General features: G+C 70.6%; 48 protein-coding genes (2 of these 48 cut by a window edge). 16 read left to right on the top strand and 32 right to left on the bottom strand.

Translation table 11 applies throughout. The features are described from left to right. Window positions 1-282, top strand: partial view of an MBL fold metallo-hydrolase gene (locus tag FOF48_RS06085; RefSeq protein ID WP_143899221.1) — the 3' portion only. The gene continues 378 nt to the left of window position 1, outside the view; the window shows 282 of its 660 coding nt (coding positions 379-660); the start codon falls outside the window, past its left edge; it ends in the stop codon at window positions 280-282. A gap of 26 nt (window positions 283-308) precedes the next feature. On the opposite strand, the gene FOF48_RS06080 is transcribed toward FOF48_RS06085, so the two are convergent. Further along, window positions 309-1046: a M50 family metallopeptidase gene (locus tag FOF48_RS06080; RefSeq protein ID WP_143899220.1), complete on the bottom strand. Its 738-nt coding sequence runs from the start codon at window positions 1044-1046 to the stop codon at window positions 309-311. 122 nt (window positions 1047-1168) lie between these two features. Here FOF48_RS06080 and FOF48_RS06075 point away from each other — a divergent pair, with 122 nt between their 5' ends. Both FOF48_RS06075 and FOF48_RS06070 read left to right on the top strand, forming a co-directional pair. Next, window positions 1169-3346 (top strand): S46 family peptidase, encoded by a 2178-nt coding sequence (locus tag FOF48_RS06075; protein ID WP_143899219.1) that lies wholly within the window; start codon window positions 1169-1171, stop codon window positions 3344-3346. Between the two features lies 1 nt (window position 3347). After that, window positions 3348-4001, top strand: a complete 654-nt coding sequence (locus tag FOF48_RS06070) for a hypothetical protein (protein WP_143899218.1) — start codon at window positions 3348-3350, stop codon at window positions 3999-4001. A gap of 6 nt (window positions 4002-4007) precedes the next feature. Here the strand turns inward: FOF48_RS06070 and FOF48_RS06065 are convergent, their stop codons facing one another. After that, window positions 4008-4523, bottom strand: coding sequence for an RNA polymerase sigma factor (locus tag FOF48_RS06065; RefSeq protein ID WP_143899217.1), 516 nt, complete (start codon window positions 4521-4523; stop codon window positions 4008-4010). A 236-nt stretch (window positions 4524-4759) separates the two neighbouring features. Between FOF48_RS06065 and FOF48_RS06060 the strand changes: the two genes are divergently transcribed. Continuing rightward, window positions 4760-6703 (top strand): APC family permease, encoded by a 1944-nt coding sequence (locus FOF48_RS06060; RefSeq protein ID WP_143899216.1) that lies wholly within the window; start codon window positions 4760-4762, stop codon window positions 6701-6703. Between the two features lie 24 nt (window positions 6704-6727). Here FOF48_RS06060 and FOF48_RS06055 read toward each other — a convergent pair whose 3' ends face one another. From FOF48_RS06055 to FOF48_RS05970, 19 genes are all read right to left on the bottom strand, one after another. Continuing rightward, window positions 6728-8359: a sigma 54-interacting transcriptional regulator gene (locus FOF48_RS06055; RefSeq protein ID WP_143899215.1), complete on the bottom strand. Its 1632-nt coding sequence runs from the start codon at window positions 8357-8359 to the stop codon at window positions 6728-6730. A gap of 123 nt (window positions 8360-8482) precedes the next feature. Then, complete coding sequence (gene gspN / locus FOF48_RS06050) at window positions 8483-9463, bottom strand: type II secretion system protein GspN (protein ID WP_143899214.1); 981 nt, start codon at window positions 9461-9463, stop codon at window positions 8483-8485. Between the two features lie 4 nt (window positions 9464-9467). Beyond that, a complete protein-coding gene (gspM, locus tag FOF48_RS06045; protein WP_143899213.1) occupies window positions 9468-10025 on the bottom strand; it encodes a type II secretion system protein GspM in 558 nt (185 codons plus the stop codon). A 1-nt stretch (window position 10026) separates the two neighbouring features. Continuing rightward, window positions 10027-11634 carry a pilus assembly protein PilM gene (gene pilM, locus FOF48_RS06040; RefSeq protein ID WP_143899212.1) on the bottom strand — a complete coding sequence of 536 codons (1608 nt, stop codon included), beginning with the start codon at window positions 11632-11634 and terminating at the stop codon, window positions 10027-10029. Window position 11635: 1 nt separating this feature from the next. Continuing rightward, entirely contained in the window at window positions 11636-13066 is a 1431-nt protein-coding gene (locus FOF48_RS06035) for a general secretion pathway protein GspK (RefSeq protein WP_143899211.1), read from the bottom strand. Further along, a complete protein-coding gene (locus tag FOF48_RS06030) occupies window positions 13066-13740 on the bottom strand; it encodes a type II secretion system protein GspJ (protein ID WP_143899210.1) in 675 nt (224 codons plus the stop codon). The genes FOF48_RS06035 and FOF48_RS06030 overlap by 1 nt, the downstream gene beginning before the upstream one ends. Further along, on the bottom strand, window positions 13737-14663 hold the full coding sequence (locus FOF48_RS06025) for a prepilin-type N-terminal cleavage/methylation domain-containing protein (protein WP_143899209.1): 927 nt from the start codon (window positions 14661-14663) through the stop codon (window positions 13737-13739). Before FOF48_RS06025 ends, FOF48_RS06030 begins: the two co-directional genes overlap by 4 nt. Then, on the bottom strand, window positions 14660-15394 hold the full coding sequence (locus FOF48_RS06020; RefSeq protein ID WP_143899208.1) for a Tfp pilus assembly protein FimT/FimU: 735 nt from the start codon (window positions 15392-15394) through the stop codon (window positions 14660-14662). Before FOF48_RS06020 ends, FOF48_RS06025 begins: the two co-directional genes overlap by 4 nt. Next, on the bottom strand, window positions 15391-15858 hold the full coding sequence (locus FOF48_RS06015; RefSeq protein WP_143899207.1) for a type II secretion system protein GspG: 468 nt from the start codon (window positions 15856-15858) through the stop codon (window positions 15391-15393). The genes FOF48_RS06020 and FOF48_RS06015 overlap by 4 nt, the downstream gene beginning before the upstream one ends. A gap of 62 nt (window positions 15859-15920) precedes the next feature. Further along, on the bottom strand, window positions 15921-16343 hold the full coding sequence (gene gspG / locus FOF48_RS06010; RefSeq protein ID WP_143899206.1) for a type II secretion system major pseudopilin GspG: 423 nt from the start codon (window positions 16341-16343) through the stop codon (window positions 15921-15923). A gap of 71 nt (window positions 16344-16414) precedes the next feature. Next, window positions 16415-16558 carry a hypothetical protein gene (locus tag FOF48_RS36365; RefSeq protein WP_186001804.1) on the bottom strand — a complete coding sequence of 48 codons (144 nt, stop codon included), beginning with the start codon at window positions 16556-16558 and terminating at the stop codon, window positions 16415-16417. Window positions 16559-16575: 17 nt separating this feature from the next. Then, window positions 16576-17832: a type II secretion system inner membrane protein GspF gene (gspF, locus tag FOF48_RS06005; RefSeq protein ID WP_143899205.1), complete on the bottom strand. Its 1257-nt coding sequence runs from the start codon at window positions 17830-17832 to the stop codon at window positions 16576-16578. 6 nt (window positions 17833-17838) lie between these two features. After that, window positions 17839-19665, bottom strand: coding sequence for a type II secretion system ATPase GspE (gene gspE, locus FOF48_RS06000; protein ID WP_143899204.1), 1827 nt, complete (start codon window positions 19663-19665; stop codon window positions 17839-17841). Between the two features lie 4 nt (window positions 19666-19669). Continuing rightward, complete coding sequence (gene gspD, locus FOF48_RS05995; RefSeq protein ID WP_143899203.1) at window positions 19670-22288, bottom strand: type II secretion system secretin GspD; 2619 nt, start codon at window positions 22286-22288, stop codon at window positions 19670-19672. Between the two features lie 27 nt (window positions 22289-22315). Next, window positions 22316-23230: a type II secretion system protein GspC gene (gene gspC, locus FOF48_RS05990; RefSeq protein ID WP_186001803.1), complete on the bottom strand. Its 915-nt coding sequence runs from the start codon at window positions 23228-23230 to the stop codon at window positions 22316-22318. A 200-nt stretch (window positions 23231-23430) separates the two neighbouring features. Beyond that, window positions 23431-24837, bottom strand: coding sequence for a sigma-54 dependent transcriptional regulator (locus tag FOF48_RS05985; protein WP_143899201.1), 1407 nt, complete (start codon window positions 24835-24837; stop codon window positions 23431-23433). 46 nt (window positions 24838-24883) lie between these two features. Beyond that, complete coding sequence (locus FOF48_RS05980) at window positions 24884-25894, bottom strand: ParB/RepB/Spo0J family partition protein (protein WP_143899200.1); 1011 nt, start codon at window positions 25892-25894, stop codon at window positions 24884-24886. A 63-nt stretch (window positions 25895-25957) separates the two neighbouring features. Beyond that, a complete protein-coding gene (locus tag FOF48_RS05975; RefSeq protein WP_143899199.1) occupies window positions 25958-27304 on the bottom strand; it encodes a TldD/PmbA family protein in 1347 nt (448 codons plus the stop codon). Between the two features lie 7 nt (window positions 27305-27311). Continuing rightward, complete coding sequence (locus FOF48_RS05970) at window positions 27312-28793, bottom strand: TldD/PmbA family protein (RefSeq protein WP_143899198.1); 1482 nt, start codon at window positions 28791-28793, stop codon at window positions 27312-27314. A 288-nt stretch (window positions 28794-29081) separates the two neighbouring features. Between FOF48_RS05970 and FOF48_RS05965 the strand changes: the two genes are divergently transcribed. The 4 genes from FOF48_RS05965 (at window position 29082) to FOF48_RS05950 (ending at window position 35307) form a co-directional block, all read left to right on the top strand. Beyond that, window positions 29082-31031, top strand: a complete 1950-nt coding sequence (locus FOF48_RS05965; RefSeq protein WP_255441951.1) for an FHA domain-containing protein — start codon at window positions 29082-29084, stop codon at window positions 31029-31031. Between the two features lie 88 nt (window positions 31032-31119). Beyond that, a complete protein-coding gene (locus tag FOF48_RS05960) occupies window positions 31120-32457 on the top strand; it encodes a cyclic nucleotide-binding domain-containing protein (protein ID WP_143899196.1) in 1338 nt (445 codons plus the stop codon). A 1-nt stretch (window position 32458) separates the two neighbouring features. Further along, window positions 32459-32950, top strand: coding sequence for a hypothetical protein (locus FOF48_RS05955; protein WP_143899195.1), 492 nt, complete (start codon window positions 32459-32461; stop codon window positions 32948-32950). A 137-nt stretch (window positions 32951-33087) separates the two neighbouring features. Next, on the top strand, window positions 33088-35307 hold the full coding sequence (locus FOF48_RS05950; RefSeq protein WP_186001802.1) for a von Willebrand factor type A domain-containing protein: 2220 nt from the start codon (window positions 33088-33090) through the stop codon (window positions 35305-35307). Between the two features lie 14 nt (window positions 35308-35321). Here FOF48_RS05950 and FOF48_RS05945 read toward each other — a convergent pair whose 3' ends face one another. Further along, window positions 35322-36908 carry a tetratricopeptide repeat protein gene (locus FOF48_RS05945; RefSeq protein ID WP_143899193.1) on the bottom strand — a complete coding sequence of 529 codons (1587 nt, stop codon included), beginning with the start codon at window positions 36906-36908 and terminating at the stop codon, window positions 35322-35324. A gap of 142 nt (window positions 36909-37050) precedes the next feature. Here FOF48_RS05945 and FOF48_RS05940 point away from each other — a divergent pair, with 142 nt between their 5' ends. Continuing rightward, a complete protein-coding gene (locus FOF48_RS05940; protein WP_143899192.1) occupies window positions 37051-38019 on the top strand; it encodes a homoserine kinase in 969 nt (322 codons plus the stop codon). Window positions 38020-38029: 10 nt separating this feature from the next. Here the strand turns inward: FOF48_RS05940 and FOF48_RS05935 are convergent, their stop codons facing one another. The 3 genes from FOF48_RS05935 to FOF48_RS05925 all read right to left on the bottom strand — a co-directional run bounded on the left by FOF48_RS05935 (window position 38030) and on the right by FOF48_RS05925 (window position 41513). Next, window positions 38030-38500: a nuclear transport factor 2 family protein gene (locus tag FOF48_RS05935; RefSeq protein ID WP_143899191.1), complete on the bottom strand. Its 471-nt coding sequence runs from the start codon at window positions 38498-38500 to the stop codon at window positions 38030-38032. A gap of 72 nt (window positions 38501-38572) precedes the next feature. After that, window positions 38573-39100, bottom strand: a complete 528-nt coding sequence (locus tag FOF48_RS05930) for a hypothetical protein (protein WP_143899190.1) — start codon at window positions 39098-39100, stop codon at window positions 38573-38575. Window positions 39101-39149: 49 nt separating this feature from the next. After that, complete coding sequence (locus FOF48_RS05925; protein ID WP_186001801.1) at window positions 39150-41513, bottom strand: hypothetical protein; 2364 nt, start codon at window positions 41511-41513, stop codon at window positions 39150-39152. A gap of 25 nt (window positions 41514-41538) precedes the next feature. Here FOF48_RS05925 and FOF48_RS05920 point away from each other — a divergent pair, with 25 nt between their 5' ends. The 4 genes from FOF48_RS05920 (at window position 41539) to FOF48_RS05905 (ending at window position 46706) form a co-directional block, all read left to right on the top strand. Next, complete coding sequence (locus FOF48_RS05920; RefSeq protein WP_043321926.1) at window positions 41539-41940, top strand: TIGR02266 family protein; 402 nt, start codon at window positions 41539-41541, stop codon at window positions 41938-41940. After that, entirely contained in the window at window positions 41937-42485 is a 549-nt protein-coding gene (locus FOF48_RS05915; protein ID WP_143899188.1) for a DUF192 domain-containing protein, read from the top strand. Before FOF48_RS05920 ends, FOF48_RS05915 begins: the two co-directional genes overlap by 4 nt. A 167-nt stretch (window positions 42486-42652) precedes the next feature. Further along, the gene (locus FOF48_RS05910) at window positions 42653-45007 is read left to right on the top strand and encodes a PhoX family phosphatase (RefSeq protein WP_186001800.1); all 2355 of its coding nucleotides are present in this window, start codon (window positions 42653-42655) and stop codon (window positions 45005-45007) included. Between the two features lie 37 nt (window positions 45008-45044). Then, window positions 45045-46706 carry a hypothetical protein gene (locus FOF48_RS05905; protein ID WP_143899186.1) on the top strand — a complete coding sequence of 554 codons (1662 nt, stop codon included), beginning with the start codon at window positions 45045-45047 and terminating at the stop codon, window positions 46704-46706. Window positions 46707-46727: 21 nt separating this feature from the next. On the opposite strand, the gene FOF48_RS05900 is transcribed toward FOF48_RS05905, so the two are convergent. The 7 genes from FOF48_RS05900 to cglC form a co-directional block, all read right to left on the bottom strand. Beyond that, the gene (locus FOF48_RS05900; protein WP_161664185.1) at window positions 46728-48506 is read right to left on the bottom strand and encodes a bifunctional diguanylate cyclase/phosphodiesterase; all 1779 of its coding nucleotides are present in this window, start codon (window positions 48504-48506) and stop codon (window positions 46728-46730) included. 138 nt (window positions 48507-48644) lie between these two features. Beyond that, entirely contained in the window at window positions 48645-49877 is a 1233-nt protein-coding gene (locus tag FOF48_RS05895) for a hypothetical protein (RefSeq protein ID WP_143899185.1), read from the bottom strand. A gap of 67 nt (window positions 49878-49944) precedes the next feature. Continuing rightward, window positions 49945-50421: a Cys-tRNA(Pro) deacylase gene (ybaK, locus tag FOF48_RS05890; RefSeq protein WP_143899184.1), complete on the bottom strand. Its 477-nt coding sequence runs from the start codon at window positions 50419-50421 to the stop codon at window positions 49945-49947. Between the two features lie 5 nt (window positions 50422-50426). After that, window positions 50427-51569: a 5-(carboxyamino)imidazole ribonucleotide synthase gene (gene purK / locus FOF48_RS05885; RefSeq protein WP_143899183.1), complete on the bottom strand. Its 1143-nt coding sequence runs from the start codon at window positions 51567-51569 to the stop codon at window positions 50427-50429. Continuing rightward, the gene (gene purE, locus FOF48_RS05880) at window positions 51566-52069 is read right to left on the bottom strand and encodes a 5-(carboxyamino)imidazole ribonucleotide mutase (RefSeq protein WP_186001799.1); all 504 of its coding nucleotides are present in this window, start codon (window positions 52067-52069) and stop codon (window positions 51566-51568) included. Before purE ends, purK begins: the two co-directional genes overlap by 4 nt. A 231-nt stretch (window positions 52070-52300) precedes the next feature. Beyond that, window positions 52301-53740 carry a VWA domain-containing protein gene (locus tag FOF48_RS05875; protein ID WP_143899181.1) on the bottom strand — a complete coding sequence of 480 codons (1440 nt, stop codon included), beginning with the start codon at window positions 53738-53740 and terminating at the stop codon, window positions 52301-52303. Window positions 53741-53842: 102 nt separating this feature from the next. Beyond that, a complete protein-coding gene (gene cglC / locus FOF48_RS05870) occupies window positions 53843-54349 on the bottom strand; it encodes an adventurous gliding motility lipoprotein CglC (RefSeq protein ID WP_143899180.1) in 507 nt (168 codons plus the stop codon). 268 nt (window positions 54350-54617) lie between these two features. On the opposite strand from cglC, the gene FOF48_RS05865 reads away from it, so the two are divergent. The 3 genes in view from FOF48_RS05865 to gltC are tightly spaced (at most 5 nt apart) and all read left to right on the top strand, a layout consistent with a single transcriptional unit that may run on beyond the window. After that, window positions 54618-55445, top strand: coding sequence for an outer membrane beta-barrel domain-containing protein (locus FOF48_RS05865; protein WP_143899247.1), 828 nt, complete (start codon window positions 54618-54620; stop codon window positions 55443-55445). Further along, the gene (locus FOF48_RS05860) at window positions 55442-56317 is read left to right on the top strand and encodes an outer membrane beta-barrel domain-containing protein (protein ID WP_143899179.1); all 876 of its coding nucleotides are present in this window, start codon (window positions 55442-55444) and stop codon (window positions 56315-56317) included. The genes FOF48_RS05865 and FOF48_RS05860 overlap by 4 nt, the downstream gene beginning before the upstream one ends. Window positions 56318-56322: 5 nt before the next feature. After that, window positions 56323-56840, top strand: partial view of an adventurous gliding motility protein GltC gene (gene gltC / locus FOF48_RS05855; RefSeq protein ID WP_186001807.1) — the 5' end (the start) only. 1510 nt of this gene lie beyond the right edge of the window; 518 of the gene's 2028 nt are visible here — the first part of the coding sequence; it begins with the start codon at window positions 56323-56325; its stop codon lies beyond the right edge, outside the window.

The following is a 56840-nucleotide window of genomic DNA, read 5'->3' as shown; positions in this document are numbered from 1 at the left end:
GGATCGCACTGCCTGCTGGCGGAGGACGCGCTGGTGTCCGGGGACACGGTCTTCATCAACGGCTGTGGCCGGTGCGACCTGCCGGGCAGCAACCCGGAGGACATGTACCGTTCGCTGTCACAGGTGCTGCTGAAGGTGCCGGACTCGGCGCGGCTGTTCCCCGGGCACGACTACGCGGACGTGCCGGTGGCGGGCATGGAGGCCGTGCGTCAGAAGAACCCGTACTTCGGCTTCCCGGACATGGCGTCCTTCGTGGCCTTCCGCATGCGGCCGCGCAAGTGACGTGACGCGGGGCTGGAGGGGCCGGCTCACACCCGCCGGGCGCGGGCCACGGGCGGCATCTTCACGCCGCTGGCCGGCTTCGCGTGCATGGCCCAGTACGCGGACACGCCCAGCAGCACCAGCGACAGCAGCGTCCACAGCGCCGCCCAGACGATGGACGGCACCCACGTCTCGCTCGCGAGGATGCCCGCGTCGCTCTGGGCGCGCACCGCGCTGTTCCACAGGTCGTCCCGCAGATCGAACACGACGTAGAGCGCCGTGAAGGCCGCGAGGAACAGGTTGAGCGCGTCCACCAGCCCGGTGGGCAGGAAGCGCGCGCCCAGTCCCATGGCCAGCGCCATGCCCAGGCAGAACGCCAGCGTGAACAGGTCCCCCGCGTAGAAGAAGCCCATCACCGCCAGCCACACCGACGCCGCGCCCATCACCGCGCGGCCCAGCCGGAAGCGGAACGTGGCCAGCATCAGCGCCGCCCCCGCCACCGCGCTGCCCAGGTAGCCCGCCGATGACACGATGACGCGGTTGAACACCCCGGGCGGCAGGCGGGACAGGCAGCTTCCGCCCTCGTTCACCTGGAGGTGCACCCGGTCCACCGAGCCCCCCACCAGCAGCGTGGCGATGGCATGCCCGCTTTCGTGCATCATCACCACCAGCACCTTCACCGGCCACAGCACCGGCGAATACCAGAAGTACCAGGATGCCCCCATCAACAGGAGGAGCAGCGCCAGCCGTCCGAAATCCAGGGTCGCTCCGCTCGCGGTCCGCATCACTGGTCCCCTCCTGCCTGGACACCGGAACATCCAAGCGCGTTCCATCTTCCGTGAAAACGCCCGCCGCGGACACCGGAACGGTCGCGCCCGGGCACCGGACGGAGTAGGGAGGGGACACCATGAAGAAGACGCTCCTTCTCCTCTGTCTCGTGGCTGCCCCGGCGCTCGCCGGGGAAGGGAAGTGGACCCCCCAGCAGGTGCTGGAGCTGAGTCCCGCCTGGCTCAAGGCCCAGGGCCTCCAGCTGCCGCCCAACAAGCTGTGGGACCCCAAGCGCGGCACGGGCCTGCTGGCGGGCACGGTGAACACCGGCGGCTGCTCCGGGTCGTTCATCTCCGCCTCCGGCCTGATCATCACCAACCACCACTGCGCCTTCTCCATCATCCAGGAGCACAGCTCCCCCCAGAAGGACCTCATCACCGACGGCTTCCTCGCCAAGAGCCCGGCCGAGGAGCTTCCGGGCAAGGGAGCCCGGGTGCAGGTGCCGCGCGGCTTCAAGGACGTGACGGCGGAGATCAACGCCGCCGTGCCGCAGGGCGCGGACGACCTCGCGCGCTACAAGGCCATCGACCGCAAGCAGAAGGAGCTGGTCGCCGAGTGCGAGAAGCGCCCCGCCACCCGCTGCCAGGTCGCCACCTTCGATGGCGGCGTGAACTACACGCTGGTGGACGCCGTGGAGCTGCAGGACGTGCGGCTCGTCTACGCGCCGCCGCGCGCGGTGGGTGAGTACGGCGGCGAGGAGGACAACTGGATGTGGCCCCGCCACACCGGTGACTTCTCCATCATCCGCGCGTACACCGCGCCGGACGGGACCTCCGCCGCGTACAGCGAGAAGAACGTGCCCTACAAGGCGGAGTTCTTCTTCCCGCTGTCCACCCAGGGCGTGAAGCCGGGCGACTTCGTGATGGTGCTGGGCTACCCGGGGAGCACCTACCGCACGCTGCTCGCGGAGGAGATGGCGGAGCGCCAGGCGCGCTACTACCCGCGCATCCGCGACGTGCTGGGCGAGGCCATCCGCATCCTGGAGGCCGAGGGTGAGAAGGATCCGGCCGGGAAGATCGCCGTGGCCTCGCAGCTCAAGGGCCTGCACAACGTCTACAAGAACGCGGGCGGCCAGCTCGCGGGCCTCCAGCGCGGCCACATCGTGACGAAGCAGCGCGACACCGAGGCCGCCACCGTCGCCTGGGCCCAGAAGGCCCCCGCGAAGTGGGGCGACGCCCTCAAGGCCCGGGAGGCGCTGCTCACCGAACAGCAGGCGGCCGGGAAGACCTTCGAGCGCGAGTTCCTGCTCGGCATGTCCGGGCGCCTGGCGCGCGGGCCCGCGCTGGCCACGTCCGTGTCGCGGCTGGCCATGGAGCGCGCGAAGCCAGACCTGGAGCGCCGCCCGGAGTACATGGACCGCGAGCTGCCGCGCATCAAGGACCGCCTGGAGCGCGAGCAGAAGAACCTCTTCCTCGCCGCGGACAAGGTGCTCCTCCACGCGTTCGTGAAGCGCGCGCAGGCGCTCAAGCCGGACGAGCGCATCGCGTCCGTGGACGCCGTCTTTGGCGCGACCTATTCGGAGAAGGACGTCGCCGCGAAGATCGACGCGCTCTACGCGGGCACGAAGGTCCTCACCCAGGCGGAGCGGATGAAGATGGCGGACGAGTCCGTCGCGCAGCTCGCCGCGCGCCAGGACCCGATGCTGGCGTTCGGCATGGCGCTGGCGAAGGAGCAGGCCGCGCTGGATGACACGCGCGACCGTCGCCAGGGTGCCGCGTCGCGCCTGCGGCCGGCCTGGCGCAAGGCGGTGATGGCCCAGGCGGGCAAGCCCATCGCGCCGGACGCCAACAGCACGCTGCGCGTGACGTTCGCCAAGGTGCAGGGCTACACGCCGCGCGACGGCGCGCTGTACCTGCCGCAGACGACGCTGTCGGGCATGCTCCAGAAGCACACCGGCGAGGAGCCCTTCAACGCGCCAGAGAAGGTGCGCGCGGCCGCGGAGGCGAAGAAGTTCGGCGCCTGGGCGGACCCCCGGCTGAAGGACGTGCCGGTGGACTTCCTGTCGGACGCGGACACCACCGGCGGCAACTCCGGCAGCCCCACGGTGAACGGCAAGGGCGAGCTGGTGGGCGTGAACTTCGACCGCGTGTGGGAGAACGTCGCGAACGATTTCGGCTACAATCCGGACGTGGCCCGGAACGTCAACGTGGACGTGCGCTACCTGCTGTGGAACCTCGACCAGGTCGAGGACGCGGACGCGCTGCTGCGCGAGCTCAACATCCGCAAGGGCCCGCCGGTGGCGAAGGAGATGCGCTGACATGTCGGACGCGGGTGAGGGGTCTCCACCACTTCCCACCTTCCGTCCCGACGAACGGGTGTGCGGCAACTGCAAGCTCTGGAGTCCGCACTCCGTGGATCACCGGGGATGGGTGGGGCCGTGCCGCCTGCAGAACTCGCGCGGCATGTTCCCGCCCTCCGCCCCCATCTGTGACAAGTACGCGCCCCGGGGCTCCGCCGCCCCGGCGCCCGTGGCCTCGAGCACGCGAACCCGCACGGTGCGGAGCGTGGCCCCCGTGGTGGTGCGCCACCGCGCGGATCCCCATGCCGTGGTGGACCTGGAAGGGCTGAACATGACGCGCGAAGAGCTGATGGACATCTTCCGGGAGGCCGCGGGCCTCAGCGACCCGCCGCTCGCGGGAAAGTGGGAGGGCGGCACGGTGCGGCTCGTGCCGGGCAACCCGGAGCTCCAGGCGAAGGACCTGCCCATCGACAACCTGTTCCACAAGGTCACGATGGTGCGCGACCGCATCCGCGTGCTGGAGCAGAAGCTCAATGCCCACCCGAAGCTCACGGACGCGGAGAAGGCGGAGATGCAGGGCTACATCACCCGCGTCTACGGCTCGCTCACCAGCTTCAACCTCCTCTTCAAGGAGAAGGGGGATCAGTTCGTGGGCAGCAAGGGCGACGAGTAGTCCGTCTCAGGGACGCTGGCCGCGCTCCTCCATCACGGTGAGGGCGCGCTGGCGGCCCCGGTGCAGGGCGCTCTTCACCGTGCCCTCCGGGATGCGCAGGAGCCGGGCGATCTCCGCGGAGCCCAGGCCGCGCACCTCGCGCAGGTAGAGCACCTGGCGCTGCTGGGGGTTCACCTCCTCCAGCGCTTCATGGAAGTGGCGCTGCATCTGGGTGCCCACGGCGTGCGCTTCCGGGGACACCAGCTCCTGGGGGGCGTGCGTCAGCCGCTCCCGGCGCCGGCGCGCGCGCAGCCAGTTGATGCTGCTGTTCACCATCACCCGGTGCAGCCACGTGGTCCAGGTCGCCCGCCCGTCCAGCCCCGGAGGCTGCCGTGACAGGCGCAGGAAGACGTCCTGGACCACGTCCTCCGCGTCGTCGGTGTCGCCCACGATGCGCCGGGCGATGGCCAGCGCCCGGGAGCGGTGCTGGGCGTACAGGTCATTCAGGGTGGGGAAGGCGAGGACGGCGGCGTGCGGGCCCATGGCGGACGGTCTCCTGTGTCTTCCCCTGGAACGAATGGGGGCGTGAAACGGTCTATGGCCCTGGAGTGCGTCGCACCGGAGGGAGGGGCCCCGGGCCGTCCCGTCCCCTGACGGCCCCACCGGCACCCATCCACGGAGCCGGGCCCTGTGTTCCCGCATGCACAGCCGGTGCGCACCTTCCGGACCAGGGAGGCGCCATGGCTCAGCTGGCCAACGTGGGAAGCAGGAGGCCGTTCATGCCCCGGCGCCGGGAGGGCAGTGGCGCCATGGACCTGCTCCTGGGGCGCCCGCTCACCAGCGCCCAGGCGAGACAGGAGAAGACGGGGGTCCTCACCGGCGTGGCGCTGCTCGGGCTGGACGCGCTGTCCTCCGCCGCGTACGGCCCGGAGGCCGCCCTCACCGTGCTGCGCCCGCTGGGGGCCGCGGGCCTGTGGCTGCTCCTGCCCATCACGGCCGCCATCGTCGGGCTCCTGATGGTCGTCGCGGGCTCGTACGCGCAGACCATCGCGGCGTACCCGAGCGGCGGCGGGGCGTACACCGTCGCGCGGCAGAACCTGGGGCGCGGGGCGGGGCTGCTGGCCGCCACGGCGTTGATGCTGGACTACATGCTCAACGTGGCCGTGGGCATCTCCGCCGGCACGGGCGCCCTGGTGTCCGCGTTCCCCGTGCTCGAGCCCCACATCCTGCCCATCACCCTGGGCGTGCTGGCGCTGCTCACGCTGGTCAACCTGCGCGGCGTGAGCGAGGCGGGGGCCGTGTTCGTCGTGCCCACGTGGTTCTTCATCGGGTCGCTGGGCCTGGTGCTGGGCGTGGGCCTCATCAAGCTGCTCCTGGGCCACGCGACGCCCGTGCAGGCCCCGCCGCCCCTGGTCGTGCCCGCCGCGCCCGTGGGGGCGTGGCTCATCCTCCGCGCCTTCGCCAGCGGCTGCACGGCGATGACGGGCGTGGAGGCCATCAGCAACGCGGTCCCCATCTTCCGCGACCCGGCCATCCGCCGCGCGCGCGTCACGCTGGGCCTCATCGTCGGCATCCTGGTCACGATGCTGCTGGGCATCGCGTTGCTGTGCCGGGTCTATGGCGTGGGCGCGACGGACCCCACGGGCGCCCACTACCAGACCGTGCTGTCGCAGCTCATCGCGGCGGTGATGGGGCGCGGCGCCTTCTACTACGTGGCCATGGGCGCCATCCTCTGCGTGCTCGCGCTGTCCGCGAACACCAGCTACGCGGGCTTCCCGCTCGTCTGCCAGGTGCTGGCGCACGAGCGCTACCTGCCGCCGGGCTTCGCGCACCGGGGCCGCAGGCTGGCCCTGTCGCGCGGCATCCTCACCTTGTCAGGGCTGGCGGCCCTCCTGCTCATCGCCTGCAAGGGCATCACCGACCGGCTGATTCCCCTGTTCGCCATTGGCGCGCTGATGGCGTTCACGCTGTCGCAGGCGGGCATGGTGATGCACTGGAACCGCCACCGGGGCGAGGGCTGGCAGTGGCGCCGCGCGCTCAACGGCGCGGGCGCGGTGATGACGGCCATCACCCTGGTCATCGTGGGCGTGTCCAAGTTCACGCACGGCGGCTGGGCCGCGTTCGTCATCATCCCGGTGGGCATCGTGCTGCTGTCGCGCATCCACGCGGCCTACCTGCGCACGCGGCGGGCGTCGGAGCTGAAGCGGCCCCTGCACCTGACACCGGGGCCGCCGTTCGTCGCGGTGGTGCCGGTGGACCGCTGGTCGCACGCGTCGGAGACGGCGCTGCGCTTCGCGCTGGAGCTGAGCGACGACGTGCGCGCGGTGCACATCTGCAGCGGCGACACCGACGAGGACGCGCTGGACTCGCAGTGGCAGCACTTCGTCCAGGGGCCGCTGCTGGAGGCCGGCCGCCGGCCTCCGCCGCTCGTGCACGTGTCGTCGCCCTACCGCGCGGTGGTGTGGCCGCTGCTGGACTACCTGGACTCGCTGCTCGCGGAGACCCCCGGACGCACCGTCGCCATCGTGCTGCCGGAGCTGCTGGAGAAGCGCTGGTACCGCGCCATGCTGTACGGCCGCCGCTCGGAGCTGCTGCGCAGCGCGCTGCTCCTGTCCGGCGAGCGGCGCCTGGTGGTGGTCAGCGTGCCCTGGTACCTGCGCACGCCGGAGCACCCCGCGCCGCATTCAGCGTGGGCCGACTCCGCGCACCCCGACGACGGCTGACGCCGGGGCGGACGCGGGCCGGCGCTACTCCTGTTCGTCCTGCTTCGTCAGGCCCCAGTCCTTCAGGCGCTTGAAGAGGGTGGAGCGCGCGAGGCCCAGCTCACGGGCCACGCGCTCGCGGTTGTTGTTGAAGCGGCGCAGCGCGGTTTCGATGATCTGCCGCTCCAGCTTCTCCAGCATCTGCTCCAGCGTCATGCCCGGCGGCAGCTCCGGCACGGTGATGCCCGTCTCGCGGTTGACCTCCTGGTCGAAGGACAGGTCGCTCGCGTCGATGGACGGCCCCTTGCGCAGGAGCAGCGCGCGGTGCACCACGTTGCGCAGCTCGCGGATGTTGCCCGGCCAGGCGTGTTGCTGGAGCCTGTCCAGCGCGGACGGGGTGAAGCGCACGACCTGCCCGCGAGGGGCGAACGCGCGCACGAAGTGCTCCGCCAGCGCCACCACGTCCCCCCGGCGGCTGCGCAGGGGCGGCAGGTGCAACGGGACGACGCACAGGCGGTAGTAGAGGTCCTCGCGGAAGCGGCCCTCGCGCGCCGCCGCCAGCAGGTCCCGGTTGGTGGCCGCCACGACGCGCACGTCCACGTGTAGGGGGCGGCTCGCGCCCACGCGCTTGATCTCGCCGCTCTCCAGCGCGCGCAGCAGCTTGGCCTGGAGGTCCAACGGCAGCTCGCCAATCTCATCCAGGAAGAGGGTGCCGCCGTCCGCCTCCTCGAAGGCGCCCTTGCGCGCGCCCACGGAGCCGGTGAAGGCGCCCTTCTCGTGGCCGAACAGCTCGCTCTCAATCAGCTCCTTGGAGATGGCCGCGCAGTTGACCGGGATGAGCGGCCGGTTCGCGCGCGGCGAGCACGCGTGCAGCGCGTTCGCCACCAGCTCCTTGCCCGTTCCGGACTCGCCCAGGATGGTGACGGCGGCGGTGGACGGAGCCACGCGCTGGATGAGGTCCGCCAGCTGCCGCACCGCCGGATCGCTCCCAAGGATGCCGTGGAAGGTCGTGGCCTCCTTCTTCGTGGAGGGCACCGCCTCCAGGATGAGCTCCGCCTCGCCCACGCGCAGCGAGGTGGGCAGCGTGACCTCCGCCTCGAAGAGGCGCACCGGGCCCAGCCACGTGCCGTTGGTGGAGCGCAGGTCCACGACGTGGAAGACGCCGTCCTTGCGCGTCACCTTGAGGTGCCGGCCGGAGATGAACCGGTCCTGGAGCACCAGGTCGTTTCCCGCGTCCTTGCCCACCGTGAAGCTGTCGCCGGTGAGCCGGTGCACGGCCTCCGAGGTGCCCTGCTTCACCCGCACCTGCGCCGCCTGCCAGCGCTGCGCGTCCCGACCCTGCACGGCGGTGGAGTGGCCCGCCTCGGTGGCCGCGTCCGCGTTCTCGCTGGCGCCGTGCTGGCGGAACACCGCGCGCCACTGGCCCAGCTCGATGTCCGCGCCGTCGGGCAGCTCCGCGCGCTCCACCGACGCGCCCGCGACCTTGGTGCCCTTGCCGGACAGGTCCTCCACCCGGCACGTCTGGCCATCCCACAGGAGGGCCGCCTGCAGGCGGCTCACCTCCGGATCCGGAATGGCCACGTCGCTCGAGTCACCCCGACCGAGCACCAACCGCGCCCGGTCCACCGCCACCCGCAGCACTTCCTCGCCTCGACGGAAGAAGACCAGCTCCGGCATTCCCAACCTCTCCCAGGACCCCCGGAAGGGGGCCGCGCGCAGCGCTTTACACGGCGCATGCGCGGGCTTCAACCCAGGGGGGCGATACAAGGGGAGGGCCGAAACCGACCCCCGTGGACCTGCCTAGTGTTTGGGCGCGAAGCGCGGGCTGCCCACCATGCCGGTGAGCCGGCCGCCGCGCCAACCCGGGTTGTCCCGGTCCGCCGGCAGCATGTTCACCGCGAGCGCCAGGGGCCCCAGGCGCTGCTGGAAGGCCTGCTCGAACTTCAGCCGCACGTCGAGCGCCAGCTCGCTGTACTCCAGCCTCCGGCCCAGCTTCACCGTGCCGGTGCCCGAACCCTCCAGGTCCTCGCTCTTGAGGTTCAGGTCCCGCACCGTGCCCAGGCCCTTGTCGAACTGGATGTCGCCCTTCAGCTCGCCCAGCAGCACGCGCGGCAGGTCCATGGGCATCGCCGGGCCGCCCCCCATGGGGATGGCCGCCTTGCCGCCCTTGATGGTGAGCCCCTGGGTGTCCATCACCACGGTGCCCGTCGCCTGGGACCAGTCCACCGGTTGGCCGCGCACCATCGTGCCGGGCGCCTGGAGCGACACCTTCGCGTTCACGGTGCCCTCCATGTCCACGCCGGTGTACGCGGGCAGGTTGCCGCCGCCCGCCTGCACTCCGTCCACGTCCACGTCCAGCGCCGTGCCGCTCAGGCCGCCCACGTGGACGTTCACCGTGCCGCCCATGCCCTTGAGCTTCAGCACCACGCCGGGCGGAAAGAGGGACGGGCGCAGCGCCACGCTGTCGAAGGTGAGCGCTTCACCCAGCTCGTCGGGGCCCATGCCGCCGGACTCGCCCCGGGCGAGCGCCGCCACGGCGTCCGCACCCAGCGGCGAGGGGGGCTTGCTCACGCGCACGTTGGTGGCGGTGACGCCGGACAGGCCGGGCCTCAGACCGCCAATGCGCACCGCGAGCCCCTGGGCCGCGGCTTCCGTCACCAGCCGCGAGCGGACCGCGTCGTACGGGAAGGTGAACATCAGGCAGAGGACGAACGCCACCAGGGCGAACGCGGTGTAGCCGAGGATGAGCTTCCAGCGGGCGGTCTTCGTTTCGGAGGCCATAGGGCTATTGCTTCATCCGGTAGGTGGCGACGGTGGTCCAGGCCGTCAGGGTGTCCGTGGCGGGCCGGGGCTCCACGCGCAGGTACTTCACCTTCACGATGCCCGGGCCCGTCTCCACCGTGCGCAGGAAGTCCGTCAGCTTGCGCAGGTCCACGTCCGTGAACGTCAGCTCCACGGAGCTCTCGATGATCTTCCCATCCCCCACGCCCACGTCGCCCTTGGGCGTCATGTTGGGGACGGTGAGGCCGGCGGCGGTGGCCTTGTCTTCAATGTACGTGATGAGCCGCACGTTGCTCTGCGTCAGCTGCTGCTCCACGCTCTGGCGCTCCGCCTGGGCCTGGCCGTAGCTGATGGCCAGGGCCTGGACCTCCTGCAGCTTCGCCAGCTTGTCCTGCGTGCGCCGGCGGTAGCCCTGCGCGCTGTTGGCGAAGCTGAAGAGCGTGACGAAGAGGACGAACACCAGGACCGCGGAGCCGGCGATCGCCACGAGCTTGCGCTCGCGGTCGCTCAGCCGCTCGAACCACGTCTGGAGCGGCGCGAAGATTTCCCGAAGCTTTCCCATGTCAGGTCTCCCCCCCCTTTGGCTCGCCGGGGCACTGCACCTGCACGTCCAGGCGGAAGGTCACCTTCTGCCCGTCGCGCGTCTTCTCCACCTTGCCCTCCTTCACGTCCTTGAAGCAGCGGTGGCCCTTCAAGGCGGCGGAGAGCGTGTCGATCTGCTTGGAGCTGTCCGTCTCCCCCTGGAGCATGATGCGGTCCAGGTCCACCTGGATGCGGTCGAACTTCACCGGCACCTCCGGCGGAATGCGCTGGGTGACCTCCGCCAGCAGGTTCACGGCGGACATCGTGGGCAGCGCCGCGGCGGGGCTCTCCACGCCCTTGAGCATGTTGAGGGCGCGGTCGTAGTTCTGCTCGCACGTACCCAGGATGCGCTGGGTCGTCTTGCAGAGCACCGCGTCCACCTCCGCCTCGCGGCGGGAGAGCACCGTGTTGCGCACCACCCCGAAGGCGATGAGCAGCAGCAGCAGCGTCACGGCGAAGGAGGCCAGCAGCCCCAGCCGGTCCTTCACGTAGTCGTAGCCGCCCTTGAAGGAGAACTCGCCCCGGCGCAGGTTGAAGCGCGGCGCCCGGACCCCGGCCGCGTTGCCGCGCATCGCCAGCGCGAACGCCTGCGCGGCCGTGGGCGCCTCCGCCGCGCCAATCAACGTGGAGGTGTCCGCCGGCAGCGCCAGCACGCGCACGGGCAGGTTCAGGTCCTTGGACAGCTGCTCCGCCAGGCCCGGCATCCGCGCGGTGCCGCCGCACAGCACCACCGCGGAGACCTGCCGGCGGGTGCGCGCGGTGAAGGACTTGAAGGACGGGCGCAGCTCGCGGAGCACCGGCTGCAGGCCGCGCACGAACGCGTTCGCGGCGCGCTCGGCGTCCGGGCCGTGGGCCGCGCTGGCCAGCGCCCCGTGCGCCTCCTTCCACGCGTGCGCCTCCGGCAGCGTCGTCTGGAACTCGGTCGCGAGCGCGCGCGTCAGGTCGCGTCCGCCCCCCGCGAAGGTGCGCGCGAACTCCACGCCCTTGCCCGGCTGTCCGATGGCCACCGCCGTGCGCTCATGGCCAATGTCCACCACCGCCACCGAGCCGCCCTCGCCCGCGCTCTCGAAGAGGCCGGGCAGCTGGGTGAAGAGGTTCTGGTACGCGAGCGCGGGGTGGGTGATGACGCGCGGATCCAACTGGAGGCCGCCCAGCAGCGCCAGCAGCTCCTGGAGCTCCTGCTTCTTCACCACGCCCACCAGCAGGTCCGCGGCCTTGTCCTTGCCGGGGGTGTCCCGCTGGCCGACCACCTGGTAGTCGTAGACGACCTCCGAGATGTCGAAGGGCAGCTGGCTGCCGACCTCGAAGGGCAGCGTCGCCTCCACGCGCTTGCTGTCGGAGAAGGGCAGGCTCACCGCGTGCGTGGTGAGGGACGGTCCGGGCAGGGCGATGACGACCTGGTCCACGTGCCCTTCGGGCATCTTCCCGAGCAGCTCCTCCACCGCGGCGCGCAGCGTCTCCGCGCGCTCGCCTTCCTGCGCGCGGCGCACTTCGGCGTACGCCTGCGTGGTGTGGCTTTTCGCTCCGGAGGTGAGCACCACCCCCTTCACGGAGTGGCTGCCCAGGTCCAGGCCAAGAATGCGGGCCATGCTATTCCTCTCTGTAATACACGAGCTTGCCCAGCCCGTCGTCCAGGCGGATGACGGCGGTGAGCGTCTTCTGGACGCTGCCCGCTTCTCCCACGGACTTGATGGTGAATGTCTTGCTCTTGTCGCCCAGGTAGCGGTTCTGCTGGACGTTGCCCTTGATGAGCGGATTGACCGCGATGCCGGCCTGCTCCACCACGCCCACGAAGTCCGACACCGACATGCCGAAGAAGTTGAACATGCGCGCGGCGCGGATGCGGCTGATGAGCTCGTTGAGGAACACCGGATCCGTCAGCCGGGGATCCGGCCGGTTGGGGTCCGCGGCGGACATGATGGCCAGCCCCAGCATGATGGGGTCGTCCGTGTTGATGTTCGGCTTGGAGTTGATGTCCGGGTACACCGTGAGCCGGTCGCGGAAGGCCGCCATGAAGCGGTCGTTGACGCCGTGCACCCGGTACAGCTCGTCCAGGCTGTCGAAGCGGGCGTTCTTCACTTCATAGCGCGGCTGGTAGCGGCTGTACGGGGAACCCTCGTCCGCGAAGCCGGAGACGAACGGGTTCGTCGGGTCCTTGGGGTTGAAGCTGGACTGGGTGGTGTCCTCGTCCGCCCAGTCCTTCAGCGCGATGACGGTGTCCTGCGGCGTGGAGCGAACGTGATTCGCGTCGTCCTGCTGCCAGAGGAACTCGAAGCGCTTGTCGGCGAACATGTCCAGCATGCGCGCCGCGGTGGCCTGCGCCTCCGCGCCGCCCGTGTTCAGGCGCATGACGTTGAGCTTCTCCTCCTCGTCGCTGATGGTGGCGAGGAAGCACCCGTCGAAGCCGCCGAAGGAGCGGCGCTGCATCTGCGCCGCCACCTGCGTGGCCGCGCCCGGGCTCTCGTCCCCGTCGTCCATCTTGAACTTCGGGTCCACCTGCACCGGGTCCGTCTCCACGGGGCGGCCGTCCACGCCCTGGGCGCCGTCGCTCTTCACCAGCCCCTTGAGCATGTGGCAGTCCACCCGCGCCAGCTTCCAGAGCTGGATGTTGAGCGACTGCGGCTGGAAGTTCTGCGCGCCGGCCTGTCCCTTGGCCCCGCCGCCCGCGAGGCCCGGTATCATGTTCATGAGGCCCGAGAGGTTGGGGATGGGCGTCTGGTCCACCTGCTTCTGGAAGCGCAAGAGCAGCCGCCCCAGCGCGATGCCGGAGCGGGCCATGTAGTAGGCGCGCACTTCGTCGCGCTGGTTGGAGGCGAGCTGCAGGTCCACCCGGCTGTTGTACGCGAACTCGGTGGCCACCACCGTGAGCAGCGCGATGGAGACGAGCGCGATGATGAGCGCCACGCCGCGCGAGCGCTTGTCCCGGCGACGGCCGGGGCTGGCCGCGCCCGGCGCCTGGGGAAGGGAGGTCCGCGCCCCGCCACGCCGGCGGGACGCCTGCTGGAAGTAGGGGAAGGGCATCAGTTGAACCTCGGCAGTTCCGTGTTGAGCAGGATGCGCGTCTGCGTGGTGTAGCGCGCCTCCTTGCCCGACTCATCCAGGGCGATGACGGTGATCCGCACGCGCGTGGGGAGGATGGACTTCTTCTCCGTGCGCCGCGTATCCCATTCGTCGTCCCACTCCTTCTTCTCCGAATCCCAGTAGGCGAACTCCACGCCCTTGACGCCTTCGAAGAGCACGTCCGTGGTGCCGCCCCGGTCCATCCGGTCGCCCACGTTGGGGTCCTCCCGGCGCTTCAAATCCAAGCGCTGCCGGGCGCCCCGCTCGGTGGAGTTCTCCACGAAGTACTCCACCACCGCCTGGTCGGACTCCTTCACGTCCGTGTACAGGCGCTGGTGCGAGAACGTGGTGAAGGTCAGCTTGTCGCGCTCACCGATGAAGTTGGTGGGCCGGTCGTTCTGGTCGCGGAAGCGGCGCAGGTCATACCGGTCGCTCACGAAGGCGGAGCCCACCTCGCGCGCCATGCGGTTGAGCGACACGCGCACCATGCGGTAGCGCTCCGCTTCGCCCTCCACCACTTCCTTGGCGTTGATGCCCGTCTGGAACGCCAGGGCGACGACGGTGCCCATCAGCGCGGTGATGGAGACCGCCACCATCACCTCCATCAGCGTGAAGCCACGGACGCGTCGCTTCATTGGATGCCTCCACGTCCCGGCAGGCCCGGGAAGGTGCCCCGGCCCCCGCCGCCAAAGATGCCGCCCGGCGGGCGCGGGTTGAAGCCGCCGTTGCCTGGCTGCTGCTGGCCGGCCGCGCCGTTGAGCTCGTTGAGCACCTGCGCGCGGTTGCGCAGCGGCCGGCGCGTGTTCGGGTCCAGCATCTGCCCGTTGGGGCCGGGGATGGGGTTGTCCACCACGCGGCCGTTCTCATCCACCCACTGGTTCTCCGCGCCCGCCGTGGAGCCCGCGTTGGGCGTGAAGCCGCCGTTGCGGTCGCCGCCGGGCCCCAGGGAGACCACGTGCGTCACCACGTCCAGGCTCTCCACCTGGGTGCCTTCCTTCCAGTACACGGTGAGGTGCACCTCGCGGACGGACTTGGTGAGCTGGTCCACCATCTGCGTGAACATGGGCTGCGCCATGCTCATGGCGGAGGCGCCCATGGGGCTGGAGGTGGTGGTGCCGCCGGGGGGCGTGCTGCCCTTGCCGGAGCTGCCGCCGCCGCCGAAGAGGCCCGCCAGGCCCCCCATGGGGTCGCTGGAGTCGCCGCCGCCCATGGGCAGGTTGAAGATGGCGCCGATGAGCTGATCCGGCGTCACGCCGTCCGTCTTGGGCGCGATGATGCGCGCGCGCCACTTGAACTGGGGCCAGCCGTCGTCGGAGAAGTCCCCGGACTGTTCGTCGTCGTCGGCGTCGAAGCCGTCGTCGTAGAGCTTCTGCTCCAGGTCCGTCATCTTCGAGCGGGCCAGGAGCGACGCCACGGTGAGCCGCTTGGTGTAGACGTGGTTGGCCACCGCGCCGGAGTTGAGGTCGAAGATGGCCATCAGCGCGACGCTGAGGATGGCCAGGGCCACCATCGTCTCCAGCAGGGTGAAGCCCAGGGGCCGCTGCTTGGGATGTCTCATGAGCGGGGCACCTCCAGGGCCTCGGATGCGATGTTCACCTTGCCTGTCAGGGGTGACACGTCCAGGGTCCACGCGTTGTCGCCCTGGCGCAGGAACACCATGGCCTTCTCCGTGTACCCCTGCGGGAAGAAGTAGAGATAGGCCACGCCGCTCTCCACGGGCTCCCGCTGTTGCCGCGTCCACACCGACACCGCCACACCCGCCGGCAGCTCGCGCGGGGTGATCTCCTCCGCGGTGTAGGTGGAGAAGGTGGACAGGGACTCGATGCGGGCCTTCTCCTCGTCCATCAGCTCCTGCGCGGACGGCTGGGAGTTGTCGGAGCGCGTGTAGTTCTTGCGCGTGTCGCCGCCGTTGTTGCCGGCGCGCGCGGCCTTCTCGCGGTTGCGCTTGTCGTCGCGGAGCACCGCGTCCCGGTCGCGCGAGGTGGTGATGCCGCCCGCGGCGCATTCCGCGTGGTAGCGCGTGGCCTCCTCGCGCTTCGGGTCGGGGATTTCAAACACCAGCCTGCACGTCTTGCCGCTGAGCGCCGCCGAGTCGTACAGCGACCGGATGACGCCCGCGAGCTCCGTGGCGGAGCCCTTCGCCTTGGCGCCGGTGAGCGCGCCGATGCCCACCGTCACCGCGGCGAACATCACCGCCGCGATGGCCAGCGCGATGGAGATCTCAATCAGCGTGAGGCCGCGGGGGGCGCGGCGGCGGCGGGCGGGCAGGGGGCGCATGGCGGACGTCATGGCTGCACCTCCTGTGCCACGATGCCGCCGCTGAAGATGTCCGCGGCGTCACCGGTGCCGCCGGGCTTGCCGTCGGAGCCGAGGGACAGCACGGCCCCCGTCTTGCCCTCCATCCGGTAGACATACGGATGGCCCCACGGGTCGATGGGCGGCGCGTCCAGCACCTTGGAGGCGATGAGCGGGGTGAAGCCCTGCGCCTGGCTGGGGAAGAAGCCCATCAGCCGGTGGTAGGCCTTGAAGTAGCCCTCCAGGCGGCGGATCTGCTCGCGCGCCTGGCGCTGGGTCGGGGTGAGGGTGTTGTCCTCGGTGGCCCACACCAGCGCGAAGGCGAGCACGCTGGCGCCGCCGAACACGCCCAGGAGCAGCAGCCGGCCCAGGCGCGTGGAGCGGGCGCGAGGAGGCCCACCGGAGACGGAGCGCGCCTCGCGCGCGGACGTCGGAGAGGAAGTGTGCTCGGGAGTCATCTCGGGCATTCCTACGACAACACGCGGGAGGCGCGGCCTTGCTCCAGGAAACGGGACGCGACCTACTTCTTCGCGTTCTGGTCCTTGGAGGAGATGTCGGCGTCGGAGCCCTCGCCGCCCGGGTTGCCGTCGGCGCCGTAGCTGGTGATGACCGGCTTGCCGCCCTCGTTCATGTACACGTACTCGCGGCCCCAGGGGTCCATGGGCATGCGCTCCAGGTTCTGGGTGTCCACCAGCGCCTTGAGGCCCGTGGCGGTGTCCGGGTAGGAGCCCTTCTTCGTGTAGTAGAGCTTCATCGCGCTCTGGATGTTGCGGATGTCCAGGCGCGCGGTGTCCTGCTTGGCCTCTTCCAGCTTCGGGATGACGGCCACGCCCACCGCGGCGGCGATGAGCCCGAGGATGGTGATGACCACCATGATCTCGATCAGGGTCATGCCGCGGTTGCGGCGGCGCTGCTGCTTCTTCGTGTGCGTGTTCGTCGTCATGTCTTCACTCACTTTCGGGTGACTTTCTGGCAGGCCACCGCGTCATGGGTGTGTCGGGATGTCAGAAGGTTTCAGGGAGGAGCGCCACGCCCGGAGGCGGGAGGCGGCTCCCGGTGGGTGTAGAGGGTGGCCCCCACCGTCGCCAGCGTGGCGGCCAGGGCCAGGAGCCCCATCAGCGTGACGCGCTGGATCCACCGGTCGAGCGTGTCGTTCATCGTCGGACTCCCTCCACCTAATGGATGGCCGTGTTCACCTGGAGAATCGGCATCAGGATGGAGAGCGCGACGAATGCAATCATCACGCCCATCACCACGATGAGCATGGGCTCCAGGAGGCTGGTGAGCGCGCCGATGCGCACGTTCACCTGCGTTTCATAGGAGTCCGCCACCGACAGGAGCATGTCCTCCAGCTGGCCGGATTTCTCACCGATGGCGACCATGTGGTACACGAGCGGCGGGAACTGGCCGGACCGCTTGAGGGGGGTGGCGATGCTCTCGCCCTCGCGGATGGACTCGCGGGCGTTCTCCACCGCGTCCGCCAGCACCGAGTTCGTCATCACCGCCTTGACGATGTCCAGCGCGGCCAGCATGGGCACGCCGCTCTTGAGCAGCGTGGACAGCGTGCGCGCGAAGCGGGAGATGGCCAACAGGCGCACGAGGCTGCCGAAGATGGGCGCCTTGAGGGTGAAGCGGTCCCACTTCGGCTTGCCCTTGGGGCTCTTCGTCCAGCGCATGAAGAAGACGAAGCCCGCCACGATGGACGGAATCACCAGGAACCACCAGGCCTGCATGAAGTTGGACGCGCCAATGAGGATGCGCGTGTTCAACGGCAGGGTGGCCTTCATCGTTTCGAAGATCTTCGTGACCTTCGGGACGACAAACACCATCAGCAGCACCAGGATTCCGCCGCCGACCAGCAGCATGATGGCGGGGTAGAGCATGGTGCCGATGATCTTCTGCTGCAGCTTGGCCTGGTTCTCCGTGAAGTCCGCCAGGCGCAGCAGCACGGTGTCCAGCGCGCCGGAGGCCTCACCCGCGCGCACCATGTTGATGTAGATGCTGGGGAAGATCTTCGGGTGCTGGCTGAACGCGTCCGCCAGGGACGAGCCTTCGTTCACGCGCTGCTTGATGTCGGAGAGGGCGCGCTTGAGCCGCTCCTTCTCCGCCTGGTCCACCAGCGCGTTGAGCGAGTCCACGATGGTGACGCCCGCGCCCAGCAGGGTCGCGAGCTGGCGGGTGAGGATGGCGACGTCCTCGGTGCTGACCCGGCCGCCCGCCAGCTTGCGCAGGTCCACGTCGCGCGCCACGAGCGCCGCGTTGGCGCCCTTGGACACGCCCGCGCGGCTGCCCTCCGCCTGCCCGAGCACGTCGGTCAGGAAGATGCCGTCCGCGCGCAGCTTGGAGCGCAGCGTCTTGGGTGAGTCCGCCTCCAGCAAGCCCTTCTTCTGCTTGCCGTGGGAATCAAGGCCTCTGTATTCGAAGACGGGCATGGCGGACTAGATGTCCTCCTGCGTGATGCTCAGGACCTCGGCGATGGTCGTCTCGCCCAGGGCGATCTTCCGCACGCCGTCGTCCAGGAGCGTGATCATGCCCTTGGCGAGCGCGGACTTCTTGATGGTGGATGCGTCCACGTTCTTCAACACCAGCTGGCGCACGTCGTCGTCCACGAAGAGGAACTCGTAGATGCCGGAGCGGCCTCGGTAGCCGTTGCGGTTGCAAGACGGGCAGCCCACCGCCTTGTAGATGCGGTCGGTGTTGAAGCGCTCCTTGAAGCTCTTGACCGTGAAGCCGAGCTCCTTCAGGTCCGCGTCCGTGGGCGTGTAGGCCTGCCGGCAGTCCGGGCACACCCGGCGCACGAGGCGCTGGGCGAGGATGCCGGTGAGCGACGACGCCACCAGGAAGGGCTGCACGCCCATGTCCACCAGACGGGTGACGGCGCCGGCCGCGTCGTTGGTGTGCACCGTGGAGAGCACCAGGTGGCCCGTGAGGGACGCCTGGATGGCGATCTCCGCCGTCTCCTTGTCGCGGATCTCACCGACCATGATGACGTCCGGATCCTGGCGCAGGAAGGAGCGCAGGCCTTGCGCGAACGTCAGGCCGATCTTCGGGGCGATGGCCATCTGGCCAATGCCCTTGAGCTGGTATTCGACCGGGTCCTCGACGGTGAGGATGTTGAGGTCGGGCGTGTTGATCTTGGAGAGCGCGCCGTAGAGCGTGGTCGTCTTGCCGGAGCCCGTGGGGCCCGTCACCAGGACGATGCCGTGCGAGCGCTTGATGACGGACTCCATGTTGCCCAGCACCTGCTGGCTCATGCCGATCTCCGCCAGGTCCAGCAGCGTCGCCGTCTTGTCGAGCAGACGCATGACGATGCGCTCGCCGAACGACGTGGGCGTGGTGGACAGACGGATGTCGATGTCGCGGCCCGCGAGCTTGATGCGGATGCGACCGTCCTGCGGCAGGCGCTTCTCCGCGATGTTGAGCTGCCCCATCACCTTCACGCGCGCGATGATGGAGTTCTGGTAGCGCTTGGGCGGCTTGATGACCTCCTGGAGCACGCCGTCGATGCGGAAGCGCACCAGGAGCTCGCGCTCCATGGGTTCGATGTGGATGTCGCTCGCCCGCTCCTTGGCCGCGCGGAAGAGCACGGAGTTGACCAGCCGGATGACCGGGGCTTCGTCATCCGCGTCGAGCAGGTCCTTGGGCTCCTCCAGCTCGTGCGCCAGCGAGTCCAGGTCCTCCGTGGTCTCCATCTCGTCCACGAGCGCTTCGGCCTCGTTGACGGAGCGGTCGTACACGCTGTTGATGGCGTCCACGATGGTGGACGCCATCGCGATGCGGGGCTGGATGCCCTGGCCCAGCAGCAGCCGCGCGTGGTCCAGGGAGGTGGTGTCCAGCGGATCCGCCACCGCGAGGACGACCTCGTCGCCCTCCACGGACAGCGGCAGCAGCTGCGTCTGGCGCGCGAAGTTGATGGGGATGCGCTTGACCAGCTCCGCGTCCACTTCCTCCGTGAAGATGCGCTGGAGGTAGGGCAGGTCCAGCTGGTGGCCCAGGGCGCGCGCCACGTCCTCGTCGCTGACCGCCTTCATGCCCACCAGGATCTCACCCAGCCGGCCGCCCTTCTCCTGCTGCGCGGCGAGCGCCTCCTGGATCTTCTCCGGCGTGAGGGCCGGCACGAGCGCGCGGAGGATCTCCCCGAGCGGCCGGCCACACAGGTACGCCTGCCCGTGGGCGACGACCTGGGTGGCGTCGTTGCGGCCGCCGGCCACGTCGGGTGTCGCGGCGGAGGCTTGGAGGGTCGTGGGGTCGGCGGTCAGGTCCATGGGTTTACTCCCCGTTTCCCGGCTGGATTCGCAGCCTCTCCGGGTTGGCGTCCGGAGTGGGCGCCGTCACCTCGGGTTGCGTCGCGGGCGTCGCGGGCACTGATCTGTCTGAACCCCCCGCTGGCGCCTCGGTATTTCGCGGAGCCTGCCCGCCCTCGGGGGAGTGGGCGGCCCCGTTCGGCGTGGCGGGCGCCTGCCCGCCAGGCTGGGCATGGGACGAGGAGGCGGGCGGACCACCGGCCGGCGACGGGCTGCCCACCGGACGGATGACGCGGTCGTTGGACGTGCCGCTGCCGCCGTTCTCCACGCGCTGCTCTTCCTTGAGGACGGCCTGGTTCATGCGCGACAGCGGGCCGGGCTTGCGGCTGAAGTCCACCGCCACGTCGTAGCCGGGCACCTGGCCGTAGAACTGCTCCACGAACTGCTGACGCTCCTTCATCTTGCGCTCGAAGATGCGCCGGAAGTCGTCCTGGCTCCGGATGATGTAGGGCGTCAGGAACAGCAGCAGGTTCGTCTTGGTCTTGCGGCGCGTGGTGTCGCGGAACAGGTGGCCCAGGAGCGGGATGTCACCCAGCACCGGCACCTTGGAGACGGACTCCAGGGTGCGGTCCTGCATGATGCCGCCGATGACGACCGTCTCCATGTCCTTGGCGATGACGGTCGTCTTCGCGCTGCGCTTCGACGTGGTGGGGCCCAGCACGGGGTCCGTCGAGGCGATCTCCTCCGTCTGCTCCGTGATGACCAGGCGGATGAAGTCGCTCTCGTTGATCTGCGGCTTGACGGTGAGCTTCAGCTCCACGTTCTGGCGGGTGATGGGCGCGTACAGCGACCCCAGGCCTCCCAGCGAGCCCAGCAGCGACGGGGTGAGGCCGCCGGCGGCGGTGCCGGTGCCGCCCAGCGAGCTGCCCAGGCTGGACGGGGAGAAGCCGGACTGGAAGGGCACGTTCTGGCCCACCGTGATCTCCGCCTCCTCGTTGTCGCTGGTGAGCAAATGCGGCGTGGAGAGCACGTTCACGTCCGACGACGCCTGCATCGCGTTGAGCACCACGCCGAAGGCCGGGATGTCGATGCCCAGGCTCTTGAGCCCCGGGAGGACGGGGCCCTGGATGCCGGCGAGGAAGCCGCCCATGCCGGCCAGGCCCGCCAGCGAGAAGGACGGGGGCGCGCCGCTGCCGGAGTAGTTGGTGCCGAAGATGCCGGGGATGGGGCCGTTGTCCGTCTTGAGGCTGAAGCCCTGGTGGAAGTTGACGCCGAACTCGCTGTTGCGGTCCAGGTTCACTTCCATGATGACCGCCTCCACGAACACCTGGCGGCGCGGCTGATCCAGCTGCTGGATGATCTGGACGATGTTCTTGTAGTCCGCCTGGCTGGCGACGATGACCAGCGAGTTGGTGCCCTTGTCCGCGGAGATCTTCACCTCGCCGCTGAACAGCTCCGCGGCCTGGGTGGGCCCGCGCGGCACGCCCTGCGGCTGGTTCGGGATGGGGACGCGCTGGGGGCGGTTGGCGGTGCCCTGCGCGAGCGACTGGAGCGTGCTGGCCAGCTCCTCCGAGTTGGCGTTCTCCAGCGGGTAGACGTTGATCTTGTTGCCGCTGCCGGACGGGATGTCGATTTCACGCACCAGGTCCTGGATGCGGCCGAAGGCGGCGGGGCTGGCCACGACGATGAGCTTGTTGGTGCGCTCGTCCGGGATGATCTGCGACAGCGTCGCGGCGCCGCCGGTGTCCGTGCCGCCGGAGGCCACGCCCTCGCCAGGGGGCTGTCCGGGGATGCCCTGGGTGAAGTTGCCGGGGCGCTGGCCCGCGCGGCCGCCCGCGCCGGACTTGGCCTCGAAGAGCTTCTGGATGGTGTTGGCCACGTCCTGGGCGGTGGCGTACTGCACCTGGATGATGCGCATCTCGTCGCTGGAGGAGCGGCTGTCCAGCTGGTTGATGAGGCGCTCCAGGCGGTGGATGTTGGAGCCCACGTCGTTGACGATGATGGTGTCCGGCGGGTACGGGATGGTGTCGCCGTCCTTGGACACGAGCTGCTGGAGGACGCCGCGCAGCGGCTCCACCTCCACGTACTTGATCTTGAACAGCTTGGTGACCATCTGCTCGTTCGTCGTGTACGGCGTCTCGTCGTCCACGATGGTCGGGATGGGGTTCTGCTTCGCCGAGCGCTTGTCGACGATCTTCAGGAAGCGGCCGTACGGGTAGACGGCGAGGCCGTTGGCGTCGAGCGCGGCGAGGAACGCGGAGTAGAACGAGTCCGCGTCCACCTCCACGCGGCCGTTCTCCGGGCCGATGATGGAGATCTTCCCGCGCACGTTCTCCGGGAGGATGAACGTGCGGCAGGTGGCGTCCGACACGGTCTGGACGAGCTTCTCGATGTCCACCTTGTCGAAGTAGATGCCGTAGCGCGCGTGGCGCCGGGCCTCCTCGCAGGAAGGCACCTGGCGCGGGCCCTGGTTCTCAGGCGCGCTGGTGCTGGGGGGCGGGGCGGCGGCGGTGCCCTGCGGGGTGATGGTCCGGTCGCCCTGGGCGGCCGGAGCACTGGGCAGGGCGGGACGGCGCTGGGCCCACGCGGGGACCGAGAGCGCGAGGCACAGACAGAGCATCCAGGACGGGAGCGTCGTCTTCATGGAGGAGCGGGCGCGGAGCGGGGGTGTTTAACGGACGTTGTAGGATTTGCGGATCGGCGCGCCGTTGCGCTCGATCTCGATCTCGATGCGGGAGGAGTCCTTCAGCTTCGAGTACACCTCCAACGCCTTCTCGGGGCTGTTCAGGTCGAAGCCGTTGATGCGGCGGATCACGTCACCGTTCTGGACGCCAATCTTCGAATAGATGGAGTCCGGGCGGATGGAGAACAGCTTGAAGCCCACGGCCTGGCCGTCCTTGAAGGCGGGCACGATGCGCGCCTGCATGGCCACGTCGTTGAGGTTGCTCAACGTCTTGTCGATTTCGGCCTTGGGGACTTCGTACTCGTTCTCCCCGGTGGACTTGATGCCGTTGCCCAGGCCGTTGGGCGCGGTGTTGGTGGGCGCGGTGACGGGCGGAGGGGTGTAGGCGGCGACGGCGCCGTCGCCGGGCTGCCCGTCGATGAACTCGCGCCGGCCGTTGTTGTTGATGATCACGCGCTCGCGTTCGATCTCCATGATGGTGGCGCCCATCAGGTTGTTGCCGACCATGTACGTCTGCGAGCGCTGCGTGGTCATGTCCTGGATGGACGCGAACGACCAGTCCGGGTTGGCGGCGACGAGCGTGCCCAGCAGCTTCACCCGCAGGCCACTCTTGGCCGGCGGGGCGTTGGCGTCGAACTCCGGCGGCGTCGGCTCCTTCACCGCGACCTCCGGCTCCGGCAGCTTCACGCCCGTGAGGCGCGACAGCCGCTCCACGTCGAGGGAGGCCAGGCCGCTGTCCGCGGCGTGGGTGCGCTGCGCGACGCGCGCCGGGGCCTCCGACGCGGGGGCAGGGGAGATGGAGGATTCGACGAACAGGTTCACCGTGCGCGCCGCCAGCAAGGCGACGAGCAGGATGAACAACAGGTTCACGCTCCAGAAGTACTTGCGAAAGAAGAGTTCCATCACGCTTCCGGGAGAAAGCCAGCCCCACATCGGACCTTGAGCAAGGCAGGTGCCATCGCTGGGCGGGCGGGAAACCCAGGACTTACGGCCAAGTCCGCGGAATTATTTCGGAATAGGACGCGGGTCTGGCCCGGGGCGCGGCCGGGACAACGCGTCCGGACAATTTGTCAAAAGCGGGCGGGGGCCGGTGTGACGGCCTGTCAGTCCGCGCTGGTGGGGGGGGAGGGGGGCACCGGGGGGGCGTCCGGGCCCAGCTGCTCGCGCTCCAGCTTGCGGTAGATGGTGCGCGCGGCGATGCCCAGCAGGCGGGCGGCGAGCGTCTTGTCGCCCTTGGTGTGGCGCAGGGTCTCGTGGATGACCCGCCGCTCGATCTCCTCCATGGGCGTCCCGATGGGGATGACGAGCTGGCCGGCCGAGCCCAGGGGCCCCTTGCGCACGGACTCCGGCAGGTCGCTGGCCTCCAGCACGTCCGTCTTGGCCAGCACCACCGCGCGCTCCACGGCGTGCTCCAGCTCGCGCACGTTGCCGGGCCACGCGTAGTTCTCCAGGACGCCCAGGGCGTCGGGCGAGAAGCCGCGCAGCACCTTGCCGTTCTTCGCGGCGAAGCGGCGCAGGAACGCGTCCGCCAGCAGCGGGATGTCCTCGCGGCGCGAGGCGAGCGCGGGCACGCGGATCTCCACCACGTGGAGGCGGTAGTAGAGGTCCTCGCGGAAGCGCCCTTCGGCCACCTCCTTCTGGAGGTCCTTGTTGGTGGCGGCGACGAGCCGCACGTCCACCTTCACCGTCTGCGTGCCGCCCAGCCGCTCCAGCTCGCCCTCCTGGAGCACGCGCAGCAGCTTCACCTGGGCGGAGAGGGGCATCTCGCCCACCTCGTCGAGGAAGAGGGTGCCGCCGTGGGCGCGCTCGAAGCGGCCCTCGCGCCGGCTGACGGCGCCCGTGTACGCGCCCCGCTCCACGCCGAAGAGCTCCGCCTCCAGGATGCTCTCCGGGATGGCGCCACAGTTGACGGCGACGAAGGACTGCTTCGCCCGGGCGGAGTGCTCATGCAGCGCGCGGGCGGCCAGCTCCTTGCCGGTGCCGGACTCACCCAGCAAGAGCACGGTGGCGGTGGAGGGCGCCGCCTGGCGGATGGTGTCCAGCATGGCGCGGAACGCGGGGGACTGCCCCACCATGGCGCGCCCGCCCGCGGGGTTGATCTCCGCGAGCTTCGCCTTGAGGGAGGTGTTCTCCTGGACGAGCGCCTGCTTCTCCAGCGCCTTCTGCACGGCCTTCACCAGCGCGTGGCGCTTGAGGGGCTTGGTGATGAAGTCGTAGGCGCCATCCTTCATGGCGGCCACGGCCGTCTCCACCGTACCGTAGGCGGTCATCAGGACCACCTCCACGTCCGGGCGGATGGCGCGGCTGGCCTTGAGCAGCTCCTGGCCGTCCATGCCGGGCATCATCAGGTCGGTGACCATGACGCTGACCTCGGAGCGCCGGAGCAGCTCCAGCGCCTCCGTGCCCTGCGCGGCGGACAGCGTGGAGAAGCCTTCCCGCTGGAAGATGCGGGCGACCGAATCGAGGTTGGCGCGGTCGTCGTCGACGACCAGGACCGTGGGAGAAGTCATGGGTGTGCAGGGCCTCTGTTACCCTTGCCCTGCAATCCGCATTCCCTCAAGCCTGCTCTTCATCCGGCTCCAGCGGCCCCCCGCCCATGCGGCCGATGTCCTCGCGGCGCACCTTGTCCACGTTGAAGCGGCGCGCGCCGGCCAGCATGCGGTCCACCGTGGCGTCGAAGGTGGGAGGCGCGCCGTCCTTGCGGAAGCGCAGGAAGTTGACGCGGGCGACGACGAAGTTCTTGAGGTAGGGGCTCTGGAGGCCGCGCTCCTTGAGGGCGGAGACGACGGCCACCACCGCGTCGTCCAGCTCCAGGAGCCGCTCCGCGCGGGCGTCGCGCACGGCCAGGGCCTCTGGCAGCGGCACGTCCTGGAAGGCGTCCACGACCTTGACGAAGGGGTGGTAGGCGCCCGCGGAGAAGCGGGGGCGCTTCTCGTAGGCGGCGCCCAGGGTGAGGAAGGACGGCTCCTCGAAGAGGTGGGCGAAGGCGGACTCCTTCCCCGGCCGGCCCGCGCCCACCAGGCCCCGGGCCATGCGGATGACCTCCAGCGAGCGCTCCTTCAGGTTGTGGGCCTTCTCCGTGTTGAGGGCCAGGATTTGATAGGCCACGTCCTCTTCGGGCAGGAGCAGCGCGACGATGGACTTCGCGCCCAGCATGCGGCTGGCGTTGAGGCGGTGGTTGCCGTTGGGTGTCCAGTAGCGGCCCTGCACTCGCACGGCGATGACAGGGTCGAGGAAGCGGTCCAGGCGCTCCATCGCGGTGGCGAGCCGCTTGACGTGGGGCTCGGACAGGTCGCGCTGGTAGGGCGTGGGCTCCACCCGGTCGATGGGGAGCACGGCGAAGACGACGGGGTGGCCGCCCAGCGGGTCGCGGTAGACGGCCAGCACCTCGCCGCCGTCCTGGCGCACCGCCTGGAGGAGCGCGTCCGGGAAGGCCACCGCCTCGCTCGCCACCTCTCCGGCGGTGAGGCCCCGCGACTTCGGTTCGGCCTTCTTGCGGCGCGGCTTGCGCGGCGTGGCCGGCTTCGACTTCGCGGGGGCGGACTTGCGGGCGGACTTCGCGGCCATGCGGAGCGGACCTCGTGCCAAGGAGGAGAGGTCCGCGAGCGTAGGCGACCGGCGAGGGCGGGCTTAAGCGCCGGACACGGTGAGCTGTCGGAAGCGGACAGTGGGCGCGCCCACGCTGCCGCCGCGGAACTGGAGGTCGCTGCCCACCGCGTCCACGTCCTTCAACATCTGGAGGAGGTGGCCCGCGACGGTGACTTCCTGCACCGGGTGCGTCAGCTCGCCGTTCTCAATCCAGAGGCCGTTGGCCCCACAGGACATGTCGCCGGACACCGGATCCGCGCCGTGGCCCAGGAGGGCGGTGACGTAGAGGCCGCGGGGGACCTCGCGGATCAGCTCCTCCGGTGGCTGGGTCCCTGGCTCCAGGTAGAGGTTGGTGTTGCCGATCCCGGGCAGCGCGCTGTAGCTCCGGGCCGCGTTGCCGGTGGTGCGCGCCTTCGCCTTGCGCGCGGTGAAGGCGTCATAGAGGAAGCCGGACAGCACGCCCTGTTCCAGGATGGGCGTCCTGCGGGTGGGGACGCCTTCGCCGTCGAAGGGCGCGGTGGCGAGCCCCCGGCGGAGCAGGCCGTCATCCACCAGCGTGACATGCGGGCCCGCGAGCTTCCGGCCCACGTGGGGCGCGAGCACGCTGGACTGCTGGTACACGGCGTTGCCGTCCGCGGCCTGGGCCAGGTTCTGCACGAAGGAGGCGGCCACCAGCGGATCGAACACCACCGGCACCTGCTGTGTCTTCACGGGCTTCGCGCCCAGCATGCGCGCGGCGCGCTTCGCCGCCTCCCGGCCAATGGACTCGGGCGACTCCAGGTCGTCGAAGAAGCGCTTGTAGTCCAGCCAGTAGCCCGTCTGGAGCTGCCCCTCCTGGGACGCCACCGGCACGGCGACCAGGTACACGTAGGTGCCGGAGTAGCCGCCCGAGGCCCCTTCGCTGGAGGCCAGGTACACCTCCGACACGAAGTCGCCCGCGGCCACGGAGTCGAAGGTGACGATGCGCGCGTCCTGTGCGCGGCCCGCGCGCTCCGCCTCCAGCGCGGCGTGGATCTTCCAGTCGCCGGGCAGCTGGGCCACCTTCGGGTCGAAGAGGGCGCCGGGGTCGCCCCGCCTGCCCAGGTCCTTCGCGGAGGGCAGGCCGTTGAGCTTGCTGGGCGCGGCGGCCTCCGCCAGTTGCACGGCCAGGTCCACCACGCGCTCCAGCCCCGCGGGCGTGAAGTCGGAGGTGTACGCGAAGCCCAGCCGGTCCTTCACGATGACCCGCACGCCCACGCCCTTGCTGGTGGCCTCCGTGAGGTCTTCAATCTGGCCCTCGCGGACGCGCACGCTGCTCTGGCGGCCCACCTCCAGGTACGCCTCCGCCTGCTTCGCGCCCCGCTTCACGGCGCGCTGGACGATCTTCTTCGCGAGCTGTTCGTAGTTCACGGTGTCCTCAGCCGACCTGGGTTCCGCCCACGGTGACGTTGTCGATGCGCACGGTGGGCAGGCCCACCCCCACGGGCAGCATCTGCCCGTCCTTCACGCAGATGCCCATGCCGGGGTCCGGCAGCGGGTCGCAGCCCACGCGGCTGATGTTCTTCAGCGCCTCCGGCCCCACGCCGATGAGGATGGCGTTCTTCACCGGGCGGCCCAGCTTCCCGTCTTCAATCTGGTAGGCCTCGCTGACCTCGAAGACGAAGTTGCCGTTGCTGATGTCCACCTGACCCCCGCCGAAGGTGGCGCAGTACAGCCCGCGCTTCACCTCCTTGAGGATGTCCTCCGGCGCGTGGTCCCCGGGCGCCAGGAAGGTGTTCGTCATGCGCGGCAGGGGCAGGCTCTTGAACGACTCGCGCCTCCCGCTGCCCGTGGAGCGCTGGTTCATCAGCTTCGCGTTGAGCTGATCATAAAGGTAGCCCTTGAGGACGCCGTTCTCGATGAGGACCTTGCGCTCGCCCGGCACGCCCTCGTCGTCGATGTTGATGGAGCCTCGGGCGCTGGACACCGTGCCGTCGTCGATGACCGTCACCAGGTCGGAGGCCACCTTCTCCCCCAGCTTTCCCGCGAAGAGCGACGTGCCCTTGCGGATGAAGTCCGCCTCCAGGCCGTGGCCCACCGCCTCGTGCAGGAGGATCCCGCTCCAGCCCGGCGCCAGCACCACCGTCTGCGGCCCCGCCACGCAGTCCACCGCGCCCAGCGTGGCGATGGCCTGTCGCGCGGCCTCCTCCGCCACGGACTCCGGCGTCACGCCGTCCCAGTAGCTGAAGGACACCCGGCCACCGCTGCCGTACATGCCCGTCCGCCGCTCGCCCTTGCGGCCCAGCGCCACCACCTGCACGCTCAGGCGGGACTGGTCCTGGGTGTCCTCGCTGAAGCGGCCGGTGGTGTTGGCCACCGCGATGCGCCGGGTCTGATCCACGTAGGAGGCGTTCACCTGCTGGATGCGCGCGTCGAAGGCTCGGGCGGCGGCGTCCGCGCGGGTGAGCAGCGCCGTCTTGCGCGCCACGGCCACGTCCTCCAGCGGCTGGGCCACCCGGTAGTGGCTGGGCACTGGCACGCGCTTGACGGGGAAGGCGCGCTCGGAGCCGCCCCCCTGGGCGATCATCGCCGCGGTGCGCGCGGCCCGGACGAGCGCCGCCTCGTCCCAGTCGTCGGAGTAGGCGTAGCCCACCTTGGCCCCGGCGATGACCCGCACGCCCACGCCCTGCACCAGCCCCACCTGGGCGCTCTTGATGCGCGACTCCTCCAGGACCACGGCCGTGGTGGACGTGCGCTCCACGTAGATTTCCGCGAAGTCCGCGCCTCGGCCCATGGCTTCCGCCAGCAGACGTTCGAGCAGACCGGGGGGCAGGAGCGGGGCGGGGCGGGCCTGCCGTGCGGCCAGGGGGGCGAGCTGGGCGGGGCGGGCGCGCCGGGGGGCGGCGGGGGCTCGGGGCATGGGGTGGCTCGTGGCGCTTGAGGAAATGGGAATGGAGGAAACCTACATCGGAGACGGGATGGTGTGCGGGGCAACGGTCCAGGGAGGGCCGGTCTTCCCTGAAAGGAACGGTCGGAGCGCATTCCCACCGTGAGGTGGGCGCTCTAAGATGTGGGCCGCTTCAACCTGGACCCACCCATGCCTCCTCGCCGTCCATCACCGTCATCGCGTTCGGGCACCGGCCGTTCGGCCGGGGGCGCGACGGCGGACCGCCGACCCAAACCCGCCGCCGGGGGAAACTCCCGCCGTGTGTCCGCCGTCCCGGACGAAGACTGGTCCGCGCCGTTGTCCGGCGAGGACGAGGGACAGGACGGGGGCGATCCGGAGCTGTACGGCGAGGCGGAGCCGGTGCGCTCGCGCACGGGCGAGACGCGGGTGGCCTCTGTCGGGGACATCCGCCCGGAGGTGGAGGAGCCGGCGGAGGAGGAGGACAACTCCGAGACGACGCGCGCCGGTCCCCCGGTGCTGGTGCTGGTGCTGGACGGGCCCGACAAGGGGCGCAAGAAGCGCTTCAAGGGCGTGCGCATGGTGCTGGGGCGCAGCAAGGACTGCGACTTCGCGCTGGGCGACCAGACGGTGTCCCGGCGGCACCTGGAGCTCGTGTACGGCGCGCAGGGCGTGGTGATGCGCGACCTGGGCGGCATCTCCGGCACCCAGGTGAACGACCAGAAGGTCGACGAGTGCATCCTGAAGCACGGGGATGAGATCTCCGTGGGCAAGACGCGTCTGCGCTTCGTGGACGAGGGCGAGCTCATCAAGGAGATGCGCGCCAAGGCGGAGTCCGGCGAGTCGGAGGAGAAGAAGGAAGAAAAGAAGGAGGAGAAGAAGGACCCGCGCCTGGATGAAAAGACCAACGCGAACTACAAGATCGCGGACCTGATGCGCGACGAGAAGGCGCGCAAGGCGGGCGTGCCCCGGCCGCGCCCGGTGCGCTCGTCGGCGCGCGAGGGCTTCCGGCTCGACTTCAAGGCGAAGGTGGGCCTGGCCGCGGGCGGCCTGGTGCTGGTGCTGATCCTCGCGGGCATGGCCATGTCGCGCGGAGGCGGGCCGCCGCCCAAGCCGCCGGTGGATCCGAACCTGCAGCGGGCCCAGGAGCTGATGCAGCGCGCGCGCGACAAGGTGCGCGATGGTGACTACCCGGACGCGGTGCGCTTCGCCCAGGAGGCGGAGAAGCTGCGCGTGGGCATCGACGTGGACGGCGTGGCCAAGGCCGCGCAGCAGCTTCAGGACATCCTGGACTCCTTCCAGGCGGTCCGTGGACTGATGGCGGAGAACCGCTTCCCGGACGCGCGCGCGAAGCTGACCGCCACGCCGCAGGGCACCGCGCGCACGGATGATGCGCGCAAGAAGCTCGAGGAGGATCTGGACACCCAGGAGCAGGCGTACTCGCTGAAGCTCGTGGAGACGGCGCTGGCGGAGCGCCGTCCGGACGACGCCCGGACGCTCATCGCGGAGCTGCCCCCGGGCACCCGGCCCATCTACGAGCAGAAGCTGACGGACCTGGAGAACCTGCTCATGAAGGAGGCGCAGCAGGCGCAGCGGCAGGCGGGCATCCGGCAGGCGGCGGCGGCGGAGAACGCCAAGCAGCGCCGCGCGGAGTTCGTGGCCGAGGCCTTCCAGGACGTGGAGCGGCGCTTCAACGGCGGGGACTTCCAGCGCGCGACGCTGGAGGTGGACCGGGTGATGGACAAGTTCCGCTCGGAGGCGGACATCCAGGCCCGGGCGCGCAACCTCAAGAAGCTCATCCCGCAGTTCCGCTCCGCCTTCGAGGAAGGCCAGAAGAAGTACGAGAGCAACTCGCTGGAGGCGTCCGTGAAGCCGCTGCGCCGCGCGGCGGACGTGTACCGGCAGATCGGCTTCGCGGGCTCGCTGGGGGACACGCTCGACAACGAGCTGGCGTCCGCGTCGGTGGCGGCGGGGCAGGCGGCCTTCAAGCGCAAGGAGTTCCCGTTGGCGGGCCGCAGCTTCCGCGAGGCCCTGCGCCTCAACCCCGGCGACTCGCGCGCCCGGGACGGCCTGGACGACCTCCAGAAGAAGGTGGAGGAGCTGTACCTGTCGGCCTACATCGCGCGTGACCGTGACCCCGCCATGGCGACGGAGACGTTCAAGATCGTCATCGAGGCGTCGGCGGAGGGCTCGGACGTGAAGCGCAAGGCGGAGATGGCGCTGAGCGACCTGCAGAAGGCCGGGGGTTCGTAGCGCGTGCCGGAGGCCGCCGCCGCGGGCGGGGCAGGGGGGCCTCCATTGCTGGATACACCTGTCGTCGTGCGCGGTCTGGAGACACCGGATGAACGAGTCGTCGTTGCGGGAGCTGGGCATGGACCTGTTCGAGGAGCGCCAGTTCGAGCGCGCCCTCGCCGTCTTCGCGGAGGCCGTCCGCCGCGTGCCCGCGGATCACCGCTCGCGCATGCTGGCGTCCCGGTGTCTGGCGGAGCTGGGGGAGCGCGAGCGCGCCGTCACCGCGTACCACGCGTGCGCGGAGGGGCTGCTGCGCCGCGACTACCTCCTGAGCGCCATGGCCGCGTGCAAGCTGGCCCTGGAGCTGTCGCCGAACGAGCGGCGCTTGAAGGAGACGCTCTTCCGCGTGCACTCGCGCGCGGCCCGCAGCGCGCCGGGCCGTGCCGCGGTGCCGCCGCCGCTGCCGCCGGAGCACCTCTATGACGGCAAGGTGGACACGGACCTGATGGGCCTGGTCGGCGAGGAGCTGTCCAACCGCGCCATCGAAGTGCTGGCCGCGCCGGACACCGGCGGCACCGCGGATCCGCAGAGCCGTCCGCCGCTGCCGCTGTTCGCGGACCTGGACCGGGACGCCTTCCTGGACCTGGTGGGGCGCATGGTGTGGCGCACCATCAAGCCGGAGCAGATCATCAGCCGCGAGGGCGAGCCGGACGACCACCTGCACGTGCTCGTCGCCGGCAAGGCGGAGGTGACGCGCAGGACGGACGGCGAGGACCGCACCCTGGGCTTCCTGGGCGGCGGCTCCATCTTCGGGGAGCTGGCGCTGCTGACCGGCGCGCCGCCCACCGCGACGGTGACGGCGGTGTCGGACTCCGAGGTCTTCGAGATCCGCCGCGAGCACCTCAACGCGGTGGCGAAGAGCCACCCGGCGGTGCCGCAGCTGCTGGCGGACTTCGCGCAGCAGCGCATGATGCGCAACCTGATGGCGAACTCCCCCCTGTTCCAGCAGCTGCCGGAGTCGGAGCGGGGCGCGTTCTTCCAGCGCTTCACCTTCCGCGCGCTCCAGGCGGGGGAGAAGGTGCTGGTGGAGGGCGAGCACTCGCAGGGCCTCTTCCTCGTGCTGGCGGGCGAGCTGGTGGTTCAGAAGGAGGACCCGGCGGGCGGCGTGGTGACGCTGGGCGTGCTGCGCGAGGGCGACGTGGCCGGGGAGATTTCGCTCCTCACCGGCCTGCGGGCCACGGCCACGGTGTCGGTGCCGCGCAAGACGGCGGCGGCGTGGCTGGAGCGAGGCGCCTTCCAGGAGCTGGTGCGGGCCTTCCCCAACATCCGGACGTACCTGGAGCAGCTGTCCGACCGGCGGCTGAAGCAGATTGGCGAGGCGCTGCGTCCGCTGGAGATCATCGACGCGGACGACATGATGCTGGAGCCGGAGACCGGGGCCGCCTGAGATGGTGCTGACACGCGCGCGGGTGGTGAGTGGCATGGCGGCGGTGGTCGCCGCGGCGCTGGTGCTCTACTTCTGGCCGCGGGAGGAGCCCGGCGTGAAGGAGGCCGTCACCCGGCGCATCATCGCGATGACGCGCGCGGCGGAGGAGAAGGACGTCGGCGAGGTGATGGAGGGCGTGTCCGACCGCTTCAAGAGCCCGGAGGGCTGGAGCAAGCAGGACGTGCACCGCATCATGGCCGCGCAGGTGCTGCGCGGTCAGTGGGTCCGCATCTTCACCACCGACATCGACGTGCAGGAGCTGTCGCCCACGCAGGGCGAGTTCCAGGCGCGCTTCATCTTCGGCCGCTCGCAGGCCGACAAGCTGGAGGACCTGGCGCGCGACAGCGTCCTCAACGCCTATTCCATCGAGGGCCTCTTCGAGAAGGAGTCCGACGGGGAGTGGCGCGTGGTGAAGGCGAAGCAGCGCCAGCTGGACCCTTCCGACCTGCTCTAGCAGGAGGGCGGCGCCTCTCCTGGGGCGCCCCCGTCCCCATCATGATGAAACCATGATGGGACGCTGGGCGTTCCATGCGGCTGGATGGAGGGCACGTGGGGATCATGGCGCTCCCTGCTGCTTGGAGGCAGCCCACGATGAAGGTCCACCTTCCAGGTCTCCTGGTCGCGCTCCTGGTGGTGTTCACCTCGCCCGTGCTGGCGCAGTCTGGCGCGGAGGCCGGGGGCTCGAGCGTCATCCTCGGCACCGTCACCGACGCGGTGACGAAGGAGCCCTTGCCCGACGTGGTCGTCACCGTGACCTCACGCGCGAGGCCGGACCTCCGCCTGACCTCCGTCACGGGCACGATGGGCCGCTACCGCATCCCCTTGCTTCCCGCGGGCGTCTACACCCTGACCTTCAAGAAGGAGGCGTATGAGACGGCTGCGCGGGAGGGAGTCCAACTCAACGTCCGACGCATCCTTCGGGTGAATACGCAGCTCATCGCGACCCCCCTCCTCCTCGCTGAGACAGTCGAGGTCACCGGTTCACGGCCGAGCATCGACATAGGGTCCACGTCCCAGGGTGTGAACATCGACCTCTGGGCGCTCGGTGACCACGAAGACCCCTGCTACACAGCCCCCGAGAGTACGAAGTCCGACTTCGACCTGCTGGCGGGTCGCTCCATCAAGGGCGAGGTCGACACGTACGACGTGCTCATCAAAGGTGGCAAGTCCATCAAGCACCCGTTGCCGGACACCCGCGGCTACAGGGTCGCCTTTCCGATTTGCAGGCGTCCGTGGGACATGGATATCGCCATCCCCGACGGCAGACCCCACTCGCTTTTCTACGCCAATTTCTACACCACGCCGATCTTTCGGAAGCCGCACCCCAGGGACGTGGCGCGCGAGTCCATCATCGGCGGGTACTTCAAGGGCTACGGGGTGAACCCCACGGTGGACACGAAGGAAGAGCGTTTCTCCACCTTCTCCGTGGACGTGGACACCGCCTCGTACGTGCTGACGCGACATGCCCTGGGGAATGGTGGAGCGCCACCGAGTGAGCAGGCGGTACGGGTGGAGGAGTTCGTCAACGCTTTTGACTACGACGACGCGACCTCTCCGGACACGCCCTTCCACGTGACGGTGGAGGGCTTTCCGTCGCCTGCCCGCAAGGGCTACCAGGTGGTGCATGTCGGCGTGAAGGCGCGAAAGGTGAACCGGGCCCCGCGCAAGCCCAGTCACCTGGTGTTCGTCGTCGACGTGGACAGCTCCAGCGCGAGGAATGAGCGCGGGCTGGAACTGGTGAAGCAAGCACTCCGGCTGCTCGTGGACGAGCTGGATGAGAGAGACCGCGTTTCCATTGTGTCCTACACGCACGACGAGCCGCATGTGCTCGGCACCAGCAACATTCGCCAGAAGCAGGACCTGCTGAGCGCCATCGACAGCCTTGGCGCGCGCTACCACTCCGACACCTTCGCAGGCATCGACCTGGGCTACGAGGTCGCGGCGAACCACCTGGTGGAGGACGGCAACAACCGCGTCATCCTCTGTGCGGGCAGAGGGGCTCTGTCCTCCCACGACAGCTCCCAGGATGCTGCATTCTGGGCGCGGGTGAAGCAGCGCGCGGCGGCGGGAATCCCCCTGTCCACCGTGAGCATCGGCGGCCTGGGAGGCGACTCCGACGACGAATCGATGAAGCGGCTGGCCCGGGAGGGCGGAGGCAACTCCTTCTCCGTGGACAGGCTGGATGAGGCCCTCCGCGGCTTCGTGCTGAACCTCCGTGGCCCGCCACAGGAGGTGGGCCACGACGTGAAACTCCAGGTGGAGTTCGACCGCGAGACGGTGTCCCGCTACCGCTTGATGGGCTACGAGCGCCGGCTGCTCAACGAGCCACGGGAGCCGGATGACAGCGTGCGTCCGGACGCAGTGGTTGATGGCCACTCCGTCACCGCGCTCTACGAGGTGAAGCTGCGCGACCCGTCCCGTCCCATCCTCGGAACACTGCGCATCCGCTACCAGCCACCCGAGGGCGGCCCGTCACAGCTCATCGAGAAGGCCTTGCCCTCCTCGCAGCTGCGCCCGGACTACGGCCAGGCCACCTCGCCCACGCGCCTGTCCTATGTCGCGGCGGCCTTCGCGGAGAAGCTGCGCGGCTCGTACTGGGTGCGTCCACTGAGCTACGAGGCGCTCGTGTCGCTGTGGGAGGCCATTGGCGCCCCGCTGAAGGACCGCCCGGACGTGGTGGAGCTGGGCGACCTCATCCGAACTGCCCAGAAGCAGGATGGGGCCCGGAATCCGGGTGGGCGGAAGGACCGCTTCGAAGCCTTCGCGCCGCTGCACACCATGGACCCCGACCGCGAACCCTCGCTTCAGTAACCTTTTCCCGCGCCTCACTGCCGCTGGAAGAGCGGCCCCGCTTCGTTGAGCCACGCCTTGGCCATGGCGGGCTGACCGGAGGTCTCCAGGCGCTTCTTGATGTCGTTGGCGCGCGTGGCGAGCTGCTCCACCGGCGCGCCCTGGGCGCGGGCCCGCACGAGCGCGAAGTAGTGTTGCTGGCAGCCGGCGGCGAAGTCGCCCTGGGCGAAGAGCAGCTCACCCAGGGCCGTGTACGCCTCCGGCATGCTGCCCGCGCCGGTGTCGGGGGCCACGGCGGTGAGCAGCACCCGGGCGCCGTCGAAGTCCTTGCGCGCGAGCAGCAGTGCGCCCTTGGCGTACTGCGCCCGGGCCAGACCCACGCCGCGCGCCGCGAGCGCCTTGTCATAGGCCGCGAGCGCGTCGTCCTGGCGCCCCGCCAGCTCCATCACGCCGCCGCGCGTGAGCCAGTACCGGTCATCGCGGTCCAGCGCGGGCATCTCCTTGCCGTCCGCCGTTCGTGCCTTCACCTCGCGGAAGGTCTTCTCGTAGGCGTCCAGCATCGCCAGCGCGCCCGCGCCGTCTCCCTGCGCCTGGAGCAGCCGCGCGCCCTCCAGCGTCAACAGGGGGGCCGTGGGCCGCTTCGCCACGGCGGCCTCGAAGGCCTGACGGGCCTCCGGAGCGCGCTTCGCCGCCAGCGCGCGGCCCCGGGTGAAGAGGGCGTAGTGCTCGTCGGGCCAGGCCTTGAGGGCCGCGTCCACCCGCGACAGCGCCTCGTCGGGGGCTCCCTTCGCCAGCGCCAGCTCCGCCTGTGCCACCTCCACGCGGGCCTGGATGGCGGGCGTCAGCTCCTTGGGGCGGGCGCGCACCTCGTCCAGCGTCGCCTGGGCGTTGTCCGGAGCGCGCCCCGCGTACAGCCGCGCCAGCGCGGACGTCACCCGCGCCAGCAGGTGGTCCGGGTTCGCGGTGGTGGCGCGGGCGAAGGCCTCCACCGCCTGCGGGAACATCCCCTCGTCGAGCAGCGCCTCGCCGTAGGCGGTGGAGAAGCGCGGGTCCCTCCACGCCGCCTCCGCCGCGCGCGCGAAGTCCTGGCGGGCCTCGGAGAGCCGCCCCTGCCGCTGCGACAACCACGCGTGGGCCAGCGTCAGCCGGGGGTTGTTGGCGCCCTGGGCCTTGAGCTCCTCCAGGAGCTTCTCCGCCTCGGCGTCCTTCCCCGCGCCCAGCAACTGCAGGGCCCGCGCGCCGTAGCGTTCGCCGGAGCGGGAGCCCAGGGCCTCGGCGCGCTCCAACTGCTCACGGGCCCTGGCGTCCGCGCCCGGCTGATGGTGCGTGAGCCACAGCTCCGTCTGGAGGTCCGCGGCCAGCGCCCGCGCGTCGCGTTGATCCGGCTCGAGCGCGAAGAGCGCCTCCAACTGCTGCTGTGCCATGAGGAGGTCGCTGGGGTTGCCCCTCACGACGGCGGTGCGCGCCGTGCGCAGGTGCGCGTCCACTTCCTGCCGCACCTGCCCCCGGTGGACGAACCACGCCACCGCCGCCGCGAGCAACACGGCGACGACGCCAATCTGGAGCAGGGCGCTGCCCAACCCCTCGCGACGCTTCCAGTCACCGTGGCCCGACGTTTCCATGGGGGTGGCCTCACGCGCAAAGATTGAAGATTGTCAGCCCGTGATGCGAAGTAGGACGGGCATGGACAGATAGGTCCGGCCCCCTGGGGTGTCAACGGGTGGGGCACCACGCACGCGGGGCGGCACGCCCCGGAGGCACGCCATGGCGGTCTACACGACACTTCCCCCCGAAGCCTTCACCCGCGTGGCGGACGCCTACGGCCTGGGGGCCGTGCACGCCGTCACGCCCATCCCGCAGGGCTCCATCAACACCAACCACCGGATGGAGACGGACGCGGGCCGCGTCTTCGTGCGCCACACGACAGTGCGCTCGGAGGATGACCTGCGCTTCGAGGCGTCCCTGCTGGAGCACCTGTCGCGCGCCCACTTCCCCGCGCCGGTGCTGCTCGTCCCGCCGGGGCCCGAGCCCTTCCTGGCGCTGCACGGCGGGAGGATCAGCGTCTTCAAGTGGCTGGCGGGCGAGGAGCTCACCCGCGACCGCCTCACGCTGGACGCGCTGGAGCGCCTGGGCGCGGAGCTGGGCAAGCTGCACCGCGTGACGCTGGCCTTTGGTGGCGCGCGGCCGAACCCCTACGGCCCGGAGGTGGTGAAGGGGTGGCTCGATGGCCTGACGCGGCGGCCGGAGCCGGAGCTGGTGGCGGTGGCGCAGGAACTGGCGGGGGCCCTGTCCCGCGCGGAGGCGGAGCACCGTGGGCTGGAGCCCCGGGGCGTCATCCACGCGGACCTCTTCCTCGACAACGTGAAGTGGCTGGGCGACCGGGTGGGCGCCTTCTTCGACTTCGAGATGGCGTGCGTGGACGCGTACGCGCTGGACGTGGCCATCACCCTCAACGCGTGGTGCTTCGAGGGGACGTACCAGCCGGCGCTGTGCCAGGCGCTCCTGCGCGGCTATCAGGACGCCCGGCCGCTGGCGGACGTGGAGAAGCAGGCCCTGTATGGCCATGCGCTCTACGGCGCGGTGCGCTTCACCACGAGCCGCATCCGGGACTACCACCTGTCCCCGCTGGGCGCGGACAAGCTCGCGCCCAAGGACTTCCGCACCTACCTCGCCCGGGCGCGGGCCCTGGGCGAGATGGGGCCGGACGGATTCAGGGCGCTCGTCGGCGTGTGAGGCGGAGCGGCTAGATGCCGGAGAGGATCTTCCACTCGCCGTCGATCTTCTGGAACACCATCTGCTCCAGCTCCGAGTCCTGCTGGGGCCGGGGCGTGAGGCCGGGCATGCGCCAGGACGCGTTCCAGTAGTAGATGGCGCGGGCCACGTTCTCCTTCTCGTGGACCTCCACCTTGCGGATGTTGAAGTCCACCTTGGGGCTCTGCAGCTTCTGGAAGAGCGCCTGGAGGTGGGGGCCCAGGTTCTCCGCGGTGAGGTCGTCCGAGGTGTCCTCGGTGCCGCCGTCCTCGCGGAACTTCGGGGACACCAGGGCCTGGATGGCCTTGACGTCGCGGGCCTCCAGGGCGGTGCGGTAGCGCTCCATCACGGCGAGGATGGCGCGGGTGTCGTCGGTGTCCTCCAGCTCGGTGCCGGGGATGCGCTTCGGAGCGCACGCGGCCAGGAGGAAGACGGCGCAGAGGGCGAGGAAGCGTTTGTTCATGGCGGGGCCTTATGGGTTCAACCGCATTTGTGTCAACCCATTCCCAGGCCCCGCCCGCACCGTGCGCTTTGACTATTTGGCGCGGATGACTTCAGCGATGAAGCGATTGAGGACGGGCAGCTCGTTGTCGAGGATCTTCAGGCCCTCCGTCTTGATGAGCGGCTCGGCGATCATCGCCACGGGCTTGAGCAGGAAGGGCACCTTGAGGGACAGCTCGCCGTCCATGGTGCGCTCCGTCTGGCCGTTGCCCAGGTCGCGCAGCCGCAGCACGCCCGTGTTCACCAGCATCTTGGCGATGGTCTGGGACGTGGGCGTGTTGGTGAACGACAACTCCTTCTTGCGCTTGTCGTAGGTGGACGTCTCGATGAAGGCGAACCACTCCGGAGACACCTTCTTGGGGCCGACGGAGGAGATGACGGGCTTCGGACGGTAGCGCACGCGGCGGTGCACGCGGTCGCCGTCGACGCGCACCTCCAGGGGCTGCAGCTCCAGGAGCACGCCGTGGTGCTGGAGGAGGTACGGGAAGTAGCGCTCGTCGAGGAGCGCGCGCTCCACCTCATCCACCGTGCCCTCAATCCGTTGCCGCTTCTCGAAATGCATGCGCCATCCACCTTTTCGTCAATGCGTGAGTCGTCCGCGGGGCCCGCGTCTAGCGGAAAGCCTGTCGCGGCACCAGGGGCCCGCGAAACGTCGTCTGCTCGAAGTCACATCGGTCCCGCCACTCGGTGGCGGAGGCGCGGAAGGCGGCACCGTAGTCCGGCAGCGCCCCCACTTCATGGCGCACGGCGCCGCAGTCGCCCGCGAGGTAGGCGGCTTCAATCTTCAGCCGTGTCGCCTCGCGGCGGATGGCCTCCGGGAGCGCGGTGTCCGCCAGGGCGCGTTGAAGTTGCTCGGTCGCGAGTGCCGGCGCACCCACCTGGTGCAGGCGCCGCCCCAGCAGGTAGTGCAGCCAGGGGTCCTGCGGCGCGGCGAGCAGGGCCCGGTCCAGCAGCAGCAGGCGCAGCTCTTCATGGGGGGCGCGGAAGTAGGCCTCGATGGGGGCCCGGCGCGAGGGCGTCTCCAGCGCGGCCAGCTTCACCTGCGCGGTGCGCGTCACTTCCGGTCCCGGGTCCAGCGCCAGCGCGGCGTTGAGGAACGCGCGCGAACCCTCCAGGTCCTGAAGGTGGAGGGCCACGTCGGCGCGGGCCACGGCCACCTCCGCGGCGAGCGCGGGCCGGTCCTTCACCTGGTTCGCGAGCGAGGCCAGCACCCGGGCCGCGTCGGCGGTGCGCTCCAGGGCGTCCAGCGCCACGGCCTGCCCCAACTGGAAGGACGGCTCCTCCGGCTGGAGCGCCGCGGCGCGCTGGTAGCGCTGGAGCGCGTCCTGGGGATCGCTGGCGAGCGCGTCGCGGGCGGAGTCCGACAGGCGCGCCACCTCGCGGGCGCAGGCGCGGGAGAAGAGGCTGCCCGTGCGGAAGCGGGCGAACGCGCGTGCGAGCGTCGAGGCGTCCAGGGGCAGCGCGTCCAGGGTGCGCTCCCATTCGGTGACGAGCTCGTCCAGGGGCCGGCCGTAGGCCGCGTCGAAGTCCGCGTGCGCGTAGACGGCGCGCAGCTTGTCCGCGCCGTAGGTGTCCGCCAGATAGCGCAGGAACGAGCCCGCCACGGTGTACGCCCGCGCCGGGGCGGACTGGTAGAAGCCCTTGGGGCCCATGAGGTCGCGCATGTCCGGGGCCAGCCCCTGGCGGCGCATGCCCGCGGCCCACTGGTGCAGCGTGAGCTCCCCCTGCACGGGGTCGTCCGCGGCCACCGCGAGCCCTTCAATCACGCCCATCAGGGGCCAGGCGCCCAGCCGGGTGGTGACGCGGAAGAAGCCCGAACCCGCGGGGCCCGCCATGACGTGCGCCAGCTCGTGGTGCAGCGTCGTATGGGGGAAGGGCTTGTCCTGGATGTGCAGCTCCGTGCGCCACGGCTTGGCGAACTGGGTGCGGCCCGCGCCCACCAGCCGCTGCTTCTCTTCCTCGGAGCGGTAGAGCCACACGCGCACGCGCTCCGTGGGCGCGACGCCCAGGAAGTGCTCCGTCTGCGCGTAGCGGAACTCCAGGTCGCGGGCCATCCGGTCCACGTCCTCGCGGGCCTTGCCCCGGGGGTAGTGCAGGACGAAGTGCTCTGTCTCCCGCACGCCGCCCAGCTGCTCCGCCAGGTACGCGTCCGTCATGCGCAGCCCCAGCTGGGGTGCCCGGGACTCCAGGAACGCGATGCCCAGGGCGCAGGGCAGGACCCAGCCCAGCAGGCTCGCGAGCCGCGCGCCCTTCAGCGCCAGGCGACCGGTGCGCACGTCGACGAACGCCATGGAGAGCCCGCCGAAGACGCCCACCCACAGAAGTGTCTCCAGCCGGAACCAGCCCAGCGCGGCCGTCATCTGGAGGGCCTCGTCGTACAGCGGGCCGGGCAGGTGACCCAGGAAGAGGTTGAAGGCGAACACCTGGGGGCCGAAGACGATGGGCCACACCGTGACGCCCAGCGACGCGAGGACGAGCAGCGCGTACAGGCCGGCCGCGCTCCGGGGGCGGGCCGTCGCGAAGCCCAGGAACACGCCGGCCGCGGAGGCCAGCAGGGCGCTGGGCACGGTGAGCAGGGGGTAGAATCCCGCCAGCTCGAACGGGTCGCACGCGGTGCGCAGCCGGGCGAAGAGCAGGGCGCAGACGAAGGGGGGGACCAGCACCCCCAGGTTCAGGACGGCGCTGGCGCCCAGGGCGCGCCCCACGGCGGTTCCGGGCAGGGCGGAGGCTTCCACCCCGGCGGGCCGGGGCAGGGCGCCGGTGAGGATGCGCCGCTCCTGGGCGGCGGCGGCGATGCCCGTCCCTCCCCCGAGCAGGCCGACGGCGATGGCCAGGGCGAGCCCCAGCTCGAAGCCGGGAACCCCGAAAAGCGGAAGCAGGACGAGGCCCGCCCCACCGCCGCCAAGCAGCAGCACGGTGGCCAGGACGGCCGGACGGCCCAACAAGGCGCGGGCACGGGAGAGGACTTGCCGCATGGCGTCCCCTATACTCCCCGGCCGCATGTCCGAACAGAAGAGCGGATCCGAACTGCGCACCCATGGTCGTGCGCCCATCGAGCTGAAGGTCGACTACAAGAAGCTCAATTCGTTCTTCGCTGACTACACGAAGAACATCAGCAAGGGCGGCACGTTCATCAAGACGAAGAAGCCCCTGCCCATTGGCACGCGCTTCCTCTTCAAGCTGACGGTGCCCCACCGCGAGGCGCCCTTCGAGCTGCTGGGCGAAGTGGTGTGGTCCAAGGCCGACGCGGAGGAGCCCGGCATGGGCATCCGCTTCATCTACAGCAGCGAGTCGCAGCGTGTGGACTTCGAGACGCTGGTGGAGCGGCTCATGTCCGACAGCCTGGGCTCCGAGCTGACCGAGAAGCTGCTCAACAAGCCCCTGCACCCCCAGCACCCATGAAGGCGCGCCTCTCGTTCGTGCTGGCGGCGCTGGCCTTCGCGGGCGGCGCATGCCAGGAAGCGCCCGCCGCGCCCCCCAAGCCCGCGCCCGTTCCGGCGCGGGAGCGTTCCAAGGACGTGGCGGCGGAGGATTTCGTGATGCCAACCCTGCCGCGCGCGCACGTGCGGCTGAAGGATGCCTACGGGGGCGTGCACCGCGTGGAGGTGGAGGTGGCCGCCACGGGGGAGGCGCGCACGCGCGGCCTCATGTGGCGCAAGGCGCTGCCTGCCGGACAGGGCATGCTCTTCCTCTTCCCGGAGGAGGAGGTGCGCGGCTTCTGGATGCGCAACACGCTCATCCCGCTGGACATGCTCTTCATCACGTCCGACCACCGCATCGTCGGCATCATCGAGAACGCGGAGCCGCGCACGCTGACGAACCGCTCGGTGGGAATCCCCAGCCAGTTCGTGCTGGAGGTGCCGGGCGGCTGGTGTCAGGCGAACGGCATCGTCCGGGGCGGCACCGCGGAGTTCGAGGGCGTGAGCACCGTCCCCATCGTTCCGTGACACGCAGGGCCCGGGCTCCGCGCGGCTGTCGCAAGGCCCGCCTGCCCGTGATGAAGAAGTGACGCGCTCCTCAAGGCAGCGTCACCTGTCCTCCGCAGGATGCGTCCGCGTGCCGCCGCCCCGAAGTCGGGCGGTGCGCGCATGCCACCTTCTGGAGGATGCACTGCATGGCTTCTCGTCTGATGAGCCGCGCCACTGGCGCGATGCTCCTGCTTGGCACCGCGACATGGGTGGGCTGCGAGGGTTCGCAGGGCCCCGCGGGTGATGATGGCGCCGCGGGTCGGGACGGTCAGGATGGGCAGAACGGCCAGAACGGCCAGGACGGAGTCCAGGGACCGAAGGGAGAGCCAGGCGCCGAGGGGCCGGGCACCCTGGGACAGCCTGGACCTGGCGCCGTGGCGCGGGCGCCGGGCGTGGAGCCCGGCACGCCGCTGTCGTCCGTCATCGCGGTCACCTTCCGCGGGGACCTGGGCACGGGTGCCACCAACGTCGCGGAGTACGTGAAGGCGCGCGTGGAGCAGGTCGTCACGGGGAAGCTGCCCTCGCCGCTGATGTTCCCGCTGTCGTCGGCGTCCACGGACTCGGTGCGCTCGGTGCCGGGGCTGTTCCCCACCACGGTCATCAAGTGGATGGACCCGCTCGCGTACACGAAGGGCGCCGCCCGCTTCGGCGCGAACGTGGACTACATCGCCTACTTCGGGGACGGCTGGTCCCAGGACGGCCGCGCGCCGCAGTACAACGGCCAGGGCTCCGCGGGTTGGCTGTGGATCAACCACGAGTACATCTCCGGCACGAAGCCGCGCGTGGGCACGGCGCCCATCGGCCAGCACCTGGACTTCGCGCGCTTCCTGCGCAACACGGGCACGCTCTCCAACACGGTTTCGGATGGCACGTCGTGGCAGTCGGACGCGCTCGTCACCTACAACCGCGAATGGAAGAAGCAGGTGGGCGGCACCTGGATGCGCGTGGTGCAGGACCCCGCGACGGGGGGCTGGGCGGTGGACCGCAACGCGGCCAACGTGCGCTACGACGCCAGCAGCGCCACCCTGGCGAAGGTGGTGGGCGTGGCGCTCTCCGCCGGGGATCATGACGACTCCGGCGTGGCGCTGGAGGCGGGAGTGGTGCCCGGCACGCACTCCAACTGCTCCGGCGGCCAGACGCCGTGGGGCACCCTCATCGTCGGCGAGGAGAACGTCCAGGGCGTCTACGGAGACCCCGAGGCCGCGCTGTGGACGGGCAAGAACGACTGGATCCCGGCGGCCCTGGGCTTCGCGCCGGGTGCGCCGCTCGCGCCTGACTTCTCGGCCCCGGCGGACGGCGACCTCATCAGCTCCGACCGCAACTCGTCGCACCTGAAGGATGGGTACGGCTACCTGACGGAGGTGGATCCGGGCCAGCCGCCGGAGCTCTGGTACGGCAAGGATGCGCAGAAGCCGGGCGCGGGCCACCGCAAGCTGGGCGTGATGGGCCGCGCGCACTGGGAGAACGCCTCCTTCGTGGTCGGCCCGGACTGGAAGCTGCTCGCGAACCAGCCCATCGTCATCTACGCCGGCGACGACCGGCGCGGCGGACGCATCTTCAAGTTCGTGTCGCAGGGCCGGTACACGCCTGGGATGACGCAGGCGCAGGTGCGCGCGCTCCTGGACGCGGGCACGCTCTACGCGGCGCACTTCGCGGGGCTGGACAACGCGACGGGCGACACGCTGGTGGGCGGCGCGGTGCCCACGGACGCGGCCCCGGGCCATGGCCGCTGGGTGAAGCTGAGCCTGGACAGCACGGACCTGGCGCCCAATGGCGAGGCGTTCGGCCAGCCGACGCTGCAGGTGGGCGCGGCGCTGCGTGACGCGAACCACAACGCGGTGGGCGGCTTCACCAACGACGACCAGGTGCGCAAGCTGCTGTGGACGGCGGCGAACAAGGTGGGCGTGATGGAGCTCAACCGCCCGGAGGACACGGAGTGGAACCCGAAGGACCCCAGCGGTACGCCGCTGCTCTACGTGGCCTTCACCGAGCACGGCGACCCCACGGCGCTGGATCAGCAGGGCCGGGTGGCCACCGCCGCGCTGGAGAACGGCACCTGGGTGAAGAAGGCGCGCGGCGCGCAGGACAACCGCGCGGTGGACAAGGTGGGCTCCCTCTTCGCCATTCGCGAAGCGGATGCCGCGGCGCCCGCGGGCTCGCGCACGTTCGACTTCTTCCGCGTGTGGAAGGGCGAGACCGCGGCCACCAGCCCGATGCCGGAGTTCGCGGCGGCCAAGCCGGACAACCTGCTCATCGACCGTGAAGGCGGCGTGTGGTTCGGCACCGACGGCAACTTCGGCGTCAACAAGGTGGCGGACGGCGTGTTCTATCTGGACCAGGCGCCCGCGCACCGCGCCAGCCCGTACTTCCGCAAGGCGTTCCGCGTGCTGTCCATGCCCAGCGACGCGGAGGCCACGGGGCCGGCGTTCAACTCCGACATGACCAGCCTGTTCGTCAGCGTCCAGCACCCGGGCGAGGACAACTTCAGCGTCTGGCCGTAGCGCACCCATGCATCAGGACGAGGACGGAGTTCAACGCATGCGTTCTTCGCATTTCGACGGGGTCCGGATTCCCGCCGTCATCGTCCTGACGCTGGGGGCCTTCGCCGCCATGGCGGGCGTGTGGCGTCTGCGCCCGCCCGCCGTGGCCGAGGCCCCGTTTGATCCGCTCGCGCAGGCCCTGGCGGCGGGCAGCCGCGTGGCCAACCGCGAGGCCCCGGTGCCGTCCATGTGTTACACGAAGACGGCCGGGGTCTCGAACCCGTGCTGGACGTGTCACACCGGCGGCGTGGGCAACAACGTGATGGCGGATGAGTCGCTCCAGGCGGAGTACGCCTTCAGCGACGTGGCCCTGACGAACCACTGGACCAACCTCTTCACGGAGCGCTCGAAGGCCATCGCCGAGAGCACCGACGGCGAGGTGCTCGAGTACATCCGCGAGGACAACTTCACGCCGCTCCGGGCCGCGCTCCTGGGGCGCGTGGAGGGCTACAAGGGGTGGGTGCCGGACCTGGACCTGGCGCGCGGCTTCGACGCGGAGGGCTTCGCCCGCGACGGGAGCGGGTGGCGCGCGGTGCGCTACAAGCCCTTCCTGGGCACGTTCTGGCCCACGAATGGGAGCACCGACGACGTCTACGTCCGGCTCCCGGAGGACTTTCGGAAGGACGCGCGGGGACAGCCCTCGCGCGAGGTGTACCGCTTCAACCTCGCCGTGCTGGAAGCGGCGATGACGGTGGACCCCGGCCTCCTGGACGCGAAGGCCGCGCGCCGCCGTGTCGAGCCGGTGGATGAGCGCGTGGGGGGCATGGACCTGGACGGCGACGGGCGGCTGTCCCCTGGCGTGGAGGTCGTGCTCGGGCTCCCGGCCCACTACGCGGGCGGCGCGGCGGAGGTGCCGGTGCGGCGCTACACGTATCCGCGCGGCACGGAGTTCCTGCACACCGTGCGCTACGTGGACCCGGATGCCCCCGCGCTGCTGTCCGCGCGGTTGAAGGAGCTGCGCTATGCCCGCAAGGACGAGGCGCCCGAGGACGACCGGGTGCGGAACTTCTACGCGGAGGAGCAGGAGAAGAAGGCGCGCGGCCGGCTCCCCGCGTTCCCCGGCACGCCGGAGCTGGGGTTGATCAACGAGTTCGGCTGGCGCCTGCAGGGGTTCATCGAGGATGCCCGGGGACGGCTGCGCCTCCAGACGCTGGAGGAGCACGTGTACTGCATGGGGTGCCACACGAACCTGGGCGTCACGGTGGATCAGACCTTCGCGTTCCCGCGCAAGGTGCCTGGGCGTGACGGGTGGCGGACCCAGGACCTGCGCGGCATCCCGGACGTGCCGCAGGCGGGACATGCCGCGCCGGAGACCGCGACGTACTTCGAGCGCGTGCGGGGCGGGGATGAGTTCCGCGCGAACGATGAGCTGCTCGCGCGCTTCTTCCCGAAGGGGGTCCTGGACCTGCCTTCGGTGCGGCGCGCGGCGCCAGGAGGGGACCGCGACCTCGCGTGGCTGGTGACGCCCTCGAGGGCGCGCGCGCTCCAACTGAACAAGGCCTACTGGGCGCTGGTGCGGGAGCAGGCGTTCACGCTGGGACGGGACACGCTCCTGGCGCCGCCCGCGAACGTGCACCGCGCGGTGGAGAACGGCTCCACGGAGCTGGAGGCCACGGGCCGGCTCTTCACCGACGGGCGGCTGCACCTCACCTGGGAGTGAGGCGCGGGGGGCAGGCGCGGCCTACTTCGCCGCGCCGGGCTGGAACAAGAACGTGCTGGTGTGCGTCTGCGCGGAGACCGCCTTCACCCGCTTGCGCAGGGACGCGGCGACCGACGACAGCTCCGCGGCGTGGGGCGTGGCGGACAGCCCGCCGTTGTCCACCGCCGCGAGGCTCAGCGTCACCCGCTCCGGGTTGCCCGCGGCGTCGCTCGCGGTGAAGCCGCTCCGGCGCAGGTCCTCCGGACCGTAGAGGGGCACCTTCTCCGCGTCGAAGCGCTGGCAGAGCGTGCGCAACACCTCCGGCGCCACCACGTCGGGACACACGAGCACGAAGTCGTCGCCGCCCACGTGCCCCAGGTGCGAGCCCGGCGGGAGCAGGTGCAGGCACTCCGACAACAGGCTCGCCGTGTAGCGGATCACCCGGTCGCCCTGGAGGAAGCCGTAGCGGTCGTTGTACGTCTCGAAGTGGTCCAGGTCCGCGTAGATGACCGTGAACGCCTGCCCCTGGAGCGCGGCGCGGATCCACCGCTCGATCATCCGGCTGCCGGGCAGGTCCGTGAGCGGATGCGCGCCGGTGGCGGCGTGCTGCTCCAGGTCCGAGGCGCGCGCGATGAGCTGCTTCATCGTCACCGTGCCCAGGAAGTGTCCCTTCGCGTCCGTCACCACCACCGGGTCGTAGACGGACTCGGGCGGACGGCGCATCGCCATGCGTGCCAGGGCGGTGATGGCCGTGGCGTCCTCCACCACCATCGGAGCCTCGCGCGGGCCGTCCGGCAGCGACGGCGCCGCGGTGGGCGCGACGCCACCGAAGCGCGCGTAGAAGCTCCGCCGCGTCACCACCGCGTGCGGCTGCTCGCCTTCCAGCAGCACCACGTGGTCCTCGCCTGGGGTGCGGCGGAAGAGCCGATCCAGCTCCACCGCGGACGAGGACACCGGCGCGCACGGGGGGCGGATGATCATGCTGCCCACCGTCTCGTCGTCCTCGTGCTCCCGGTGGTGCAGCGCGCGGATGGCCTCGCGGCAGCGCTCCGCGAAGTCCGCGCCCGGCCGCTGCGGCGAGCTCACGGGGCGCGCCAGCAGGTAGCCCTGCGCGTGCCGGATGCCCAGGCGCAGCAGCACCGCCAGCTCGTTCCACGTCTCCACGCCCTCGGCGATGAGCACCGCGTCCACGCGCTGCGCGAAGGCGACCAGCGACTTCACCAGGTGCTGCCGGTAGGTGTGCAGGTGGATGTCGCGCACCAGCGCCTGGTCCAGCTTGATGAAGTCCGGCGCGCTGTGCACCAGCGTCACCAACCCCGAGTGCCCCGCGCCGAAGTCGTCCAGCGCGATGCCAAAGCCCTGCTCCGCGTAGCGCCGCGCGAGCATGCGCAGCTGGTCCGTGTCCTCGAACGTGCTGCGCTCGGTGATCTCCAGCACCAGCTGCTGCGGGCTCAAGCCGTGCTGGCGCAAGAGCTCCAGCGTGGACGCACCGCCGAAGCGCTCGTCGCTCAGCACGTCGGGGCTGACGTTGAAGAAGAAGGGCCCGCGCCGCTGCGCTTCCGGCAGCGTGGCGATGCGGCGCACCGCCGCCGTCCAGCACGCTCGCTCCAGCTCGTAGGTGAAGCCTTCCACTCGCGCGCGGTTGAACAACTCGTTGGGGGACTCCACCGGCCCCAGGCCGCGAGACAACACCTCGTGGCCGAGCACCTCGCCGCTGAGCAGATCGACGATGGGTTGGAAGACGGTGGCGACCCTCGGCTCGTCACCGTTCCATAGCCAGGGAGGTGGCGGAGCAGGCTTGCTGGGGGAGGGCAGGCTCATGACCTCCGAAATGTACCGCGCTCCGGGGCAAGCTTCAGGCCCCCCCGACCTGACGGCAGGTCCAAGACCCAAAACGGACGCTTGTCACCAGGTGACATCTGGCCCCCGAGAGGGCCGTCCAGGGGAGCCCCCAGGGGCCTATTTCTCCTGAATCTGTTGAGTTTCCGGCATGTTGGCGCCCTCCGAGGCGAGGGGCGCGGGGTCCACGGGCGCCAGCGGGGGGGCCTCCACCGGCGCGACCTGGGTCAGCGTGACCTGCGCCGCGACCGCGTCCATCGCCTGACCTTCCTCTCCCTGGGCGGTCGAGAGGGCGCGGAAACGTCGAGCCAGCGACGCCAGCTCCGCCGCCTTCAGCTGGGCCTGGCCGCTGCGCAAGGACAGCAGCGACACGCGCGCGCGCTCCAGCAGGGCCACCTCCGCGCGCAGCCTCGCGAGGATGCGCTCCCGGCGCTGGCGCATGCCCCCCAGCCGCTCCACCTCCTCGGCCAGCGACGCCGCCGCGACCTCCAATTGCCGCCGGGCCACCGGGTCGGTGCTGGCGCGCGCGCCGCGCTCCAGGCTGTCCCGCTCCGCCTGCAGCTCCGCCGTGGCGCGCTCCTCCAACTGGGCCTCCACGCCGGCCCACTCGGACGCCAGCTCCACCGCGCCGCGGGTGATGCGCGCCAGCGTGCGGGCCAGCTCCTCGCGCGCGGGCTCCCGGGGCAGCTTCGCCAGCGACTGTCCGCACTGCCGATAGAGCGACAGCGCGCGCTCGGACAGCGTGTGGAAGTCACCCGACAGCTGGGGCAGCAGCTCCTCCGCGCGCGCCTCCACCGGGTCGGCCGTCAGCCCCAGGTGCGCGGCGATGGCCCCCAGCCCCACGAACAACCCCACGATGCCACCCACCACCACCGCGGCCAGCAAGGTGGGCGTGGCCACGGAGGCCAGCCGCACCGCCAGGACCTTCGCCACCACGCCGCCCGCCAGGGTGAGCCCGGCGCCCAGCACGCTGCCCAGCCCGTAGTGGATGAGCGTGGGGCGGGCCTCCGCCACCTGGCCCTCCTCGCCCAGGTCGTTGAGGCGGGCGCGCACCAGCAGGGCCCCGGCGGCAGCGCCGCTCGTCGCCACCGTCCACGCGGGCGAAAGGCCCAGGCCATACGGCAGGCCCACGAGCAGCAGCCCCAGCCCGCTGAGCAGGCCCCGGTCCCACCGGTCGCCGCGGGCGCACGCCAGCACCACCGCGGCGGGGACCAGCCACGTCAGCGGCACCGGCATGCCCACGCGCAGGGTGAGCCACTGCAGGAGGCCCGCCCCGGCGCCTGCCGCCAGCGCGCGCGTGACGGTCTGCTCGAAGGCTTCGCGGTGGTGGAACTGCAACACGGCGGCATTCATCGGGACACCCCGGGAACGGCCCTCGGGCCGGGAATGTCCCTTCGAACGCGCGGGCGGCGAAAAGGGTCTACGCCTTCGGGCGCGAGATGGGTCCCGTCCGGCCCTTCGTCACGCGCAGGTAGTCCGCGGGGGCGAGCACCAGTTGCGTGCCCCGCACCCCGGCCGACACGGCGACGGCGTCGAACAGCTCCAGCGTCTCATCCACGAAGACGGGGTAGTCCTTCTTGCCCCCCAGCGCGGTGACGCCGCCCCGGATGTAGCCGGTGAGCGGCTGCAGCTCCTTGAGCGGGACCGTCTCCACCTTGCGGTCGCCGCTGAGCCGCGCGAGGGCCTTCAGGTCCAGCTCCGCGTTGCCGGGCACGACCGCCATCAGCACGCCGGTGCGGTCGCCCTTCGCCACCAGCGTCTTGAAGACCTGCTCCGGGGGCATGCCCACCTTGGCGGCCACCGTCTCCGCGGACAGGTCGTCCGGATCCAGGTCGTAGTCGCGCAGGGTGTACGCGATGCCGAGCGAATCCAGGAGGCGGGCGGCGTTCGTCTTCACGGGCGTTACATCCCCAGGAGCGTGGCGGCGGCCTTCACGCGCTCGAGCGCGTCCTCGGGCGTGCGCCCCACCGCGGACAGGTGGCCCATCTTGCGGCCCTTGCGCGCGTCACGCTTGCCGTACAGGTGCAGCCGGACGCCGGGCAGCGCCAGCGCCTGCGCGAACCGGGGGCCGCCTTCGCGCAGCCACAGGTCGCCCAGCAGGTTCACGATGGCGGCGGGGCGCACCACCTCCACGGAGCCCAGGGGCAGGTTGCACACCGCGCGCACGGCCTGCTCGAACTGACTCGTCAGGCACGCCACCTCCGTCGAATGGAAGCTGTTGTGCGGCCGGGGCGCCACCTCGTTCACCAGGAGCGCCCCGTCGCCCAGGAGGAACATCTCCACCACCAGCAGCCCCTCCACCTTCAGCGCGGAGGTGATGTCGCGCGCCACCTGCGACGCCTGCGACAGCACGGCGTCCGGCAGCGGTCCTGGCAAAAGCGACCACGCGAGGATGCGCTCCTCGTGGTGGTTGAACGCCGGCGGGTACACCGCCAGCTGGCCATCCGGCCCCCGGGCGACCAGCACGGACAGCTCCGCCTTCAGGTCCAGCGCGGCCTCCACCACCACGGAGCGCTCGCCCAGCTCCTTCCACGCGACGCCCGCCTCGGAGGCCTGCTTCACCTCGTACTGGCCGCGCCCGTCGTAGCCGCCCTCGCTGGACTTGATGAAGCACTTGCCGCCCAGCGCGGTGATGGCCTCCGAGAGCTCCGCCTCCGAGTTCGCCTCCCGCCACGGCCCCAGCGGAAAGCCGCCCTTCGCGAGCCAGCCCTTCTGCCGGCCGCGGTGCTGCACCACCTCCAGCACGGAGGCGCCGGGCCGCATGGGCGCGTGGCGGGCCACCGCGTTGAGCGTGGACAGCGCCACCTTTTCAATCTCCAGCGTCACCACGTCGCACGCGCGCGCCAGGTCCTCCGCGGCCGCCGCGTCGGCGAAGGACGCGGTGATGCAGCGGTCCACCACCGAGCGCGAAGGGCACGCCGAGTCCGGATCCAACGCCTGCACCTGGTAGCCCAGCGTGCGCGCGGCGAGCGCCATCATGCGCCCCAACTGGCCGCCGCCCAGGATGCCCAGCGTCCCACCGGGAAGCACCACGCGCGCCGTCATCCCGCCACCTCTCGCTGCGCCAGGACCTCGTCGGTGCGCGCCTTGCGCCACGTGCCCAGCCGCTCGCGGACCTCCGGGTACTTCAGCGCCAGGATGGCCGCCGCGTGCAGCGCCGCGTTGGCGGCCCCCGGCTTCCCGATGGCCTGCGTGCCCACCGGGACGCCCTTGGGCATCTGCACGATGGAGAGCAGCGCGTCGAAGCCGGAGAGCACCGTGGTGGGCATGGGCACGCCCAGCACGGGCAGCAGCGTCTTGCTGGACACCATTCCGGGCAGGTGCGCCGCGCCGCCCGCCGCGGCGATGATGACGGACAGGCCGCGCCCCTCCGCGGTGGACGCGTACTCCATCATCCAGTCCGGGGTGCGGTGCGCGGACACGATGCGCACCTCATGCGGGATGCGCAGCTCGGCGAGGATGTCGATCGCCGGTTGCAGGTGTTCGAGGTCGCTTCTGCCGCCCATGATGACCCCAACCCACGGGGTGCTCGCGCTCGCCGCCATGCTGTCTCGCGCCTCCAGTGCGCCGCTTCCGTGTTCCAGGGAGTGAAGCCTGGAAGAACGCGGAGATAGGGCCACGCGATTCCTCGGGTCAACCGCGAAGATGCCCCTTCGCGCCACCCGGAGGGCGGGGGACCGAGCGCCGCCCCCTCCTGCCCCTGGGTTTCCAGACGCCAAGGCCCCGCCGTCACGTTCGCGTGACGGCGGGGCCCGCTCTGGAGAGACCTTCGTGCGTCAGTACGTGGAGCCCATGCGGCCGAAGCTCTTGAGCGCCTTCACCTTGCTGCTCTTCACCGCGGCCCGCTGGGCCTCCTCCGTCTCCGCGTCGTCGTATTCCTTCATCGCGCGGGCCTGGTCGGCCTGGTCCGCGGCCACCGCCGCGGCGCCCGCCACGGCGCCCGCCTCCTGGAAGAGCACCTGGTTCTGGCTGAGGTAGCCCTTCGCCTCGTCCTTCCGGCCCTGGCTCATCGCCTCCGCGGCCTTCTGGAGGTTCTGCGCGCTGCGGGCCCGGGCCGCGTACACCGTGGCCTCCTTGTCCTGGCGCCGCGCCACCTCCTCCTGCACGTCGGTGGCCACCGCGGCCAGCGTGGACGCGTCCTCCACGTTCTTCTGCACGAGCAGGTCGGTGTAGGCGACCCGCAGCCCGGCCACCTGCACGGACTGGCCCGGCGCCGTGCCCGTCACGTGGAGCCGCGCCACCACGCGCTCGGACTGGCCCGCGGAGAAGTCCGGCAGCGCCACGCGCACGGTGTTGCCGGCCTGGTGCGCGCGGTAGCCCAGCACCTCGTCCAGGCTCGTTCCGGGGGGCAGCTCGAACGACAGCTCCACGTTGCGCGCCACCGCGGTGGTGGCCTGCTGCAGGTCGCGCTGGAAGAGGGTGGACAGCTTGCTCGCGTCCTCCAGGAAGCCGTACGCGCCGGCGCCGTACTCGGCGAACGCCTGCATCAGGTCCTCGTTGAAGTCGGTGCCCACGCCAATGGAGCTCACCGTGATGCCGGAGGCGCGGATGTCCTTCACCACGTTCTTCAGGCCCTCCGCGTCCGACACGCCCTCCGTGGGCTGGCCGTCGCTCATCAGGATGAGGCGGTGGACGCGGGCCTCGCCCCCCATGGCGGAGGCCAGCTGCGTGCGGCCCACGCTCAGGCCCGCGCTGATGTTGGTGCCGCCGTCATCCCAGATGCCGTCGATGAACTGCATCATCCGCTCGCGGTTGCTCGCGGTCGCCGGCAGCGACGGGAGGCTCTTCACATCCGAGCCGTAGTGCACGATGGCCAGCCGGTCCTCGTCGCGCAGCAGCGTCACCAGGTGCCGCGCGGCCTGCTTCGCCTGCTGGAGCTTGTAGCCGCTCATGGACCCGGACCGGTCGATGACGACGGCCAGGTTCACGGGGCTGCGCTTCGCGCCGGGCACCTCCGCGCCGGTGAGGTCCACCGTCACGTACATCTCCGACGGGCCCACCGGCACGTACGGGTGCGACAGCCGGCTCGTCACCTGGAGGCTGCCCGAGGACGACCGGGGCCCCACGGGGACGGGCGGGGAGGGCGGGGTCGGGGTCGGCGTCGTGACGACGACCTGGGGCGTGGGTTGCGTGCCGCCCCCCCGGGGCATGCCCAGCACCAGCGCGGTGAGGGCGAGGCCGCCGGCCAGGGCGAGGAACAGGACCGTACGATTCATGGCTGGGCTCCGAAGGCGTGTGAGACGCGGGCCCTGCCTTTACGTACGGGGTGCGCGAAAAGGTCTAACCCTTTCGCGCGAGGCGACTGTTCAGTGCGCCGTTCAGGTGCCCTGCGAGGCCGGCGTCGCGCCCGCGCAGAAGTAGGGCGAGTTGTTCTCGCCGAAGGTGCGCCGGTAGTAGGTCTCGTCCGCCACGCGGATGGCGTCCAGCGTCGCCTGGTCCAGGAGCAGGGGCCGGCACGTCATGCGGTCCTTGAGGCCCGCCTGCACGTCGTCGACGGTGCGGGTGATGTCGCAGCCCGTGGTGGTGCCCTGCACGCACTCCTTGCTGCAGTAGCCCAGCGCCACCGCCTGCGGGTCCTCGCTGCGGGGGCTCGAGTCATCGCGCACGCAGATGAGGTCCTCGCAGTCCAGCGCGCCAAAGGAGATGAAGTCCTGATCCGCCGCGATGTCCTTCTCCTGGATCTCCACGAACTTGGTGGGGCCCTGCGCCTGCTCATCGGCCGTGGCCTTGCGCACCAGACGGCACGGCTTGCCCAACTCGGTGGTGACGTCGCAGCCCCCCATCAGGAGGACGGCGGACAGGAAGAGCGCGGATCGCACGAACATCGTTGAGACCTCTAGAAGGGAGGGATGCGGGGCTTGGGGGATGACGACGCCCGGAACGCGGAAACGGTAGCACAGCGTCTCCTCACTCCAACCCCTGACCCGCGGTACGCGAGTGGGGTGGAATTGTGAAGGGATACCGGAGGATTACAGAGGAGACAGGCGCGTCGAGGCGGTTGATGGTTGGGAATACGGCCGATAGGATGGGGCGGCTGATGTCATGCTGCCTTCCGGTGGCAGTACGTTCCCTCCCCCCACGGAGCGCCCGGACTTGAACCGCCCCACGCTGCTGCTTGCGCTGAGCCTGATGTGGCCCGCGCTGGCCCTCGCCCAGAACCAGGAAGGCATGGGCCTCGATCTGACCGAGGACGCCCAGGCCAAACCTCCCGCAGAGAACCCCGCGCCGCCGCCGGACGACGAAGCCCGCCCCGCGTCGCCGCCTGCCGCCACGACGGTGAAGGAGATACCGCCCGAGGCGCTGATGCCGCTCACGGACATCACCCAGGATGACCGGGTGAAGAGCGTGCAGCGCAAGGTGTACCTGAAGAAGCACCGGTTCGAGCTCACGCCGCTCGTGAGCATCTCCGTGAACGACCCCTTCTATTCGAAGGTGGGCGGTTCGCTGCGGGGCGCCTGGTACCTGGCGGACACGCTGGCCATCTCCGCGCGCGGGTCGCTGATGCAGGTGGTGCCGTCGGATGATGTCCGCACGGCGAAGCGCACCTTCAACAGCAAGATCTACAACTCCGTGCCGCAGTGGTCCGCGATGGGCGACATCGAGTGGGCGCCGCTCTACGGCAAGGTGTCGTTCCTCAACTCCATCCTCCACTTCGACGGCTACCTGCTGGGCGGACTGGGCGTGGTGAAGACGGAGACCTCCGCGCTGCCTGATCGCGGCCTCAACCCGGCCGCGGACCTGGGCCTGGGCATGCGGTTCGTCACCAAGGACTACCTGGCCGTCAACGTGGCCCTCATCAACACCTCCTATGTGGATCAGCCCCTGGGCAGCAGCAAGGGCGCCATCCAGAACGTCATGACCCTCAACGCGGGCATCTCCATCTTCCTGCCGCTGCACTCGACGGGGAGGGATTCCGAATGAAGCCCGCCGTCCGCCTGCTCCTGACACTGTGCGCGGGTGTGCCCGCGCTCGCCAGCGCCGCCGACCCGGCGCCCGCGCCGGCCGCGGCCGGCCCCGCCACCCCGGCTCCGGCGCCCGCTCCGAAGACCGCCGCCAATTCGCAGCCGCCGAACACCTCCCAGGAGGAGGAAGCCGGCGACGTGTCCGAGGTCGACAAGGACGCCCTGGGGCCCCTTCGCGAGCGCATCCGGCCGGTGTCCGGCCACATGTTCCTCAAGAAGGGCCGGTTCGAAATCAGCCCCTCCGCGTCCGTCACCATCCGCGACGCGTTCTACAAGAAGTACGTCTTTGGCGGCACCGTGACGTACTTCCCCATGGAGACGCTGGGCGTGGGCCTGCGCGCTGGCTACGCGCTGAACAGCGTGGCGGGCTCCGCGCAGATCTGCACCTTCACCGAAGGCGAGGCGGGCGACACCCGCGGCTGCCGCGCGCCCACCCGCGCTGAGCTGGACGGGCGGGCCCCGGGCCAGCTCACGCTGATGGGCGGCCTGGACGTCCAGTGGGCGCCCATCTACGGAAAGCTGTCCCTGCTGGCGGAGAAGTTCGTCCACTTCGACATGTACGGCGTCGTTGGCGCGTCGGTCATCCAGTACAAGGGCCCGGCGACGTCGCTCGTGGACGGGACCCCGGTCGCGGGCAGCAAGGCGTACCTCACGGGCGGCGGCAACGTGGGCGTGGGCCTGCGCTTCTTCTTCAACCGCTGGATGACGCTGCGCACGGAGCTGCGCGACCTCATCTACGTGGAGAAGGGCCGGGAGCCGACGCCCAACTATCTCCGCAACCAGATCCTGTTCGAGCTGGGCCTGTCCTTCTTCTTCCCCTCCGGTTCCTAAGCATGATGCGCACCCACCGGTTCCTCCGCCTCGCCGTCCTCGGGCTCTCGCTCGCGTACACGGCCCCCACGCTGGCGCAGTCCTTCGAAGGACTGGACCTCTCGGGGCAGTCCAAGAAGAAGAAGAAGGGTTCGTCCTCGGCCAAGAAGAAGACCTCCACCAAGCGCGGCAAGGGCAAGACGGCCGCGCCGGCGGAGGACACCGAGGGCAACGCCTCCTCCAGCACCGCGGCCCCCGCGGGCAACCCCGCCACGCCGCCCAGCGCCGTCACCCCTTCTCCCGTGTCGGGCACTCCCGCGGCGAAGTCCTCGCCCGCGTCGAAGCCCGCTCCCCAGGGCAGCCCGGGCCTGGGCCTGGACCTCACGGGCGACAACGACAAGCCGCCCGCGCCCACGATGACGTTCGACGCGGTGGACGTGTCCGGCAAGACGGCGGACCGCCAGCGCCTGGACGCGGCCATCTCGCTGTTCAAGAACGACGAGTACGAGAAGGCCGCCATGGCCTCGCACGAGCTCCTGGGGGA

This window comes from Corallococcus sp. Z5C101001 (assembly GCF_007352635.1).
GTDB lineage: Bacteria > Myxococcota > Myxococcia > Myxococcales > Myxococcaceae > Corallococcus > Corallococcus silvisoli.
Note: the sequence above shows the minus strand (reverse complement) of the source record. Positions and strands in the feature narration are given on the sequence as shown.

Bases quoted from the DNA above. Each gene is read 5' to 3' on its own strand.
- FOF48_RS06080 (WP_143899220.1), bottom strand. From the start codon at position 1,046: ATGCGGACCGCGAGCGGAGCGACCCTGGATTTCGGACGGCTGGCGCTG.
- FOF48_RS06075 (WP_143899219.1), top strand. From the start codon at position 1,169: ATGAAGAAGACGCTCCTTCTCCTCTGTCTCGTGGCTGCCCCGGCGCTC.
- FOF48_RS06070 (WP_143899218.1), top strand. From the start codon at position 3,348: ATGTCGGACGCGGGTGAGGGGTCTCCACCACTTCCCACCTTCCGTCCC.
- FOF48_RS06065 (WP_143899217.1), bottom strand. From the start codon at position 4,523: ATGGGCCCGCACGCCGCCGTCCTCGCCTTCCCCACCCTGAATGACCTG.
- FOF48_RS06060 (WP_143899216.1), top strand. From the start codon at position 4,760: ATGCCCCGGCGCCGGGAGGGCAGTGGCGCCATGGACCTGCTCCTGGGG.
- FOF48_RS06055 (WP_143899215.1), bottom strand. From the start codon at position 8,359: ATGCCGGAGCTGGTCTTCTTCCGTCGAGGCGAGGAAGTGCTGCGGGTG.
- gspN (WP_143899214.1), bottom strand. From the start codon at position 9,463: ATGGCCTCCGAAACGAAGACCGCCCGCTGGAAGCTCATCCTCGGCTAC.
- gspM (WP_143899213.1), bottom strand. From the start codon at position 10,025: ATGGGAAAGCTTCGGGAAATCTTCGCGCCGCTCCAGACGTGGTTCGAG.
- pilM (WP_143899212.1), bottom strand. From the start codon at position 11,634: ATGGCCCGCATTCTTGGCCTGGACCTGGGCAGCCACTCCGTGAAGGGG.
- FOF48_RS06035 (WP_143899211.1), bottom strand. From the start codon at position 13,066: ATGCCCTTCCCCTACTTCCAGCAGGCGTCCCGCCGGCGTGGCGGGGCG.
- FOF48_RS06030 (WP_143899210.1), bottom strand. From the start codon at position 13,740: ATGAAGCGACGCGTCCGTGGCTTCACGCTGATGGAGGTGATGGTGGCG.
- FOF48_RS06025 (WP_143899209.1), bottom strand. From the start codon at position 14,663: ATGAGACATCCCAAGCAGCGGCCCCTGGGCTTCACCCTGCTGGAGACG.
- FOF48_RS06020 (WP_143899208.1), bottom strand. From the start codon at position 15,394: ATGACGTCCGCCATGCGCCCCCTGCCCGCCCGCCGCCGCCGCGCCCCC.
- FOF48_RS06015 (WP_143899207.1), bottom strand. From the start codon at position 15,858: ATGACTCCCGAGCACACTTCCTCTCCGACGTCCGCGCGCGAGGCGCGC.
- gspG (WP_143899206.1), bottom strand. From the start codon at position 16,343: ATGACGACGAACACGCACACGAAGAAGCAGCAGCGCCGCCGCAACCGC.
- FOF48_RS36365 (WP_186001804.1), bottom strand. From the start codon at position 16,558: ATGAACGACACGCTCGACCGGTGGATCCAGCGCGTCACGCTGATGGGG.
- gspF (WP_143899205.1), bottom strand. From the start codon at position 17,832: ATGCCCGTCTTCGAATACAGAGGCCTTGATTCCCACGGCAAGCAGAAG.
- gspE (WP_143899204.1), bottom strand. From the start codon at position 19,665: ATGGACCTGACCGCCGACCCCACGACCCTCCAAGCCTCCGCCGCGACA.
- gspD (WP_143899203.1), bottom strand. From the start codon at position 22,288: ATGAAGACGACGCTCCCGTCCTGGATGCTCTGTCTGTGCCTCGCGCTC.
- gspC (WP_186001803.1), bottom strand. From the start codon at position 23,230: ATGGAACTCTTCTTTCGCAAGTACTTCTGGAGCGTGAACCTGTTGTTC.
- FOF48_RS05985 (WP_143899201.1), bottom strand. From the start codon at position 24,837: ATGACTTCTCCCACGGTCCTGGTCGTCGACGACGACCGCGCCAACCTC.
- FOF48_RS05980 (WP_143899200.1), bottom strand. From the start codon at position 25,894: ATGGCCGCGAAGTCCGCCCGCAAGTCCGCCCCCGCGAAGTCGAAGCCG.
- FOF48_RS05970 (WP_143899198.1), bottom strand. From the start codon at position 28,793: ATGCCCCGAGCCCCCGCCGCCCCCCGGCGCGCCCGCCCCGCCCAGCTC.
- FOF48_RS05960 (WP_143899196.1), top strand. From the start codon at position 31,120: ATGAACGAGTCGTCGTTGCGGGAGCTGGGCATGGACCTGTTCGAGGAG.
- FOF48_RS05955 (WP_143899195.1), top strand. From the start codon at position 32,459: ATGGTGCTGACACGCGCGCGGGTGGTGAGTGGCATGGCGGCGGTGGTC.
- FOF48_RS05950 (WP_186001802.1), top strand. From the start codon at position 33,088: ATGAAGGTCCACCTTCCAGGTCTCCTGGTCGCGCTCCTGGTGGTGTTC.
- FOF48_RS05945 (WP_143899193.1), bottom strand. From the start codon at position 36,908: ATGGAAACGTCGGGCCACGGTGACTGGAAGCGTCGCGAGGGGTTGGGC.
- FOF48_RS05940 (WP_143899192.1), top strand. From the start codon at position 37,051: ATGGCGGTCTACACGACACTTCCCCCCGAAGCCTTCACCCGCGTGGCG.
- FOF48_RS05935 (WP_143899191.1), bottom strand. From the start codon at position 38,500: ATGAACAAACGCTTCCTCGCCCTCTGCGCCGTCTTCCTCCTGGCCGCG.
- FOF48_RS05930 (WP_143899190.1), bottom strand. From the start codon at position 39,100: ATGCATTTCGAGAAGCGGCAACGGATTGAGGGCACGGTGGATGAGGTG.
- FOF48_RS05925 (WP_186001801.1), bottom strand. From the start codon at position 41,513: ATGCGGCAAGTCCTCTCCCGTGCCCGCGCCTTGTTGGGCCGTCCGGCC.
- FOF48_RS05920 (WP_043321926.1), top strand. From the start codon at position 41,539: ATGTCCGAACAGAAGAGCGGATCCGAACTGCGCACCCATGGTCGTGCG.
- FOF48_RS05915 (WP_143899188.1), top strand. From the start codon at position 41,937: ATGAAGGCGCGCCTCTCGTTCGTGCTGGCGGCGCTGGCCTTCGCGGGC.
- FOF48_RS05910 (WP_186001800.1), top strand. From the start codon at position 42,653: ATGGCTTCTCGTCTGATGAGCCGCGCCACTGGCGCGATGCTCCTGCTT.
- FOF48_RS05905 (WP_143899186.1), top strand. From the start codon at position 45,045: ATGCGTTCTTCGCATTTCGACGGGGTCCGGATTCCCGCCGTCATCGTC.
- FOF48_RS05900 (WP_161664185.1), bottom strand. From the start codon at position 48,506: ATGAGCCTGCCCTCCCCCAGCAAGCCTGCTCCGCCACCTCCCTGGCTA.
- FOF48_RS05895 (WP_143899185.1), bottom strand. From the start codon at position 49,877: ATGAATGCCGCCGTGTTGCAGTTCCACCACCGCGAAGCCTTCGAGCAG.
- purK (WP_143899183.1), bottom strand. From the start codon at position 51,569: ATGACGGCGCGCGTGGTGCTTCCCGGTGGGACGCTGGGCATCCTGGGC.
- purE (WP_186001799.1), bottom strand. From the start codon at position 52,069: ATGGCGGCGAGCGCGAGCACCCCGTGGGTTGGGGTCATCATGGGCGGC.
- FOF48_RS05875 (WP_143899181.1), bottom strand. From the start codon at position 53,740: ATGAATCGTACGGTCCTGTTCCTCGCCCTGGCCGGCGGCCTCGCCCTC.
- cglC (WP_143899180.1), bottom strand. From the start codon at position 54,349: ATGTTCGTGCGATCCGCGCTCTTCCTGTCCGCCGTCCTCCTGATGGGG.
- FOF48_RS05860 (WP_143899179.1), top strand. From the start codon at position 55,442: ATGAAGCCCGCCGTCCGCCTGCTCCTGACACTGTGCGCGGGTGTGCCC.